This window comes from Apilactobacillus kunkeei (assembly GCF_001308195.1).
Lineage (GTDB): Bacteria > Bacillota > Bacilli > Lactobacillales > Lactobacillaceae > Apilactobacillus > Apilactobacillus kunkeei_C.
Map to the genome: position 1 here is coordinate 230687 of NZ_JXDF01000017.1, position 57671 is coordinate 288357.

A 57671-nucleotide genomic window follows, 5' to 3' on the forward strand; every position below is an offset into this window, starting at 1 on the left:
GATGGTGTTCCAAAGCAACGTCAAACTTCTTAGCCAATGTGTTCAAACGATAGCTCTTGTAGTTTGGATATAAGAAACGAGCCAATGGCAATGTATCAATGATTGGGTTTTGAATTTCTTCCATCCCATATCTTTGATAACCAACGTTCATAAAGCCAACGTCAAAAGTAACGTTGTGCCCTACAACGATTGAGTCGCCACAGAATTCTCTAAACAACTTAAAGACTTCTTCTTCAGACTTAGAACCTTTAACCATATCATCAGTGATAGATGTAAGTTCAGTCGTAAAGTCTGATAAGTGGAAACCAGGATCAATAAATTCTTCAAATTGGTCCAAGACGTTATTATGTTGCATTCTAACGGCTGAAACTTCGATTACCTTATCGTAAATTGCAGAAAGACCAGTTGTTTCAATATCGAAAACAACGTAAGTAGCATCTGCTAAATCACGGTCATCTTCGTTAAATGTAATTGGAACACCGTCATCTACAACGTTTGCTTCAACACCATATAGCATCTTAATGTCATTCTTTTGTGCAGCAGTATAGGCAAATGGGAAACCTTGAACAGCAGCGTGGTCGGTAATCGCTAATGCCGGGTGACCCCATTCTTTAGCTCTAGCCACGTATTCTTCAATACTGTTAGTTGCATCCATTTGACTCATCTTAGTGTGTAGATGTAATTCAACACGTTTTTCTTCTGCGTCATCGTGACGACCTTCATGATGTAATGGATTAATGTCATAAGCATTCAATGTTAATTCGTGACTGTAGTTATCTTCTTGGATACCACCACGAACCTTAATCCAATCGCCTTCTTGCAATGCGGCAAAGTTAGCTTCATCGTTTTCGTTATTAGAGAACTTCTTAACTTCGATTGATGATGAATAATCGGTAATCTTTAAGATCATCAATTGACGACCTGATCTAAGTGAACGAATTTCCTTACTAAAGATGTGACCATTTACAATCACTAGTTTTTCTTCTTGAACGATATCAACGAGTTTAGTAACTTCTAGGTCATCCTTAATCTTCTTACCGATTTGTACTTTACCCTTTGGAACTGCATTTTTTGAGTTCTTTTGACGTTTAGCAGATGATTCTTGGATTGCTTGCATCGCCTTTTGAGCTAACTCAGCATCCTTCTTTTCCTTTTCAGCTTTAAAATCTTTGATTTTTTCTTGAGAAGCAGTTTCATCAACAAAAACAGAGATGGTAAAGTTTGGAAAACCTAATCGTTCATACAAATCTTCAATTGGACTAACTGCTTTGTCCACAAGAAAGTTCTTAACAATTTCGTTATCAGCACTAAGTTCGATTTTATGATCAACGATCTTTGGTGCATCACGTCTTAATAGTTCATTTTTAATAGCATCAGTGATATCAGCATGTTTAACAATCCATTCCCAATAATTGCCTAATTGCTTGTTATCAAATTGATTGTAGTTTGCTTTGATATTAATTTTAGTAGTAGCGATTTCATCAAAAGTCGCTTGCATACGACTATAAAAATCCAAGAAGACTTCGTAATCTAAAATTCGTGGAAGTGTAAGGTGGAATTCCCAAATTTTGGAACGTTTGTGGATATCAATCTTCTCAATCTGACCGCCTTTAAAATTATCGGAATCAATTTGGTCTTTTAACTGTAATTGATTCAATAATTTTGTAAATAATTCTTCTTGGTTAGACAATCTAATACCTCCATCCTAAGTCAGCTAAAAAAGGTCAGTCTCTTCAACTGACCCTTTTTTTATTTCAAATCTTTAAGTAAGATTTTTACAGTGTTAACAACTTCTTCTTGCTTAACTTCAACAGTTTCGCCAGTTTTTCTAATCTTTATTTCTACGATTCCTTCACTAGCCTTCTTACCAACAGTAACTCTGATTGGTAATCCAATTAGATCTGAATCGGCAAACTTAACTCCGGCTCTTTCTTTTCTGTCATCAGTTAAAACATCAAAGCCTTCATCCTTAAGTTCTTTTTCAATACCATCAGCAACACTAACTTGAGTTTCATCCTTTGTGTTAACAGGAATCAAGTGAATGTCGAATGGTGAAATTGACTTAGGCCAAATTAAACCATTGTCATCAGCTTGTTGTTCAGCAATAGCAGTTAGTAATCTACTAATACCGATACCGTAACAACCCATTACAACTGGTTTTTGACGACCATTTTCATCCAAGACGTTTGCATCTAAGTCCTTTGAGTATCTAGTTCCTAGCTTGAAGATATGAGCAATTTCAATACCACGAGTGAACTTCAATACACCTGAACCGTCTGGTGAGATTTCACCTTCTTCAACTTCTCTAAAGTCACCGTAAGTAACGTTTTCAAAGTCACGTTCAGGGTTAACGTTAGCAAAGTGGTAACCATCTTCGTTGGCACCAGCAAATGCATTAGTCATGTCTTTAACGTAGTTATCTGCTAGTACAGTTACAGATTCATCTAGGTTAAATGGACCAACGTATCCTCTTGATGTGTTAGTGAATTCTTTGATTTGTTCATCATTTGCCAAGTCAAAGAATGAAGCACCAAGTTGACCCTTAACCTTAACGTCGTTAACTTCGTGATCACCTCTAACTAAAACCATCACTGGTTTTTCGTCAGCAATGAATAGAACACTCTTAATAACGTTTGAAGCATCTGTGTCTAATAGTTCCACGTCATCTTCGATTGATTTCACGTTTGGAGTACTAATCTTTTCTAAGTCTTTTTGAGTTTCGTTAGACTTTTCAGGAACGTACATGCTCTTAGCCATTTCAAGGTTAGCAGCATATTCGCTATCGTCTGAGTAAACGATGGTATCTTCACCAACAGCAGCTGGTGCAGAGAATTCGATTGAATCTGAACCACCCATGGCACCACCATCACCAATGATAGTACGGTAATCTAAACCAACTTGGTCGAAAATCTTACGGTAAGCATCTTCCATTTGGTTGTAGATACGATCTAGGTCCGCATCATCAATTGAGAATGAGTAACCATCTTTCATGATAAATTCACGTCCACGTAGTAAACCGTTTCTTGGACGTTCTTCATCTCTATATTTTGGTTGAATTTGGTATAACACTAAAGGAAGTTTTTTATATGACTTAACTGAGTCACGAATGATTTCTGTGTAAGTTTCTTCGTGAGTTGGTCCTAGAATGAAATCAGTGTCATGTCTGTTCTTTAGCTTAAATAAAGCTGGACCGTAAGTTTGTAATCTTCCTGATTTTTCCCAAAGCTCTGCAGGTAATACTGCCGGCATAAGAGTTTCATTCGCGTCGATTTCGTCCATTTCCTTACGAATGATGTTTTCAATTTTTGAAATTACTTTGTATGCCAAAGGCAAGTATGCGTACATCCCTGCTGAAATTTGCTTAATGTATCCAGCTCTTAACATTAACTTATGACTAAGAGCTTCAGCACCCTTTGGCGCTTCTTTTAGCGTTGGGATTAACATTTTTGATTGCTTCATAAAAATCTCCTTAAATATGTTCTTAATGGATAAAGTATCTTTGAATGTCGTTAATTGTTACCAGTAGCATTAATACAACTAAGAATGCAAAACCAATAAGTGTAACAATTGTTTCAACTTTTTCAGAAGTTGGTTTTCTTCTAACGGCCTCAATTATGTTCATTAATATTTTACCACCATCTAGGACCGGAATTGGAATTAAATTCATAATCGCTAAGTTAATTGATAAGAATGCGATAAAGTAAACAACTCCTTGTAGTCCTAACTTAGTAGCTTGTGATGTGGAAGCATAGATTGCAACCGGTCCACCTAAGTCGTTTAAGCTAAAGTGACCAGTTACCATGTAAGCTAATTCAGACACAAGTTGCTTAGTCATGTTCCATGTTCTGGTAAAACCAGAGAACAACTTGGTTGTAAAACTAGAATCGACAGTGTTTTTAACTCCAAGCAATCCATATTTTTTTCCATTGTTCTTTTGTGATTCACTGGTTAATTTAATTATTTTAATTTGACCATCTCTTTTAATAACTAAGGTTAACTTTTGATCTGGTCTAGCTTGAATTGCTGAGCTTATTTCATTCCAATTGTTGGTCTTTTGATTATCAACTTTAACAATTCTGTCACCACTCTTAATTCCGGCATTCCTTGCAACAGAATGTCCTTGAATTGGGGTAACTGTATTTTGATTTGAAGCTACTCCACCTTGCATGAATGTCAAAATTGTAAATGCAACAATTGCTAGAATCACGTTATTAACAATTCCAGCAGCATTGGTTATTAATTTTTTGAATACTGGTGCGTTTTGGAATTGAACATCCTCAGGAGCAATTTGGACCTTTGTTCCGTCGTGTTCCACCATTAACGCATCATGATTGACTTTAAATCTCTTAACATCTTCATTGTTATCTTGGTAACCTTCGATAAATAACTCGTGTTCAAGATCAACATTTGAAACTTCAAGAGGTAGACCGTCTAAAGTCTTTTGTTTTTGGCTGGTATTAATTAAAATAACTTCATTTTGTTCATTAAATTTAAGTGTAACTGGAGTACCAGGATCTAGTTCCTGTGAATCGTTATCGGCAATCCCAGCCATTCGAACATATCCACCTAAAGGAAGAATACGAATTGTATACGTGGTTTGATTGTGACGATAAAAGAAAATCTTCGGACCCATTCCAATAGAAAATTCTCTAACCATTATTCCTGATCTTTTGGCAACGATAAAGTGGCCAAATTCATGAACAAACACTAAAATTCCAAAAACAATAACGAAAGCTAGTATTGTGATAATCAATTAAATCACTCCTTTACATCTAAATAATGCCAAATAGGTGAAGAAGTGGCAAAACAAATAGTAAACTATCAAATCTGTCTAAAATTCCACCGTGTCCAGGTAAAATCTTTCCAGAATCTTTAACTTGGTAGTATCTCTTAAGAGCTGATTCAACTAAATCACCAAATTGACCAGCAATTGATAATACAAGAGTTACGATAACAGCAACAAGTAGTGATGTATGACCAACTGAGAAGTAATACATCCATGCAGTAGCAATGATAGTTGCTAATAATGATCCACAGATTGAACCTTCCCATGTCTTATTAGGACTTACATGTGGAGCTAACTTGTGTTTACCGAATTGCTTACCGAAAATGTAAGCACCTGAGTCAGTTAACCAAACGATAAATAGTGCGTAGAATAATACCGCAATACCAACATGTCTAGCAGCAATAAAGTAATGGAAGCCCATTCCAATGTATAGCATTGCAAGTGTAATCACACCAGCATCATCAAATGAAAAAATGTTCTTAGTAACAACATTTCTTAACATCAATAGCATTACTACTAAATAGAACAAAAAGTTAACTGATAGAAATGATGGTAGACCATTGAACCAGTTACTTGGTGCAATTAATAAAGTTACACCAATAAATGATAGGATTGCTTCTGGTGAAATTACTAACTTTTTCTTCATGATTAGTACTTCAGACATCGCAACAATTCCTAAAGCAATTGCTCCAATTTGAATAAAAATGCCACCCAATAAAACTATTGGCACAAATAATAATAAGGCAATAATTGCCGTTAATACTCTTGTTTTCATAATAATCTCCTAATGTTACTTGTTTTTTAATCCCCCAAAACGACGATGACGTCCTTGGAACTTGGCAATACATTTCATTAAATCTTCTTTAGTGTAGTCAGGCCATTTAGTGTCATCAAATATGAATTCACTGTATGCAACTTGCCATAATAAGAAGTTAGATAATCTTTCTTCCCCACTTGTTCTAATCAATAAATCTGGGTTAGCAAATTCTCCAAGTGATGAAGTCATTAAATTTTCACTAACGACGTCCTTATTAATGTCATCGACATTTAAACTTCCGTCAGATACCTTTTGAGCAATCTTTTGAACTGCTGTAACGATTTCGTCCTGGCTTCCATAGTTTAAAGCAAAGTTCAAAATCATTCCATCGCATTTCTTAGTGTCCTCAACAGCATCATTGATGGCCTTTTGTGTAGACTTAGGTAATTGATCTACATATCCCATAACGTTAACTCTAACGTTATTCTTTACTAAATCTGGTACAAAAGTAGAGAAAAATTTCTCTGGTAAATCCATCAAGTAGTTAACTTCTTGATCCGGACGTTTCCAGTTTTCGGTAGAAAAGGCGTATAAAGTTAATGCCTTCACACCTAAATCACTAGCTGCTTTTGTAATGTCCTTTACAACGTTCATTCCCTTTTTATGTCCAGCAATTCTTGGCAAATGTCTTTGTTGGGCCCATCTTCCATTTCCATCCATGATAATGGCAATATGTTTGGGAATATTATTGTAGTCAAGTTCTGTGGTAGTTTTTTTCTTAAACTTAAACATATATACCTCGCCTATTAGTACAAATAAAGGATGAGAAACAATCCTCATCCCACATTTGTAAAGTTATTTTATTGGATTAATCTCCATTCGCCACGTTTAGCTTCTACTAAAGTTTCGAAATATTTTAATAATTGGTTAGCGTCGTTTGGACTATGTTCACCTAAAAGATTTAATCCTTCACCCGTAGGAATTGGATCACTTAAATCTGTAATTTCAGTTTCATTTTCAATTGTTGCTTCAGTAAACGCAACAATCCAATCATCTTCAATTAATTGTGAAACCACAAAAAAGATGTTGAAATCGTCAGTAACATATACCGGCATAACATAGATTCCATCTTGAATTTCTTCAAGTTGATTACCATTGTAAGACAATGCTTGCTTGGTATCATCGTTCATACTTTCAGATAGTTTGAAAACCATCTTATTGAATTCCTCTGTACCTGGTGTAACTTCTTGTTCTTGCATGGTGACATCCCCTTTTATTAGTTTATCCGTTTAGTACTTCCTTTTCTTTGGCAGCAATAACGTCATCTAAATCTTTGATTTGTGAATCTGTCAACTTTTGAACCTTATCTTCTAGTGCGTGAGTTTCATCATCTGTAAAGTCATCGTTCTTGTTACCCTTCTTTACAGCGTCCATAGCTTCACGACGTACATTTCTAATAGCGACTTTACCTTGTTCACCGGCAGCCTTAACCTTCTTAGAAATTTCTTTTCTACGTTCTTCAGTTAGTTGTGGAACAACTAAACGAATGTTATCACCATCGTTAGCTGGGTTAATACCAATATCAGCTTCAAGGATTCCCTTTTCAATATCATCTAGAGCTGATTTGTCATATGGAGTAACCATAATAACTCTAGCTTCAGGAACAGTGATTGAAGCAATTTGGTTTAATGGTGTTGGTGCACCATAGTATTCAGCAGTAACACCGTTTAATAGACTGGCGTTAGCACGACCTGCTCTAATACTTGCTAATTCTTGTCTTAATGATGCAATTGACTTTTGCATCTTGTCTTTTGCTGTATCTAAAATTTCATTTTGAGTTGCCATACTTTATTTCCCCTTAACTGTAGTTCCGATTTTTTCACCCTTAACAACTTTTTCAATGTTGCCGGATTCATTTAAGTTAAACACTACTAATGGAATATCGTTGTCCATTGATAATGAACTTGCTGTAGTATCCATTACTTGTAGGTTCTTGTTAATGATATCCATTTGAGTTAATTCATCAAATTTAACAGCATTTGGATCCTTGTTAGGATCAGCTGAGTAAATACCATCAACTCCGTTTTTAGCCATTAAAATAGCATCTGCATGTACTTCAGCAGCACGTAAAGCAGCAGTTGTATCTGTTGAGAAGAATGGGTTACCTGTACCACCAGAGAAGATAACGACACGATTCTTTTCAAGATGACGAACTGCCTTTCTACGAATATATGGTTCAGCAATTTGTCTCATTTCGATTGAGGTTTGAACTCTTGTTGGAACACCAAGTGATTCTAAGTTTTCTTGTAATGCTAAACCATTCATAACAGTTGCTAACATTCCAATGTAATCAGCTTGTGTTCTTTCCATGCCCATTTTTGAACCAGCTACTCCACGCCACATGTTACCGCCACCGACAACAATAGCAATTTGAATTCCTAGTTCGTAAACATTTTTTACTTCTTGCGCAATTTTCTTGATTACAGGTGGGTTAATACCGTGACCTTCATCACCAGCAAGTGCTTCACCACTTAGCTTTAAAACAATACGCTTATATTTTAAGTCAGACATCGAATTTCCTCCATTACATGATCGTTAATTTAATTTTAGCATAATATGAAATTTAAAAACAGTTTATAACCGCAATTATTTAATTATAAATATGTATAAAAAAAGGATACGTATCCGCATCCTTTTTCATTGATTATTTGATTTGTGAGTTAACTTCGTCAACAAAGTTAGTTTCTTCTTTTTCGATACCTTCACCGACTTCGTAACGAACAAAGGCCTTTAGTTGACCGCCGTTTTCCTTAACGTATTCAGCAACAGTCTTGTCTGAGTCCATAACGAATTCTTGGTCAGCTAAACTAATTTCAGCAAGGAACTTGTTTAGACGACCTTCAACCATCTTTTCTACGATGTTTTCAGGCTTGCCTTCTTGTAGGGCTTCCTTCTTTAGTTCTTCTCTTTCAGCTTCTAATCTGTCTTGAGGAACATCGTTTCTGTCTAGGTATTCTGGCTTAGTAGCAGCAATGTGCATTGCAACGTGCTTAGCAACAGTTTCGTCAACACCTTGAATTTGAACTAAGGCACCAATTAGACCTTGGTTGTGTAGGTAGTGACCAAAGCTTTCGTCATCGTTCTTAGTTAAAACAACGAAACGACGTAGAGTGATCTTTTCACCAGTAATTTGAGTAGTGTTGATGATCTTGTCGTTAACAGTTTCACCATCAACGTCAAGTGCTAAAGCAGCTTCAACATCAGCTGGCTTAGCTTCAACAATCTTAGCTGCGATTAAATCAATTAGGTTCTTGAAGTCATCGTTACCTGAAACGAAGTCAGTTTCAGCGTTAACTTCAACGATAGCAGCATCGTTACCGTGAGTAACAACACGAGTTAAACCAGCAGCGGCAACACGGTCACTCTTCTTTTCAGCTTTTGCGATACCCTTTTCACGTAAGTATTCTAGAGCTTTCTTTTCGTCACCATCTGAAGCAACTAAAGCTTTCTTAGCATCCATCATACCTACACTTGTCTTTTCACGTAATTCTTTTACTTGAGCAGCAGTAATCTTTGCCATTGTTATGGCCTCCTTAAGTTTTATATTAAAAAAGGCCGACTCATCCCAGGCCTTATCGGTCCAAAAACATGAGTCAGCCTAAGTGTTCAAACAAAATCAATATTTAAAAAATATTACTTGTCTTCACTTTCATTTTCATCTTTAGTGTCTTCGAATGTGCTTTCGCTAACATTTTCTTCACCTTGGTTACCTTCAATGATAGCGTCAGCCATCTTAGCAGTAATTAGACGAACGGCACGAATAGCGTCATCGTTTGATGGGATAATAACATCAACGTCATCTGGGTCAGTGTTAGTATCAACCATAGCAACGATAGGAATGTTTAACTTGTGAGCTTCGTGAACAGCGATTTGTTCTTTACGAGGGTCAACGATGAACATAACATCTGGAATCTTAGGCATGTCTTCGATACCACCAAGGAATTTTTCAAGCTTGTCAGTCTTCTTCTTTAGAAGAGCAACTTCTTTCTTAGGTAGTCTTTCGAAAGTACCATCTTCAGCCATCTTCTTAAGATCCTTTAGGTACTTGATACGGCTTTGGATAGTGTCCCAGTTAGTTAAAGTTCCACCTAACCAACGGTGGTTAACGTAGTATTGACCTGCACGTACAGCTTCTTCTTGGATTGAGTCTTGAGCTTGCTTCTTAGTACCAACAAATAGTACAGTAGCGCCCTTAGCAGCTTCATCCTTCATAAAGTTGTATGCTGAATCAATCATCTTAACAGTCTTTTGTAAGTCGATGATGTAGATTCCATTACGTTGGGTAAAGATGTATTTCTTCATCTTAGGGTTCCAACGACGAGTTTGGTGACCGAAGTGGACACCAGCTTCTAGTAATTGTTTCATAGAAATAACAGCCATGTTAATAGCCCTCCAAAAATAGTTTTTTCCTCCCCGTCAATCTATCAATTCAGAAACTATCAAGAAATAGCACTATCTGAGTTGTCATGACAGGTGTGAATTGGTAATAAATACCGAATATTATTGTATATTAAACTCCAACATTTATCAAGCTAAATATTACAATTTAACAATCTTATCTGATTTACCTGTGTTGATAAGGTCTCTGTTAGCGTCCAATGATAGAGTAACCATGTTTCTAACCGCTGTTTCAGTGTAGAAAGCAATGTGTGGGGTAATCAAAACATTGTCTCTGCTCATTAGGTTCTTTAGACGATCATCTGAGATATCATCGAAACTATCAAAGTTAACATTGAAAACACCTACTTCTGATTCATAAGTATCCAAAGCAGCACCTGCTAGTTTACCTGAATCTAAAGCCTTGATTAACGCGTCAGTATCAATTAGTGATCCACGCGCAGCGTTAATAATGTATGAACCATCTTTCATTTCTGATAAAGTCTTGTCGTTTACCATGTGTTCATTTTCCTTAACGGCTGGTGCGTGTAGTGAAATGATATCAGCTTGTTTGTATAAATCGTCTGGAGTATCAACGTAGATACCTTGTTTTTCTAGTTCAGGGTTTCTGAATGGATCATATGCAATCACCTTTGCGCCGAATCCACGACAGATATCAACTAATACGTGACCAATACGACCTGTTCCGAAAACACCAACGGTCTTTGAGTTTAATTCTTGACCAATTTCAGGAGCCCATCTTAAGTCACCTGAACGTTGCTTGTCTTCAAAACGTTTTGTATTTCTTAGTAATCTCATAATTTCAGTAATTGCTAGTTCAGCAATTGCATTTGGAGAATATGCTGGAACGTTTGTTACAGTAATTCCATTTGCTTTTGCAGCATCAGCATCAACGTTATCTACCCCAACGTTTCTTAGTGATAGGTACTTGATGTTAAAACTACCTAATTTATCTAAAATTTCTTTAGTGTATGGTTTTTGTTGGTAAGCAACCACACCATCAAATCCATTAGCTTCTTCAACAGTTGATGAATCAAGTAATTTGGTTTCAACCTTTACTTCTACTTCCGGATTTTTTTGTTCCCATTCTTTTAAATATGGCATTTCATCATTTCTGATTCCATAAGCAATAATTTTCAATACAAAAACCTCCAAATATTCATCGTTACAGTTAGAATTATAACACTTAACACCGTGTCTTAAAGGCTTAGACCGTATTTAGATAAATTTACCCCATTTTCATTTAGGTATTCTAACTTTTTAATTCTGCTCTGATGTTTAAAATGATACTCGGCACTCAAAGCATCATGTTTATTGTCAAAACTTTCGGAATATATCATTTCGACTGGTAAATGATTGCGGGTGTACTTGGCACCCTTTCCGCTTTGGTGTTGTTCTAATCGATGTTTCAAATCGGTCGTGTATCCACCATATAGTGAATCATCCCCGCACTTTAAAACATACATATAAAACTTATTCTCCATATAAAATCTTCCTTACAAAATCTGTATATTCGTTTGAATTATCTTTATAAACAAAAATTGGTGGTAGTACCTTGGTTCCACCATTCTTCCCCGCTTTGATTCCTTCAACTAGAATCATGTTTGATTCTTTTCCCTCACGTGGATAAATGTATTGAATCCTTTTTGGCATTACATTGTGAGATTGCATGGCATCAAATAGTTCTAGCATGCGATCAGGACGGTAAACAAAGAATGCTTTAGCGTTTGTCTTTAAAAGTCCCTCACACACGGTTAGGATTTTGTCTAAGTTAGTTGTGATTTCATGTCTAGCAATTGCTAGGTATGGATTTGGATTCTTCTTACTGTCCTCTAAATCGGGAAAATAAGGTGGGTTACAAGTTATCACGTCAACAGAATCCTTGTCCACATAATCAAATGTATTATCAAGGTCATCGTTTATCACGGTCAACTTGTCGTCTAAGTTATTTAAACTAACACTGCGTTTTGCCATGTCAGCCAGTTTGTCTTGTAGTTCAATTTCGTAAATATGCCCATTGGTTTTATGTGACATAAATAACCCAACTGCACCATTGCCGGCACACAAATCGACAGTCTTTGAAGTACTCTTCTTGGGCAACCTAGCAAAGTCTGCCAAAAGTACCGCATCCAATGAGAATGAGAACACTTCGGGATTTTGAATTATCTTTATATCATTACTATATAGTTGATCTATTCTTTCGTTTTCCTTTAAAACATCGTCCACTTGAATATTCCACCTTATTTTTTTCTTGCATAAATCAATAATAATAGAATACTATTAAATAATAAAGTACGAGAGGAGTTTATTTAATGTATTCTTTTTTAAAGTTCTTATGTAGAATCATTTTATATCCAATTAACGGAATGCCTAAGTTTGAAAACAAACAAAGAATTCCGGAAGGCAATTACATATTAGTTGCACCGCACCGTACATGGTTTGACCCATTGTACTTTGCCCTAGCAGCAAGTCCTAAAGAATTTGCTTTCATCGCTAAAAAGGAACTATTCAAAAACCCACTTTTAGCATACGTATTAAGACATGCAAACGTATTAAGTGTTGATCGTGAAAATCCTGGCCCATCAGTAATTAAGGAACCTGTTAAGATTCTTCAAAACTCTGACAAGTCACTAATCATTTTCCCTTCAGGAACTAGACATTCTCAAGCACTAAAAGGTGGCGCTACTTTAATCGCCAAGCTTTCTAAAGCACCTTTACTTCCAGCTGTTTACCAAGGTCCACTTACCTTTAAGAGTTTGTTCTCACGTAAGAAAGCTGTCATCAACTTTGGTGACCTTATCTACTTGGACAAATCAATCAAGCTAAATGAAGAAGGTCAAAAAGCAGTCGAACAACAAATGCAAGATGCTTTCGATAAGTTAGATAAAGAAATTAATCCTGACTTTAAGTATGTTGACCCATCATCAGAAAAATAAGCAATAAAAAAAGACTTAATCTTTGAATTAAGTCTTTTTTTATTTATTTGGCGTTAGCCTTCATACTGTTCATCATTTGATTTAACTTCTTAGCTGAAGGTTTTTGACCCATTTGTAGCATCATTGCTCTTAATTGATCCTTGTTAATTGGGGGATTATCTTTAAGATATTTTTCCATGTACTTACGTGCCATGAAGAATCCACCGATCAAACCTACGATTAAAGCTAAAAGAATTAGGATAATCCATAAGAATGTTGACATAATTCTTCCTCCTCCCGTTAGTTACTATTATTAATTTTACACAACTTAATTATTAAATTCAAAAAAAGTTTTAATCGTCACGTAAACCTTTTTTACGTTGAACTTCCTTAACCTTTTCTGGTGTAACTTCTTTACCTTCTTTATTGAAAACTTGAACCATTTCAATTTGGCTTCTCATGTTTTCTTTAAAGCGTTTTAGGTATTGTTTTCTAAGGTCAGCTCTTTCAGCTTCTTCTTCCTTAGTCAATCCACTTTCCTTAGCTTTGTGGGCTAATTCATTAATACGTGGGATAAGTTTCTTTAAAATTGGATCTTCTGCTTCTGACATTTCATTATCTCCTTTACGAACATTTGTTTTTATTTTCCCGTTATGCTATATTAAAGCTATTATATTACAAGAAACGGGGTATTTATGTGACTTTTTCAAAAGAAGAAAAGACTTCTAAACAATTAGCTATTTTAGAATTTATCTGGAAAAGAATCAATAGCCAAGGCTATCCTCCTACAGTAAGAGAAATAGGTGAAGCCGTTAATCTTTCATCCACATCAACCGTCCACGGTCATTTAAGTCGCCTTGAAAAGAAGGGCTTTATCGTTAAAAACCCCGCTAAACCAAGAGCGCTTGAAATTACCGAAGATGGTCTTAAGAAAATTGGGGTTAACACACACCCTGGTGAAATTCCTGTTTTAGGTACCGTTGCTGCTGGTGAACCAATCCTAGCGGTTGAAGATACATCAGAATACTTCTCAATGCCTGACCAATACGAAAACTCAGATGATGTTTTCATGTTAGTCATTCAAGGTGAAAGTATGATCAACATCGGTATTTTAAACGGTGATAAAGTCATCGTTAAAAAGCAATCAACTGCTGAAAATGGTGATATCGTTATTGCAATGACTGATGAAAACGAAGTCACTTGCAAACGATTCTTCAAGGAATCTGATCACTATCGCCTACAACCTGAGAACGATAACTTGGCTCCAATCATCTTGGATCAAGTATCAATCGTTGGTAAGGTTGTTGGATTATACCGTGACAGTATTTTTTAAAATACTTCACCTTCGTAGTGATATTCAGGCATTTCTTTGAAATCGAACTTTTCAACATCGGATACCTTTGTTAGATATGACTTAGATCCGTTTGATAACATCAAGTTAACAATCGCATCTTTTTCATGGAATAAAACAACTGGTTTATCAATTGCATAAGCATACCCAATTTCGAAAGCTGTACCGCTGTCAACATTGTCGTCTACAAAGTCGATAATCGCGATAACGGCATCAGCTTTTTTTATTTCATCCACGTCAAGTTGGAAAACATCTCTAGACCATTGGCTACTACCAATTTCTGCCCCGTCGTTGACATTTGAGTTTCTTGGGCTAAAGTATCCTGAAACTGAAGGATTGTTATCCAATGCCTTTTCAATTCTTTGAATACGGTCAATTTGTTCATCATCAAAAAATGGTCCTGCTAAATATAATTTCATGTCAGTCTCCTACTTTCTTCCATAAATTCTTTGGTGGTCTTTTACCCCTTCAAGGAAAAATTCCGCCTTATCATTACTAGTATCCAACTTGATATCACCATCAGCGATTGGAATCCAGTTAGTAAAGATTTCTTCGTATTCTTCAACAGAAACTTGTTTTCTTGACTTCAAAGCATCATCTAATGATTTTGCTAATTCATCGTTTCTGAAGTTATCCTTTAGTTTCATTGGGAAGAATTCACCCTGTGCACCTGAGCCATAACTGAATAACGCAATACGATCACCAGATTGTAAATCATCTGAGTTATTAATTAATGATAGGAAGTTCAAATACAATGAACCGGTGTATAGGTTACCAACGTTTTCGTTGTAGATACGACCTTGTTCGAATTCTTTCTTCAAGTTAGCTTGTTGTCCTTCATCGGCTTCATCAATGATTGATCTTAGTGCCTTAATTCCCATCTTTGGATAAGGTAAATGGAATGTCATTGCTTTGAAATCAGCAATGGTTTGACCAGTGATTTCCTTGTATTCATCCCATGTCTTCTTAAAGAAATCAACGTAAACATCGTTTGAATAGTGACCATCAACAACGGCTTCTGTTCTGTACAATGGTCTCCAGAAATCCATTACATCATCAGAATAGAATGTACTTGGGCCATCGAATTCGGCAATTGAAGGATTGGCAGAAATTACCATGGCAACGGCACCCCCACCTTGAGTAACTTCACCAGGTGTCTTAATACCGTATCTAGCAATATCGGCACCAATTACTAGGGCTTGTCTTTCAGGATGGTTTTGCACATATTCTTTGGCCATTTGAAGACCAGCGGTAGCACCATAACAAGCTTGCTTGATTTCAAAAGCACGAGCTCGACGGCTTAAGCCTAACATGTTTTGTAAGTAAATAGCAGCAGATTTGGAGTTATCTACCCCTGTTTCTGTTCCAAAAATAATTAAATCAATTTTTTTACGATTATCATCATCAATAATCTTGGTACAAGCATTTGCTGCCATTGTGACAACATCTTGGGTATTGGGAATTACAGCTTGTTTCTTTTGGCCAATTCCAATCAAATACTTGTTTGGGTCTTCGTTTCTAGCGTTAGCTAGATCGACCATATCTAAATACATATCTGATGAGTAAAAACTCATCTTGTCAATTCCAACATTCATAATGATAATCCACACTTTCATATAAATATTATTCTAATTGTACTATGAAACAACATTCTTCACAAAAGAAATAACAAAAAGGCGCACCGTTAAGTGCGTCTTTTTATTTTTCAAATTGCTTCTTTGCCTTTAAGAATGCATCAGCATAGTAGTAAGTTTTTTGATAGGTTTGTTCACCTGTGTATTGGTTAGGATATTCACCCCAGATTGAGAATGCCGCTCCAATATTGTTCTTGCTCTTAGCAAGATTCTTCTTTGATTGGTCATTCCACATGCTCATCTTCCATTTTTTAAATTCACTAGTCCAAATCTTCTTGGATTCTTTTGTGAATGAAGTAGGATCTGTAATCATGTAAAGATAGTAATTATTGTAGTTGATTGTCTTAAAGCCGGCCTTGTTTAGTTCAGGCAAAGTGGCACGCATTCTGATGTTATCTTTACGGTCCTTACTTGAACTAACCTCACCAGTTAAACTCCAGTAATTAATCAAAATATCCTTGTGATACTTATTTAAAACAGCTTTATGGAAACTATCATTCCACATTTCCAGTTTTAAATTATGTTGCTTAACGTAATCATCAATTGCATTGATGTATTTAACGGCCGCATTTTGGTCACTTCGATTATTAATGGTGATTTCATCGGCACCAACAATAATGTGGTATCCCTTTGGTAATAATCCAACGTATTCACTCAAAAGTTTCTTAGAAAAATCTAGAGTTGCCTTCTTGTGGTAGTACATTTCGTTATAACCATCTTTGTTATCCAATTGTTTAGCTAACTTCTTCCCAGCAGATGTGTATGAAAGAAGTTTGATGATTGATTGGTCATGACCTGGAAGGTCAATTTCTGGGATAACTTCAATTCCGTTCATATAACCATATTGAATGATGTCCAATAATTGATCCTTAGTTAAAAATGCTTTCTTGGTCTTTTTGTTGTAGTAAACACCATTTTTTTCATATGAGTTTTTAACGGTTTGACCTAAAGTAGAACTTTCCACACCATATCTCTCATTATCATTTAAGTGAAGTTGAAGATATGTACCATGATCTTTTTTAAGTAAATCAATGTACTTCTTAATTGTTGATGGCGCGTAGTATGTTCTTGAACAATCTAATGACAAACCGATTCGTTTAGTATTGTTATTAGTCGCTGCTAAGGTCTTTTTAGAAAGTGCACCCATTTGAACAAAAATCAAAATTAGGGCAAGAACTGCTCCCACGATTAAATATCTTTTTTTCGGCATAATCACCACTCTTTTCTTTGCGATTATTATATTTTTTAGTATAGCATTAAAATTTCATAAATCTATCTATTTTCATATTTTGTAATCATTATGAAATAGTTACATGTTAATAATAGTGCTTTAATCTTAAATCTAATTTAAATGTTTGTTTTATTGTCATCTATAATGATATGGTCGAATATGGTATCATTATATAGGTTTAATAGTAACATTAGATTGGAGTATTTGTTTATTTATGAAAAAAGCATCATCAATTTTTACTAAATCAGTATACACTTTGTTGGAATTTTCTTTAATGTTAGCTACAGTGTTAGGGATTGGTTTCAACTGGGAATCAGCTTCAACTTACTCAAATAGTTTGAAAATAGATTTTCTAATTTTCATTCAAATTATATTTGTATTGTTAGCATTAATTCAAATCATATCTTTCTACATAAATAAAATCGATTTAAAGAAAGAAATAATCATTTCTGCAACACTATTTATATTGGCCATGATTCTTTACATACTACATGAATCTACAATTCAATTTCTTGTATGTATTTTACTTATCCTTATTTTAATGATAATTGACAAAAAATATTTGGCTTAAATTAAAATGACTAAACAAAAAGCACCCTACTATCTGTATAGTGAGGTGCTTTTTATTTTACATTTATGATCATGAATGTATCAAAAGGAGAGTACATGTATAGGAGGCGTATTAAAAAGAAAATAAAAATGCAGTTAAAAAATTAAGTAGTTACTTAAATTTCTAACTGCATAAAAATGACGTAGTTTTGACGTAGTTTATAGTTAATAATAACTAACTATAAATGACTGATATGTACACCACAAATGCTTATAAACACCGTCACGTTAACGCTCATTAACAGTAATTGAACGGTATGACATTGTGGTTAAAGGAGAGTACAGGAGTCGAACCTGCCCGCCGGTGTTACCGGGTCGTCGGATTTCGAGTCCGATGCATTACCGCTCTGCCAACTCTCCATAAAAAAGGATGCACTAAGCATCCAATAAATTTAGTATTTTAGTAAACTAAGAATATCGTAATCCTTAATCTTTTCTCTACCCTTTAATGCTTCAATTTCAACAATGAAAGCAGCTCCAACAACAATTCCGCCTAGTTGTTCAACAAGCTTGATTGTTGCTTCAATTGTTCCACCAGTTGCAAGTAAATCATCAGTAATAAGAACTCTTTGGCCAGGCTTTACAGCATCAGAATGTAGGTAAAGTGATGACTTCCCGTATTCTAATCCGTAAGAAGCACTAACTGTCTTACCTGGTAATTTACCTTTCTTTCTAGCTGGTACGAATCCAATGCCTAAATCATAAGCGACTGGACAACCAACAATGAAGCCACGCGCTTCGGGGCCAACGATTAAGTCGACTTTCTTTTCTTTAGCATATTTTACTATCTCATCGGTAGCTTGGTGATATGCTTGTCCATCTTCCATTAATGGTGAGATATCTCTAAATAAAACACCTGGTTCTGGAAAATCTTCGTAACTTGCAATGTAGTCATGCAAATCAAGTGCCATTAGCCAATAACTTCCTTTCATTAACCCAAACAAATGCGAATAGCTTGTTTAAACTTCTCTTTACTAATTGTCAAAAGTTGTTTTTCAGCTTCGATTTGTTTCTCTCTATTCTGGTATGCGTGACTGTTTGATAAATCACTGTTAACCAGATCAGGATTATAATTCATAATTCCATCATTAATATAAACGAAATTTAATTCATTAAATACATCTACCATGAAGATAAATATATCACGGTCAATGCCTAAATAGCGACTAATTTCATCTACTTTATCATGTATCTGAATGTTGTTATGCGTCTTAATGAACTTAAATAGTTTAGCATATTGAGCACGGTTTGGCATCCCCTTTTTAAAAATATAATGATTTTTGAAAAGGTAAAATGTCACGCTATTAAAACTAATTTCACTTAAAGCATCTTGCAAATGTGAAATATCACTAGGACAATCAACAATTATTATATTATCAAATTTATCAAATGAAGACAAATCAGGATAGAGGCCAACAGTGGAGTCAGAGCCTACAAATGGACGCAACTTGTTGTATAGTTTTTCGTTAAAGAACAAGTATGCAGCAGCTGGTTCAAACATTTCTTTTGCAACAACTTGTGTTCTTTTATCAACAATTTCAACACCACTGCTGTACATATCATCCAACATGATTTGAATAGTTGTGCGTCCCTTCCAAGTATTCTTTTCCAAGTGACCAGCAACCTTCATTGCATCACTATTGGCCAATAGGTCATCAGCAAGTGCACCATTCTTAAATGCTAGTACATTGACCTTACTACCATGATCAACCATTTGGAATTTTAGATGACTATTATCCTTACCCATTGTTTGAACGTTAGTAACGTTTTGTGGTGTAAATTCGAATACTGGGAATTCATTATCAGTACCAAATGGTGCCAATAATTGAACTTGGTTAAACAAATCTTCGTTTACATCACTGCAACTTAAATCAGCAAAAATATTTAACGGTGCTTTGACTTGGTCTGATAATTCATGTTCTTTAGCGTATTTATCTAAATGCTCAGTTAAGGCTGTGACGTCATCTTCTTTGATGCTTAGTCCAACAGCCATTTCGTGGCCACCAAATGAAACCATTTGATCTCTCATGCCATTAATTGCATCGAATAAATTAAATCCTTCGACACTTCTACCTGACCCCTTTAGGATTCTGGTATTAGTATCCAAGTTCATGACGATGCTTGGTTTATGGAATTGTTCTACCAAACGACTGGCAACAATTCCAACAACGCCTTCGTGCCAGTTTTGACCGTATACGACCAACACTGCACTTTCTGGTTGAGTTTGCGCTTGAATGATTGCTTCGGTACTGATGTCTTCGACAAACTTACGACGCTTTTTATTTTGGTCTTCAGTGTCCTTGGCTAATTCTTCGGCCTTGATATCATCAAAGGTTGTTAATAGTTCAACTCCGGAACTGGCACTACCCATTCGACCCAATGCGTTCAAACGTGGTGCTAATCCAAAACCAATGCTTTGTTCGTTGACAACTTCTTTAATCCCGGCTAGCTTAGCTAAGCTGTATAAACCTGGGCGTTCAGTGTTAGCAATCATTTGTAGACCGTACTTTACAATCACCCTGTTTTCATCAGTTAAGGAAACCAAATCGGCAACGGTTCCAATTGCGGCTAAATCCAAGAATTCTTCTGGTAGTTCACCCAATAGCGCAGTTGCTACTTTAAAAGCGATTCCTACACCTGAGAATTCACCAAATGGGTATTCGTGGCCAGGATATCTAGCATGCACAATCGCATAAGCATCAGGTAATTCATCTGGCATTTGATGGTGATCGGTAATGATGACATCACATCCCATTTCGTTTGCGACATCGACAGATTCTTTACCGGAAACACCATTATCAACTGTCACCATTAACTTGGTCCCGTCATTAATTAAACGCTTGTATACTTCAGGATTTGGACCATAACCGTCAGTGAAACGATTAGGAACAAAGTATTCAACGTTGGCACCCAAATTTTCTAGCGTTTCATACATCACCGATGTACTGGTGATTCCATCAGCATCGTAATCACCATAAACGGTGATTTTTTCATCGTTTTCGATGGCACTAAAAATTCGTTTGCATGCCTTTTCCATATCGTGCAACAAAAAAGGATCTCTTAGATCACTCAACTGAGGGTTTAAGAAACCATTTATCTTGTCTTCACTGTCGTATCCCTTCTCAATCAATGATTCGACAATTCTGGGGCTAATCGATAATGATTTTCCAATTGTCGTAGCATCGTTTGAGAGTTTCGTATTCGTATGTTTCCAATCAAAATTAGCGGAGATCATCTAATCAATCCTTTTGTTTTAATTATTTTTTTCAAACGGTATATCAACTATATCAAAGTCCTTAACAACCTTGGTGTTATTAAAGACAGTCTTGGCTTGATTTTGTAATTCGTAAGCCATCTTACCAGTGTATCTAGCTGAAACGTGAGTAAGTAATAGGCGGCCAACATTAGCCTTAGTTGCTAACTTAGCAGCTTGCATGTTGGTTGAATGGTAGTAGTTGTGGGCTAATCTGCTTTCGCCCTTACCAAATGTACTTTCATGAACCAATACATCGGCATTTTGTGCCAAGTTGTAGCTGGTTGGGTTGCTTCTAGTATCACCAATGATAGTAACTGTTCTACCCTTTTGAGCTGGTCCAATGAAGTCTTGGCCATTAATTTCTCTACCGTCATCTAAAGTAACGGTTTCACCATTCTTAATCTTTCCGTAGACCGGACCAGATGGAATGTTTGCTTCCTTTAGCTTATCGACAAGTAGTTCACCTTGGTGGTCCTTTTCTTCGATTCTAAAACCATAACAAGTAATTTGATGATCTAATTCACCCATGGTTACCTTAAATTTATCATCTTCAAAAACAACACCTGGTTGTGATAATTCTTCAAAATTAATCTTGTAAGCAAGTTTAGTTTGAGATACTGATAAACTAACACGAACAAAGTCGGCAATTCCCTTTGGTCCATAAATTGTTAATGGAGTGTCGCCACCTTGGAATGAACGTGAACTTAATAGACCTGGTAAACCAAAAATATGATCACCATGTAAGTGGGTAATGAAAATTTTATTGATTTTACGAGGCTTTAAGTTAGATCTCAAGATTTGTTGTTGAGTACCTTCACCACAATCAAACAACCATACTGAGTTGCATTCATCCAATAATTTTAATGCTGTTGCAGCCACATTTCTAAATTTACCTGGAACCCCTGATCCAGTTCCTAAAAATTCTAATTGCATAATTTCATTTTTCCTTTTCTATTCGTAATATTCGATATATAAATTGTAGCACATAAAAAAAGATGGGATTAGTCCCATCTACTTTTATTAGTCCACAAATGAGAATGTGAAGTCTAGAATTGAGACCATGTCGCCGTCTTTTGCGCCATGTTCTCTTAGTGCGTCATCTACACCCATTCCCTTAAGCTGTCTTGCGAAACGTAGCATACTTTGGTCGTGAGTTGTATCTGTCATTTGGAATAGACGTTCAATCTTCTTACCATATAGAACCCAGACACCGTCTTCATCACGTCTAATGTTGAATGGTGCTTCTTCGTCGTCAGCATTGTATTCAACTTCTTCATCAACGTCTTCAACGTCAGTGATTGGGAACTTAGGAGTAGTTTCCAATAGGTCTGAAGTCTTAGAGATTAATTCTTTTAGACCTTCATGGGTGATTGAAGAAATAGCCAACACTTCGTGAGCTAATTCGTCATCTTTGATTTGTTCTTTAAATGTTTCTAGATTTTCAGCAGCATCAGGCATATCCATCTTGGTTGCTACCACGATTTGTGGTCGTTTTAGCAGATTTTCATCGTACTTAGCTAATTCGTCGTTAATCTTCTTGTAGTCAACATAAGGATCTCTTCCTTCTTGACCACTCATATCAACTAAGTGCAAGATGACACGTGTTCTTTCAACGTGACGTAGGAATTGGAAACCTAAACCAATTCCAGATGATGCTCCTTCAATTAATCCAGGTAAATCTGCAATTACGAAGTCTCTACCGTCATCTAGTCTAACCATCCCTAGGTTAGGTACCAATGTTGTAAAGTGGTATTCAGCAACCTTAGGTTTTGAACTAGTGATTGTAGATAGTAGTGTTGATTTACCAACTGATGGGAATCCAACTAATCCAACATCAGCTAATACTTTAAGTTCTAAACGAATGTTTAATTCTTCACCAGGTTCACCGTTTTCGGCAATTTCTGGCGCTGAGTTCTTGGCAGATGCGAAGTGGGTGTTTCCACGTCCACCACGTCCACCTTTCAATGCAACATATTCATCATCCGGATTTACTAAATCAAATAACAATTGGTTGGTATCATCGTTATATACTGATGTTCCTTCTGGAAGATAAATATATAAATCATCGGCACTCTTACCAGTCATTCGTTTATTTCCACCGTCTGCCCCGTTTTTAGCGGCAAACTTACGCTTATATCTGAAGTCCATCAAGGTGTTCATCCCTGTGTCCACAGCAAAAATAACGCTTCCTCCGCGGCCACCATCACCACCAGCAGGTCCACCGTTTGGAACGTATTTTTCTCTTCTAAAGGCAACGATTCCGTTACCACCTTTTCCTGACTTTACATTAATTTTTACTTGATCAACAAACATGTTATCTCCGCTCTACTTTTTATTTTATACATAGTATAACTTTATTTTTAAAGACCGTAAACAGTCCACATCATTTTTCAATATTATTTAATGAGTATTTGATATTCTTTGCTGTTTTGGTATTAATCCCTAACGCCTCAATTTCATTAATTGGTGCGTTGGCGATTTTCTTCATTGTCTTAAACTTGTTCAATAACTTACTTCTAGTCTTTGGTCCAACTCCCTCGATTGTATCAAGTTCTGAGCTAAGTGAATGCTTAGTGTGAACTTGGCGATGGAAGTTAATCGCAAATCTATGAACTTCGTCTTGAATTCTTTGAACAAGATAGAATGCCTGACTCTTTGGATTCAACGAAATATGTTCATCCAATTGTCCAAACAATAAGTCAGCAGTCTTATGCTTATCGTTTTTGACCATTCCGGCAACCGGAATTTCCAAGCCTAACTCATTTTCCAAGACATCTTTAACGGCATTCAATTGGATTTCTCCACCATCCATTAGAATTAGGTCCGGTAAATCAGCATGTTCCTTCAAAAGTCTTGTATATCTTCTTCTAATAACTTCTCTGGTACTTGCTGCTTCATCAGCATGATCTTCGTTTTGGAGTTTGTATTTACGATAAGCGTTCTTATTTGGTTTCCCATCCACAAACTGAATCATGGCTGAAACAATGTCAGCCCCTTGAATATGTGAGTGGTCAAAGGCTTCAATCGTTTTGGCTGAAGCAATGTTCAAGGCCACCGCTAATTCATCAGCAGCTCCCTTAGTCTTGATGTTATCTAGTTCCATCAAACGGAACTTTTCATCCAAGACTAGCTTGGCATTCTTTTGTGCCATATCGATTAAGTCCTTCTTTTGTCCCCTTTGTGGAACCCTCACCGGTGTCCCAATTGCTTCTGAAATCAAATCAGCATCCAATGTTTCTGGAATTAAAACTTCCTTTGGTGTTTGATGATTTTCTTCAGAATAGAACTGACCGATAAAGTCTTCCATTGTTTCAACTGGGTCATCCACAATTGGGAAACTACGCTTAACTCGTTTCAACAAACGAGCTTGTCTGATAAAGAAGATTTGAATTGAAATCCATCCATGGTTCACGTAGTAATTGAAAATGTCGCGAGGTGTGGTGTCATTTGAAATAATCTTTTGCTTTTCCACAGTGATTTCGATGTACTTCAATTGGTCCCTAATTTCAGCAGCGCGTTCATATTGTAATGAGTCCGCCGCAATCTTCATCTTTTCGGTCAACATCTTCTTGGCAATTCCCACATCACCATTTAAAAACGACTTAATGTGGCGAATTTGGTTTTGGTATTCAGACTTAGGAACCTTTTTAAAACATGCTCCCAAACATTGTCCCATGTGATAGTAAAGACAAGGTCTGTGTTGATAACCATTACATCTTCTCAATGGATAAACCTTTTGTAAGAAGTGCAAAGTTTCATCAGCAGCATATACATTTGGATATGGTCCAAAGTAGTATCCACCGTCTTTTTTAATGGTGTTAACAATCTTTAGTTGTGGATCACGTTCGTTTGTAATCTTGATGTATGGGTATCCACCATTACCTTGTTTTAACTGAATATTATAGTAAGGTCGATGCTTTTGAATCAATGTGATTTCTAGTAGGAATGCTTCTTTGTCATTAGTCGTAATAATGGTTTCAAAGTCCCTAATTTGTGAAACCAACTTGGCTGTCTTTCCCTCATGGCTACTCTTAAAGTATGATCTAACACGATTTTTTAGATTCTTTGCTTTACCAACGTAAATGATTTTACCTAGTTTATTCTTCATCAAATAACATCCAGGTAAATCTGGTAATAATCTAAGTTTATGCTCAATGTGTGAAGTTGCCATTTTATCACCTCGTTTGAAAAAACACTTCAATATGACAAATTCGATTTAATTTGCTATCATATACCATAAATAAGGAGATGCATAATTATGGGTTTAAATATTCAACGTAACAACGACTTAAATGCTATGTTCGATAAGTTTGCCAAACTGGACACTAAGAACGAAGATCGCGATAAATTTTTAAAACGTAAAGATAAAAAATCAACCGATAAAAAGAAAGAAAAATAATATAATTTAGGCATCACAATTAAATTGTGATGCCTATTTTTTATTGTTTATTTAGGCGGTTAATATTGAATTCAGCAATTTCTTCAAAATCAATATTGTTCCATTCTGCAACTTGAGATAGGTACCAAAGTACGTCACCCATTTCCTTAACAAGCTTTTCACGATCTAGTGAATCGCCATGGAAAGTGTACTTCTTAACTAGGTCAACAACTTGACCGGTTTCACTAGCTAAACCTAGTGCACAGTTAGTTAAGACTTGTTCATTTCCGTGTAATGTTTTGTTTGCAGCTTTTTGGTAATCGTTAAATTCCACTTATTTTACCCCCGTTTTACTTTCGATCCATTTCCAAACTTCTTCTTTTCCGTACTTACTTAAAGCAGAGAATAATTGTATTTCATCACCGTCGTTTAAGTCAACAGTCTTGTTTAAAATACTTACTTCTTTATTCCACTTGCTCTTAGGAGTCTTATCCATCTTAGTAGCCAAGACTAAAGTTGGAATATCATAGTATTTTAGAAACTCGTACATTTGCAAGTCATCTTGACTTGGTGCACGTCTACCGTCAATTAATAAAACAACCCCTTTTAGTTGTCTTCTAGTGGTTAGATATGTTTCAATCATTTCTCCCCATTTAGCACGTTGTGCCTTTGAAATTTTCGCATAACCATAACCAGGAATATCAACAAAGAATAATTTTTCATCTAAGTTGTAGAAGTTCAATGTTTGAGTCTTTCCTGGTTTGTTAGAGGTTCTAGCATAACCGTTACGGTTAATTAACACATTGGTTAAAGAAGATTTTCCCACATTGGAGCGACCAACCAATGCAATTTCTGGATATCCATTACTTGGGTATTGTTTGGGTTCCACCGCACTGATATCGATATTGACGTTGTGTACATCCATCTTAATTCACTCGTTTCTGTAATTTTATATATCAATTTTACCATAAAAAAGGCACCTTCATAAATGCATTTACCACAAAAATACCTTTTAATTATTAAAAAAAACAAAAGGCCTTACAGTGTTAAACACTGTAAGGCTTTTTATTATTGAGCTTCTTTTACAATCTTTGGTTCTGATTTTTTCAAAACAGAGTCAGCGGTAACGATAACTTTCTTAACGTCCTTATCGCTTGGTACTTCATACATGATGTCTCTCATGGTATCTTCCATGATTGATCTCAATCCACGAGCACCGGTCTTTCTTTCGATGGCTGTGTGAGCCATTTCCTTTAGCGCATCGTCTTCGAATTCAAGTTCGACACCATCGATTGACATTAGTTTAACGTATTGCTTAACCAATGCGTTCTTAGGTTCCGTTAAAATTCTAACCAAGTCTTCTTCGCTTAACTTGTTTAAGGCAGTAAGAATTGGTAAACGACCGATAAATTCAGGGATTAGACCGAATTGTAGCAAGTCACTTGGGATAACGTGTTGCATGATGTTATCATCGTTAACTTTAGCTGCTTCACTGGAATCAGTACCAAATCCAATGGTCTTATCTCCTAAACGGTGTTTTACGATGTCTTGAATACCGTCAAAGGCACCACCAACAATGAATAAAATGTTCTTAGTATCAATTTGAATCATTTCTTGTTGTGGATGCTTTCTACCACCATTAGGTGGAACACTAGCAACAGTACCTTCTAGGATCTTCAATAGTGCTTGTTGAACACCTTCACCAGAAACATCACGTGTGATTGAAACATTTTCAGATTTCTTAGCAATCTTATCAATTTCATCAACGTAGATAATTCCCTTTTCAGCTCTTTCAACATCAAAGTCAGCATTTTGAAGTAGCTTTAATAAGATGTTTTCAACGTCTTCACCCACATAACCAGCTTCGGTAAGGGTTGTAGCATCTGCAATTGCAAATGGAACGTTTAAAATACGAGCTAGTGATTGAGCAAGGTATGTTTTACCTGAACCAGTAGGTCCAATGATTGAAATATTACTCTTTTGTAGTTCAGTATCGTCGTCATCATCTAAGTTATTAACACGCTTGTAATGGTTGTATACAGCAACCGCTAAAGTCTTCTTAGCTTCATCTTGACCAATTACGTAATCGTTTAACTTATCAACGATTTCCTTTGGGCTTAATGATTTGATTGTTGTATCTGCATTTTCTTGTGCTAATTCTTCGTCAACGATATCTTTACATAAATCGATACATTCATTACAAATGTATACGCCAGGTCCCGCGACGATTTTCTTTACTTGATCTTGTGATTTACCACAAAAAGAACAAGTAATGGGGCCTTTTCCTTCATTATCTTCAAACAAAAACTTCACCCCTATATAATTCCGATATTATTTTAAATAATACCACATTATTAATGTTGATAACATCATAATGCTTTAGTTTAAAAAAGGTCCAATTAACGAATTGTTAACTGGACCTTTAATATTAACAAAAGTCGAAATTATTTGTTAATTTTTGACTTTGGTTCTTGTTTTGCGTTGTCAGTGATTAACTTAACAGCGTTTTGGATTGAAATATCATGTTTCAACATGTCTTCAGTTAAAGCACCACGTACGGCTTCTTCTTTCATACCGTATTGAGCAGCTAAGTCCTTAACTTGTTGATCGATTTCTTCTTGTGAAGGAACGATGTTAGCATCCTTAACAATTGCTTCTAATACAAGGTTAGTCTTAACACGTTCGTCAGCACCTTGAGCAAATTGTTTCTTCAAGTCTTCTGGCTTAGTACCAGTTAGTTGGAAGTACATTTCAGCATTGATACCTTGTTGTTGCATGCTTGCAAGGTATTGATCCATTTGACGTTGAACGTCTTCGTCAATCATTGCTTGAGGAATTTCTTTAACAGTAGCGTTTGCTACAGCACCCTTAATAGCTTCGTCTTCAACTTGAGTTTCACCTTCGGCCTTCTTTTGGTCCTTTAGTTGGTCCTTAATCTTAGCCTTTAGTTCTTCTAGACTGTCAACATCTTCGTCAACGTCCTTAGCAAATTCGTCATCTAGTTCAGGCATTTGCTTTTCTTTAACTTCGTGAATCTTAGTCTTGAAAGTAGCTTCTTTTGATGCTAATTCTTTAGCTTGGTAATCTTCTGGGAAAGTTACCTTAACATCAACATCTTCACCAGCTTTGTGGCCAACTAGTTGGTCTTCAAATCCTGGGATAAATGATTTTGAACCTAATTCTAGTGAGTAGTTAGTTGCTTGGCCACCATCAAATTGTTTGCCGTCAACGTAACCATCAAAATCGATAACAACAGTGTCACCGTTTTCAGCAGCCTTGTCTTCTTTTAGAACAAGTTCTGCTTGGTTCTTACGCATGTCTTCAATCTTAGCGTCTACATCTTTTTGGTAAACACGAGTGTTTGGTTTTTCAACAACGATTCCTTTGTAATCACCTAGTTCTACATCAGGCTTAACAGTAACGTTAGCTTTTAGAACCCATGGTTGATCCTTTTCTAGACTATCAATGTTAACTTCTGGTTGAGCAACTGGTTCAATGCCAGTTTCCTTGATAGCTTCACTGTATGCTTCTGGTAAAAGAATGTTTAAAGCGTCTTGGTATAGAGCTTCTTCACCGTACATTTCGTTAAATACTTGGCGTGAAACTTTTCCCTTACGGAAACCAGGAACAGTGATGTTTTTCTTGTTCTTGTTGAAGGCTTGATCTAAACCTTCTTTTACTTTGTCAACACTAATTTCGAATGTTAGTTCACCGTCATTAGTGCCTTTTTTTTCCCATTTAGCTGACATTATTTTCCCTCCGACATGAAAATATAATTTTTACAATTTTCTTCTAATTGCGCACCTCTATATTTTAACGTAACACAAGTAAAAAGTAAATAATTATAGGTCTTTCGCTTATTTTTATGTACAAAAAAAGATCCAGATAAAAATCTGAATCTCTTTTTTTAGAATTGATTATTCTTCGATGTCTGAAACAACACCGGCACCAACAGTGTGACCACCTTCACGAACAGTGAACTTAGTTCCCTTTTCGATGGCAACTGGCTTAGTTAGCTTAACGTTGAATTCAACGTTATCACCAGGCATAACCATTTCAACACCGTCTTCTAGTTCGATAACACCAGTAACGTCAGTGGTGTGGAAGTAGAATTGTGGACGGTAGTTTGAGAAGAATGGAGTATGACGTCCACCTTCTTCTTTACTCAAAGCATATACTTGAGCCTTGAATTCAGTATGAGTCTTGATTGAACCAGGAGCAGCGATAACTTGACCACGTACAACTTGTTCACGGTTTACACCACGAAGTAACATACCAACGTTATCTCCGGCTTCACCTTCGTCAAGAGTCTTACGGAACATTTCTAGACCAGTAACAGTAGTCTTTAAGATGTCTTCAACAAGACCGATGATTTCAACTTCGTCACCAATCTTAACAACACCACGGTCGATACGTCCTGAAGCAACAGTACCACGACCAGTGATAGTAAATACATCTTCAACAGGCATTAGTAATGGTTTTGAAGCATCACGTTCTGGAGTTGGGATGTATTCGTCAACAACATCCATTAAGTGTAGGATTACGTCTTTTTGTTCTTGGTCGTCTTGTAGAGCCTTTAGAGCTGAACCACGAACAACTGGAATATCATCACCAGGGTAATCGTATTCTGAAAGTAATTCACGTACTTCCATTTCAACTAAGTCAACTAATTCATCATCGTCAACTAAGTCAGTCTTGTTTAAGAATACAACGATGTATTCAACACCAACTTGGCGAGCTAGAAGAATGTGTTCACGAGTTTGTGGCATAGGACCATCAGTTGCGGCAACAACTAGGATGGCACCATCCATTTGAGCGGCACCAGTGATCATGTTCTTAACGTAGTCAGCATGTCCTGGGGCATCAATATGAGCGTAGTGACGCTTTTCAGTTGAGTATTCAACGTGAGCAGTGTTGATTGTGATACCACGTTCACGTTCTTCTGGAGCAGCATCGATTTGAGCGTAATCAGAAGCGTCTGCTAGACCCTTTTCTGAAAGCACTTTAGTGATAGCTGCAGTTAAAGTAGTCTTACCATGATCAATATGGCCAATAGTACCAATATTTACATGGGGTTTTGTTCTTTCATAATGTTCTTTTGCCATTTATGAAAACCTCCTATAAATTTCGAAAGATTTGAGTTAGCAAATGCAAACTCATCTTTATGATTTATTATACTACATCTTCTCAAAAAGACAAAATCACATATCAGTCTCAAGAAGAATTCCTTTAATATTATAGCTACTGTATTTTTATTTGTAAACACAAAAAAAGCATATTTAACAATTTTATTCTATTTAATTGAATTAAATTGTCGCTTTATAATTTCGATTAATTTTACATAATCATCATTATCATCTACAGTGTACTCTTTTGCGCTTAGATATGCCTGTATTGACAGGTCATACCACCTGTTTGCATCCAGAATTATTCCATCATTGAATGGGTACATCAAAATTGATTGATGTTGGAAGTAACTACTCAATAACATGAACTTTTCTGGATCCATCATATACTCGTCAGTTAAGCGATTAAAGATAAGTTGATATGAGTTCATATCTTGAAGTGATTTAATTTCACCCATCTTAACTTTCTTTGTCTTTCCATCAATCCACATCATGTCGACGACCTCATTTGAACCGACTTTTCTTAACGTGTCGATTACCTCTGCCTTAATCACAGATTGGACAAATGGGTCCATCAAAACAAAGCGACTGTATTTTAAAAATTCATCGTATGGTAAATGTTGTCCATTTAAGAGCGATTCCTTTTGCCAATACATCGTTTGCTTACTACTTATATGGTAGAACTTTTGTGCAAGTTGATGAATTTCTTCACTTGAATTACTTCTAAAAGAAGCTTCGCTTTCTTCAATTAGCTTTAAGCCATCATTGTAATAGCTATCGTTGACTTTAAATGTTTCAACAATTTCTCTAGATTTAATGTATTCATTGTTTTTCAATAACACATTAATCATCAATAAAAAGTCCTGCTCATTTGTGGTAAACGCATTTGGATTTTCCATGACTTCTTTTCTTGCTTCAACATATTGCTTTAAGCTAAAAAGAGATTGAACTAATAATACTTCAATCTCATCGCTTGGCTGATCTTCTAAGTAATTTTTGGCTTTGTTGATAGCTAATTGATATTGTTTGTCATCAATGTTTGATGCAATATCCTTAGCTATTTGTGAACTATGTTCATCCATTAAAATCACTCCGAATAATTAACCTTATTTATTTTTGTGGACGCTTCTTTTTATGATGTTGGTTTACTTCCATAATAACTGGAAGAATTACCGGACGACGTTTTGTCTTATCAAATAAGAAGTGACTGATTTTTTCTCTTACTGATTGCTTCAAGTGACTCCAATCAAATTCCTTGTTATCAAGGTTTAATTGAATGGTCTTAGAAACAATTTCAGCTGCTTCATTCATTAGGTCCTTGTTTGACTTAACGTAAATGAATCCTCTTGAAGTTATCTTAGGACGAGAAATGATAATCTTTTTCTTTCTATCGATTGTAACAACAACGATGAAGATACCATCTTCTGATAATACCTTACGGTCACGTAAAACGATGTTACCAATATCTCCGACACCGATACCATCAATCATAGTGTTACCTGCTTCAACGGCATTACCATGGTGGAATTTAGCACCATCATATTCGATAGTTTCACCCTTGCTTAGGATTAGAATCTTATCTTCGTCGACACCCATGTTAGTAGCAGCACGTTTGCTTTCGTTCATCATCATATATTCACCACTAACTGGAATGAAGTATTGTGGTTTCAACAAACTAATTAACATTTGGATATCTTCAGCACTTGCGTGATCAGAAACATTTAGGTCGTTTGAAATAACCTTAACTGTACCGTCAGCTTGGTATACCATGTCATCAGTCTTAGCCATACTGTTATCCATTGCTGGAGATGGTGACGTAACGATTAGTACAACGTCACCGGGTTCGATGTTGATATCCTTTTGTTGTTGAGCAGCCATTCTTTGAACTAGCTTGATTGGTTCACTAACTGGATTAGTTTCCAATACAACAATTTCGTCGCTTTCAAGCTTCTTTAGTTCTTCAATGTCTTCAATTAATAAGTCTTCTGCTACATTAATGTATCCAGAATCAATTGCTAACTTAACTTTGGCATCTAGGTGCTTACCAACAAATACTTTTCTTTCAGACTTTGCAGCTGCGTCAAATACTTGTTGAATTCTTAATAGGTTAGCAGAGTTAGCTGCAACAATCACACGACTCTTACTATCTTCGAAGGTATCAAAGATGTATTGGCTAGCTTGAATTTCGTTTGCCATTGGGAATGGATTGTCTGCATTTTGTGAGTCTGCTAGTAAAGCGATAACCTTCTTGTTACCAACCTTGGCGATTGAACTGTAATCAGTTGCAAAGCCGTTACGTAATGCTGGATCAAACTTAAAGTCACCAGTATATACGATTTGGCCTTCTTCAACAGCCAATGAAATTCCCATTGAGTCAGGAACTGAGTGACTAGTCTTAAAGAAAGTAACTGTGACGTCATCAAAAAGAATTTCACTCTTTTCGTTGATTACGTTGAAGTTGTTAAACTTCTTTGATCTTTCATTATTCTTAACTTCGTACTTAGCCATTTCAATGGTTAGTTTTGATCCAAATACCGGAACATCGAATTCACTGACGAAATATGGTAGCGCGCCAATTGAATCCATGTCACTATTAGATAGGAAAACTCCGATAATTTTTTCCTTGTTTTCACGTAAGTATGTGAAATCAGGAATAACTACATCAATTCCTAACATGTCATTTTCAGGGTATTTTAGACCGCAATCTAAAACATAAATCCCATTGTTAATCTCAACGGCATATAGGTTCTTGCCACTCTCCCTTACTCCTCCTAAGGGAATAATTTTTACACTATTTTTCATGATTCACCTCATATAATTTTATGTATATTTTTTATTATGAAATAAAATAATTATTTTCAATACGATCTCATTTAACTATCTATAGTGTATCATACTTTTAAATTGAATAATAACTGATAAGTGCATATATGTATGTATAAAAAAATGGAACCACTCATAGAGCAGTTCCATTTTAAAAATATTAACGACGTAGACCTAAACTCTTGATTAAATCACGGTAACGTTGAACATCTGTGTTACGTAAGTATCTTAGTAAGTTACGACGGTGACCGATTTTCTTCAACAAACCACGTTGTGAATGGAAATCCTTCTTGTGTTCTTTCATGTGACCATTAATTTCGTTAATGTCAGCAGTTAGTACAGCAATTTGTACTTCAGCAGAACCAGTGTCACCATCATGTCTAGCATACTTCTTGATGATGTCGTTCTTTTCAGCTTGTGTTAGAGCCATTGTGTTTCCCACCTTTCAAAAGTAAATATACCAGATACTGAGTAAAGCGCCAGATGAGAGCAGCGACAAAACTAAGTATCGGTACTGTAGTTTTAAACTACGTTAATCATACTACTATGATTACCTGAAAATAGCAAGGTAATATCCTTATTAATGTGATCGGAGAAATCCGAATTATATAATTCTATTGCTTTTTTAAGTTGTCTTTTGTATAATAAAAGTCGTTGAAATTTAAGGATTTTAAATAAAATTCGACTTTTTTGGAGGTGAATTTCATGCCTGTTATTAAATCTGCTATCGAACGTGTAAAAACTAATGAAAAAGCAAACAAACGTAACGCATCTCAACTAAGCAAGATGAGAACTGCTGTTAAGAAGTTTGAAAAAGCTGATGCTAACGCTGACAACCGTGAAGAACTATTCAACAACGCTGTTAGTGCATTAGACCATGCTAAGTCAAAGGGCTTAATCAAAGCTAACACTGCTGCACGTAACAAATCACGTCTAGCTAAGTTAAACAAGTAAAAAGAACTCAGTTTTAACTGAGCTTTTTTTATTCCTAAAAAAGGACATCTCGTTTGAGATGTCCTTTTTTGTTTATCCAATTTGATTATCGACAAATCTTAAAGTGAACATTTGAAATAGTAGTTCTGGTGATTCTGGTGTTGATTTGAGTTTTTCTTCCACATCAACTAGTCCCAAATAAGCATCCCTCAAACTACTAAATTGATACTTACGCACATTTTGCATTGCCAGTTTTACTCTAAATGGATGCACCTTTAGCTTTTCTGCAATGTTTCCCTGACTGTATCCCTTACGACTTAACACATTCACCTGTAGTAATAGTCGAAACTGTGATAACAAGACTGCATTAATTTGTAATGGTTCTTGATCCTCTACGATTAGGTTACGGTATAAATCGATGGCGTTTTTGGAATCCTTTTTCATTACGTAGTCAATTAAGTCAAAAACGTTTTGGTCCAATGACTTGGCAACCAAACTATCGATACTGTTTTTAGTAATGACCTTATCCTTTTGACAGTATAGGAATAACTTAGGAAGTTCGTTCATTGCGGATGATAAATCGTTAGATACTCTTCCTAGTAATTCTTGAAGGGCATCCCCTTCTACCGTGTAACCATTACTCTTAATGTTGTTGGCAACATATGATTGGATGGCACGATCATCTAGTTTAGTTAAATCGATTACCTCTGCGTTGTTTTTTAATTGCTTAGTAACCTTTTTTCTAGAATCTAGCTTGCCGTATGGTGCCATGATGACCATGACCGTACTATCAACTGGGTGGTTAACGTATTCAATAAAGCTATCGATGTCATGATCTAAGGTCGACTTGCTACGTTCACCGGTTAAAAAGTACGGATTGTTTACAACAACCAATCTTTTTTCACCAAAGAATGGCAAACTTTCAGCATCACCCACGGCAGTGGCAATGTTTTGACTTTCCATGTCATAGCTAGCGAAGTTCATGGTTCTTTCTTCTTCCGGAATTAATTCCACGAAGTGTTTTTTAATTTCATTAATTAAATAGTCTTCTTTACCTAACACTAGATATATTGGGTTAATATTATTGTTTTTAATTTGTGTTAATAGTTCGTTTACTTTCATTACTATTCCCCTTGCAATTTAAATATCCAGTGATTTCCTAATAATCCATATTTATATGATATCATACCCTGTTTTTGTGTGTTCACGTATGCTAAATTATTATCCTTTAATCTTTCAAGCGTTGCAACACTTGGATGGTGATATCGATTGTTCCTACCAGCGGAGATAATTGAAATTTTGGGATGAATGAATTTAAAAAACGCATCACTGCTGGAGGTATCACTACCATGATGACCCAATTTCAAATAATCCGCTTTTAGCATCGGATATTTTTGCATGATGTCAATCTCACCACTGGATGGTAGATCACCCATAAACAACCAGCTGCGATTTCCTTGGATTGTACCCAAGACGACCGAGTCCTCGTTTTTACCGAGGCCACTTACAAAGGGATGATAAATGTTAAACGGAAAATCAGGTAACTTTTGGTTTGCTTTAATTAACACTAATTTTGTTTTATTCAAATAGGGACGAATTTTCCTCATTATCGATGGATTGTTCTGCAAACCATCCCCGACAATAATCCGGTCGACCTTTAAATCCGCCAGGATTGCGGGAACATCTCCCGTGTGATCAGCATCCTGATGACTCAATACTAGATTATCAAGATGGCTGATACCGATACTTTTCAAATAATTAATCGACGTTTTTTCTGCTTGATAATTTACCTTATTGTTTTGCCTGCGACCAAATTGTAACTTACCACCTGTATCAATCATAGTGATTGAACGGTTAAACGGCTCACGAATTAGGATGCTGTCACCCTGGCCAACATCGAAAAAGGATACCTCACCCTGCAGTGGATAGTGGATATACATAAACGTGATTAGATACATACATAGTAGCATCGACACTCTTTTAAAACTGACCCTGTCGATTACCAACAGTGTCATTATTAGAAGAAGCGTTGCCACATACAGATTGGGTTTACCAAAATTAATCTGCCCTGGTAAAGCCCCCAGCCAATTGACTGCATTATCAAAGCTATTCAATATCAACGCCACCACTGAACTAAACCATCCAGAAATTGGGTACGTAATGACCGCGATTAATATCATTGGCATAATTAACGCCGAAAATATTGGTATCACCAGATAATTGGCTAGCATCGTCAGTGCGTGCCACTGAAATAGCTTGTAGATAATAAAGGGTAAACTGACTAAGTTCATCATCACCGTTTGCTTGAGCGGCTTCATTTTATTCGTATAAATCAAGCCGAATGCCAGAGCGTAACTTAGTTGTGAACCAAACTGTAACAACATCTCTGGTTCAATTATTAAATTGACCATCAAGGTAATCGAAAAGACATCCAAGCTGGTCAATCGCTTCTTTATCATCAATGCGATAATGCCGATTTCAACTGTTAATATCGAGCGCATCAAACCAATCGATGATCCGGCAATGACGAAGTACGTTGGCAGAAATATCAAGGTCACCCACCGAACCTTCTCCCTGGTCACACGGAATAGTCCCAGTATCATTTTCAAAAGGTTCACGATGTAAAAGACATGCAACCCGGAAATACTAAATAAGTGAATGAGCCCCAATGTCTTTACACCTGATAGTTCATCGTTAAAGGAATTATCCATAACACCAAGAAATAGACTACTGGCGTAGAGGTTCAAGGGATGTGGTAATTGGTTCGTGTATTTCAACATCTTCATCCGTAAATAATGAAGAATATCAATGATTGAAAACCGATGTTGTTCTTCTACAATATTTAACTGCTTAACGGTCAATCGACTGTAGATACCCATGCTCTCGTAGTATTCTTTGGCATCAAACTGGTTAAAGTTTCTGGCCTCATCAAATGGCTGGACGACTCCAGACACATTCATGGCAATTGGCCTTAAATATTGCTTTACCCTCTTTGCGTCATTACCGTAGACCATTATCTTTTTACCGGTATCAGTAATAGTGCCGATACCATAAAACGAGTCGTCACTGTACTTAATATTATCTGGATAAATTAAAACGCTTTGCGTTACCGTTTGTTGTCCTTGAATTTGATTAGCTTGATTTTGTTTATATCTATACCAGCAAGCCAAACAAAAAATAACCACCATGATGGTGGTTATTTTTATTACTAACGCGTTTTTTAATCGAATGATCCGAATCATCCATAGACAAAAAAGCAGTAGACCGAGCTTTAAATCACCAAAGAAAATAATGCTTAATATTCCAATCGAAATCGATGGAAAAATATATAAATTATTAATTTATTTTGGTAAATAAGAGCTAAATTCGATTTGTTTGATTGTTTCTTCATCCAAGATTACTTGGTTCAATTCGACGTTGTTTTGTTTAATTAATGACAATGCATATTCATCATTGTGGTAGTTTCTTAGGTAGTTAATCTTTTTGATTCCCGCTTGTAATAATACTTTGGTACAAGGAAGACATGGGAAATCAGTTACATAGATTTCTGAACCATCGGTTGATTCACCGAATTTGGCACATTGAGAAATGGCGTTCATTTCTGCATGAATTGTTCTTAAGCAATGGCCGTCTCGCATGTAACACCCAACATCAATACAGTGTTCATCCCCTGCAACTGATCCGTTATAACCACCGGCAATAATACGTTTATCTCTTACGATGGTTGCTCCAACAGAAAGTCGGTTACAGGTGCCACGTGTTGAAAGTAAAACAGCTTGTAGCATGAAATATTGATCCCATGGAATTCTGTGTTTAGTCATAATTAATTACTCTCCCTCTTTTACTACTATTCATAGTATAGCAAAGATTACACTTCTAAAGAATCTTTTAATCTTTCAAATGTCTTATCACCGAAGCCACTAACCTGTTTGATTTCATCGATTGAGTGAAAACCATTGTGCTGGTTACGATAATCAATTATCTTTTGTGCTTTCTTTTCACCCACGCGATCGAGTTTTTGGAGTTCATTTAAATCTGCGGTATTCAAATTAACTTTGACGTTATTAGCAGAATTACCGGTGCTCGTATTATTCGAACTAGCAAACGATGAACTCCCGGCTGCACCCTTTTTATTAACCACGACAACATCTTGGTCGTTTAATACCTTGGCTAGGTTAACGTTTTGTTCATCGGCATCCGCCTTAAAGCCGCCTGCTTCCTTGATGACGTCGGTAACACGGCTGTTGGATGGGATTTGGTAGACGCCCGGATGCTTAACCTCACCCTTAACATCAATATATAGTTCTCCCGAAGCACTACTTTGGCTTTGAGAGGACGAGGATGAAGCCACGACACTACTTTGTTCTGAATAATCGGTTGCTACATTGTTAGCATCATTGCTGTTTTGATTCATGATTAAAATAATAACTAACCCTAAACTAAAAGCGATTAGCAATAGACCAATCAAAATTTTATATGCATGTTCGTCAATTATTTCTTTTATCTGCGTTGAAAAATCTAATATCTTATTCACCGTTTCCTCCTTTCTAAAACTTAAATACGAAAAAAGGAATGTAATTTATTCAATTACATTCCTTTTATTTTATTTTTTTCAATGCATTTAAAGCATCACTGAATGAAGTGACCGGAATAACTTTCATGTTTGGTGCATACTTCTTCGCTGTTTTAACCGCAAGTTGGTAGTTGGTCATATGTTGTTCTTCATACTTAAGCACTTCTTTGGTTGGTTTAACGTATGGTGCTAAGAAATACTTAGCCCCAGCATCTCTGGCCGCGATAATCTTCTTATCGATTCCGCCAATTTCACCAACGTTACCATTTTCATCAATGGTTCCAGTTCCAGCAATATTTTGTGAGTGTCTAATATTTTGTTGGGTTAGTTGACCATAGATTTGAAGTGAAAACATCAATCCGGCAGATGGTCCACCCACTTCACCTGGGTTAACATCAATTGGAATCTTGGTAGAAACCTGATTATCATCAGATAAAATAATCCCAATTCCAGCTTGGTTGGTACCAGCTAGCTTATACAGTTTTCTGGTAATTTGAATTTTCTTCTTATTACGGTAAATCGTTAAGGTCATCTTTGAACCAATCTTCTTGGATTTTACATAGTCTCTAAACTGCGCAGAGCTCTTAAACTTATGCCCGTTCAAAGAAACAATGGAGTCACCAGCTTTAATTTGATTGTAGAAGTTAGACTTACTATCAACTGCCAGCACGTAGATACCACGATATTTCAAATAAACATCTTTTTTGGCGTAGTGAAAGGCATTATAAATTGCGTTATTGATTGCACTTTCCATGTAAACATTTTGCAAGTTGATATAACTTTGTTGATCCTGGTTACCAGTTACATCGCTAATGCTTTCAATTGTTTGATGTGGATTAAACTTGGCAACAACGTATGATGCAATTGATGCTTGTGATTCACTCACCGTGGTAAACATGAATTTACCTTTGAACTTATCTCTGTGTCCTTTGATTGAAACAACTGGTTTTAAATTAGGTGCTGTTCCGGGACTTTCAATATACTTTGGTAGAAATGGAATATTAACAAAAATCGCAAGTGCAGCAATTGCCACAAAGAGTGCGATTAATTTATTCCGTCTGTTATTTTCAAACATTAACTTAACTTCTCTTTCAATGCCGTAGCAACGTTTTGTGGTACATAGGGAGTAATATCTCCGCCAAAATGAGCAATTTCCTTAATTAAACTAGATGAAACAGATTGAAACTCAGGACGTGTAATCAAAAAGACTGATTCGATTGTGTTATCCAAGTTGTAGTTCATTGAAGCAATTGAGCTTTCGGCATTAAAGTCACTGGAGTTACGAAGTCCCCTGACAATTACGGTTGCGCCTACCTGTTTGGCAAGATCAACTGTTAATCCGTCAGCAGAAGTAACTGAGACATTTTCAATTCCTTCAATGTTGGGTTTAATTAAACTCATTCTTTCATCATAACTAAAGACACCATCTTTACTGGTATTCTTGGCCACAGTAACGACGACCTCATCAAACATCTTACTTGCGCGCTTAATTAAGTCCAGATGTCCCTTAGTCAACGGGTCGAAGCTTCCCGGGAAGATTGCTTTTGTCATAACTATCCCCTCTTTATTCTGTAAATAGAAATAATGGTAATTCCATACTTCTTTTGTTTGACCATGTCATAACCTTCTACATCGTCTTTTAAAACAACGTTATCATCGGTTTCACAAATGACAATTCCATCCTCATTAAGCAATTCTTTTTCCTTAATGATATGTAGTTGGTCGACCATCTTTTGGTCTTTGTATGGTGGATCCAAGAAAATGTAGTCAAACTTATCATTTTTATCAGCAAAACGATTTAATGCCATGTCTGAATCCATCTTGTAAATTCTAAAGGCATCCATTTCCTTGGTCATCTTAACGTTTTCTTTGATTGTCTTGATGGCTAGATATTGGTGGTCTACCAATACCGCACTATCAATCCCTCTAGATACAGCCTCGATTGCGACCGAACCAGAACCTGCGTATAAATCTAAAAATGACCCACCATTGAAAAATGGGCCAATCATATTGAATAAGGATTCTTTCACTTTATCGGTTGTTGGTCTTGTCTTACTACCTGGCACAGGTTTAAGGCTTCGACTACCAAATTTACCTGAAACAACTCTCATTTATCCAAACTCCTTAATAATCTTCATCATCGTCAACATCTTCGAAGTCCCCTTCAAGTGATAGTTCACTGGAAAGTTGTTCGTAAGGTGTTTCTTCAATTTTCTTCACAATTTTTAAACTACTAATTTTTTCTTTAATCCAATCGTAGTTATCAGCATTTACATACATAACCACGTAGTGCATTTTTTGTGAGACATAATATATTAAGCCATATTTTTTCAATTGTCTGACTTGTTTAGTTGAATAAACATAAACAATTAGGCTTTTTCTGTTTTCGATTGTATCTGTCAAAAAATTCCCTCCACTTTAATAACGGATTCTTCTAGTTTTTTGAGTTTTTTGTTTTGCACTAATTACCAAAATCATTCCAATACACAATGCTAAGGTTAACATACTAGATCCCCCATAACTAATGAATGGGAAAGTAACCCCGGTGATTGGTAGTAAACCAATTACCCCACCGACGTTGAAGTATGCTTGAACTAACATGTATGTTCCAACACCATAACAAATTAAAGTATCGTATGTATCGTTGGAACGAATACCTAGTTGGAATGCTCTAACAATAATTGTAAGTAATAGGAATAGGATGAACAATACCCCAATTAGTCCTAATTCTTCGGCGATAATCGCCATGATAAAGTCGGTATTTGGTTCAGGTAGGTACCCAGTCTTTTGAATACTGTTTCCTAAACCAACACCAAAGATTCCACCATTACTTAATGCGTAGTAAGAATTAACCAATTGTTGTCCAATTCCGTTGGCGTATTTAAACGGATTACTGTAAGCGGTGATACGTTGGATTTGGTAAATACTTGTTCCGTCTTTAAATACAAAGGATAAGATTTTTAGTGATATCCATCCGAATAATAATCCAGCAGATGTAAGTAATGTTGCACCTCGCCAATTAACTCCGGATCCAAATAGGATTGCAAACATAATTGCTAAGTTAATAACGGTACCACCCAAGTCGGGCTGGATAAAAACTAAGAACAACATAACAAAAATTGAAAAAACTTGGACATGTGTTCTTGATTTTTCACCGTTAATGATTCCTTCTTCTCGAGAAGACAAAAATTGAGCCATTCTCAAGATAATATATACCTTGGCAACTTCGGCTGGTTGCACATGTAAAGGACCGATTGGAATCCATCCGGCAGAACCGTTAACTGAATGTCCAAATGCCTTTAACAAGATCAAGGCAATAAACAATACGACAAAGAAGATTCCTAAAAACTTAGCTTTTCTGACGAATTGATTATTCCCCGCCAAACAAATCAGAATAATCACTAAACTGACTACCACAAACATACTTTGTTTGATTAAGTATCCAGTAGGTGTCCCACCAATTTGCGTTGCAACGTTTGAACTTGCTGAATAGACCATAATTATTCCAATTACAGATAGTAGTAGAAATGGAACGAATATGTAGTAGTCCATTGCATTAATATTAAATTTCATTCTTTTCCAGTGCTCTGATATATGCCACTTGTGCCAATACTCGGCGATTTTGCGTATCATATTTTTACATCTCCAACGTAACCTTTTAATATAACTAACATTATAGCATATCTACACTATTTGCTTTAGTATTTTAAAGACAACAAAAAAGGATGGACAAAATGTCCATCCTTTTTATTAAACGCTAAAGTATTAGCTGTTGTGACGCTTGCGCTTAGCTTGCTTTTCACGTTCGTTAGTGTTTAGAATTTCTTTTCTTAGACGAACGTTTTCTGGAGTTACTTCACAAAGTTCATCTTCGTTCAAGAATTCTAGTGATTCTTCTAGAGTTAAGTGTTGTGGTTCCTTAATCTTAGCAGTTTCATCCTTAGCAGAAGCACGAACGTTAGTCATTTGCTTCCCCTTAGTGATGTTAACTGAGATATCGTTGTCACGACTGTTCTTACCAACGATCATACCTTCGTATACTTCAGTACCTGGATCTACGAAGATAGTACCACGGTCTTCAATACCCATAGTAGCGTAAGTAGTAGTCTTACCTTCGTTAATTGAAACTAAGGCACCGTTTCTTCTACCTGGGTTCCAGTTCTTGATAACTGGTTGGTAACTATCGAATGTGTGGTTCATGATACCGTAACCACGAGTGATTGATAGGAATTCAGTTGAGTAACCGATTAAACCACGAGAAGGTGCAAGAAATGTCAAACGAGTTTGGCCGTTTCCAACACTTTCCATGTTTTGCATGTTACCTTTTCTTTCAGATAATGTTTGGATGATAGTACCTGAGTATTCGTCAGGAGTATCGATTTGAACTGATTCGAATGGTTCACATTGTTGACCATCCACTTCTCTAATAATAACTTGTGGACGAGAAACTTGTAGTTCGTAACCTTCACGTCTTAAGTTTTCAATTAAGATTGATAAGTGAAGTTCACCACGACCAGATACAGTCCATGAACCTGGTTGGTCAGTTTCTTCAACACGTAGAGAAACATCAGTGTGTAATTCTCTTTCTAGACGGTCTTGTAGTTGACGAGCAGTAACAAACTTACCTTCTTTACCAGCAAATGGTGAAGTGTTTGTACCGAAAGTCATTTGTAGAGTTGGTTCGTCAATTCTTAGGATTGGTAGAGCTTCTTGGTTTGATGGATCTACAACAGATTCACCAACGTTGATTTCTTCCATACCTGAAACGGCGATTAAGTCACCAGCTTTAGCTTCGTTGATATCTAATTTCTTTAGACCAAAGAATCCCATAAGCTTTGTAACACGGAAGTTTTGAGTTGAACCATCAAGCTTCATAACAGTAACGTTATCCCCAACCTTGATAGTACCTCTAAATACACGACCAATACCGATACGACCAACGAAGTCATCATAATCAAGCATAGCAACTTGGAATTGTAATGGTTCGTCTGAGTTGTCGATAGGAGCAGGAATAGCCTTGATGATAGTGTCAAATACAGGCTTCATAGTGTGTTCTTGAGTTGATAGGTCTTCATCGTAACTTGAAGTACCGTTCATAGCTGAAGTGTAGATAACAGGGAAGTCTAGTTGTTCATCATCAGCACCTAATTCGATGAATAGGTCTAATACTTCATCAACTACTTCACTAGGACGTGAACCTGGACGGTCAACCTTGTTAATAACAACAACTGGAGTTAGATGTTGGTCTAAAGCTTTCTTTAAAACGAAACGAGTTTGTGGCATAGTTCCTTCAAAAGCATCAACAACTAGTAGAACACCATCAACCATTCGCATGATACGTTCAACTTCTCCACCGAAGTCGGCATGTCCTGGTGTATCCAAGATGTTAATTTGTTTGTCTTGGTATCTAACGGCAGTATTCTTTGAAAGGATTGTGATACCACGTTCCTTTTCAATATCGTTAGTATCCATGGCACGATCATCAATTTGAACGTGTTCGTCTAAAGTATCTGATTGCTTTAGTAATTCGTTAACCAAAGTTGTCTTACCGTGGTCAACGTGGGCAATAATAGCAATATTTCTAATATCGTCTCTTGTCTTCATTATTAGTTTCCTTCCCTTCGAAGCATAAATATTTGTTTCTTTAATACTTAGCAACTCGGACCAAGTTTATTACATTAAATAATTAAATTTGCATAAAAAAACTGTGACATCAGTCACAGTCAGAACCGTACTTAACAATATTAAGTATGTCCTTTTGTGCAATCTTCGTCGCTACCAATACAATGTCTGATGATACCACATCAATTATATTTCCGTCAATATCAGACACCTTAATACCAAGCGTATCACAAAGCACTTTTCCAGCTGCTATGTCCCATGGCTTTAAAGTAGAAATATATCCCACTAGTTCGCCATTTAAGACGGCAATAATCTGGATGCCGGCACTACCATATATTCTGGCACCTTCACTGGCTTTAGAGATTGCTTGCATGTTTTTCTCATTATTTATTAATAATGGTCCACTTAATCCCATTAATCCTTCTGATAAAGAAATATCTTCTGGTGGATTAATTTCGGTATCATTTTCATAAACTTTACCATCCCAATTGTGGTAAAGTTTGTCATTCATAACGTCTAAAATATAGCCGAGCTCTTCTTTGCCATCGATGTATAAAGCCAACATTATCGCAAAATGATTGTGCTGCTTTACAAAGTTCATTGTTCCATCGATAGGATCAACTATCCATACGTGGCCATCTAGATTGGTAACATCATCCCCAAAGCCCTCTTCACCTAGGATGTGAGCCTCTGGATCAAATCCCCTAATCTTTTTGATAAAAAACTGTTCGTTTGATTTATCGACATCGGTAACCAAATCAGTTCGACTAGACTTAGTGGAAACATCATGAATCTGATTAAGTGAACTAACGGTGAATTCACGAATTTCTTTAAACCAAGACTGAATTTCCTCGTCTGCTTTTTTTAACCATAAATCATTCATACATATCTTCCTTAAAACAAATTACATTCTTATGTTTTTGGTCTTAGCCTTAGTGGCTGCTTGAAAGGTCCTATAAATGCTGTAATCGGAGATGCTTTGGAAATCACGGTCGATTTGCTTTTGTTCCATCTTAGCTGGATTAATCTCTCTAAAACGGTTGTATAGCTTGACTACCTTTTCAGCATTAACACCATTGGCGTCTTCGTATGCACTTTCCACAGCATTATATAAGGCCATCATGTCCATTAATTCTTCTTTGGACCAATCAGGAAAAATTGGATAAGAATAGTTATTCATAATCATTCCTACTTACTTTCTAAAATTTCATCAATTATTTCATTAGTATATTGTTTGGCATCATCGAAAGCTTGTTTTTCTTTGTCAGATAATACTAATTCTACAGTTGGAACCAATCCGGTTTGGTTCAACATGATTGGTTCACTTGTCACTGCTATTTTACCATCTATTTGACTAACGTGTCCGACACTTGCTAAACATGAGTTACCCATGTAAAAGGCATCCAAGATTACTCCAATTGCCTTTGCTTGGATTACTTCGTCACAAGGTGTGTCGGATTTATTAATGATTTCTTCTGCTTTAGCGAAGATTTCAGTGCTAAACATATTGTTAGGGTTGGCTAGGTAGGCCAAGATTGGGGATTGACCAATGTATGCCCGACTCCATGAGATTAAGTTCTTGGATTCACTACCTAATACACTGACGTTAATATCGGATAAACTGATATCAAAGTAACGACGTAGTGCGTGTTTTAATAGTAATGTCTTTGCAAGCATCCCTGTTGACACAACCTTGTTATTTTCTTTACCGGAAAACTTGGTTGCAAAGTATGCGAAGACTTCATCATGAAAACCATTAACAATAATCTTTCCGCTAAACCCTTCCTTAATAACTTGATTTAGTGACTTTCTAAAGTGATCTAAGTAAGGTGATAAGAATGAAGTAACTTCGCTTTTTTCTTCAACTGTTTCCTTTGGAAAATCATATAGGTACATGTACCCGTCAAAGTCATGATAATCCATTTTGTCATCCGCTAATTTGACTTCAAAATGTTCACATAGCAAATTGGATTGAAGTTGATTGATAAAATCATTCATCTTTAAATTTGCGATAGTTAGGTTAACTGGATAATCCACTAAAATCATGAATTCGATTAGTGATTCAATTCTTCGCTGCTCTCCATCAACTACCAAATTAGTTTTCATAATGAGCCTCCGTTTAATTTAGTATCTGTAATTATACCATTTTCTAAAAATAAGCAACTCTTATGTATCATATTAGTATCATATAATTTCCGTTATTATGTTATAATACAATAATAAACTTTTTGGGAGGTCATTTAAGTGATACTAATGAAAGACATCGTTCGCGATGGAAATAAAGTATTAAGACAACAAGCTAAACAAGTTAAATTCCCACTTAGCGCGGAAGATAAAAAATTAGCTGAAGACATGATGGAATATCTTGAAGTAAGTCAAGATCCTGAACTTTGTGCCAAATATAAATTAAGAGCTGGAGTTGGTCTAGCTGCACCTCAAGTTGGTGTATCAGAAATGATGGCTGCTGTACTAGTGCCAAACGACTTTGAAGGTGAAGGCGAACCAATCTTTAAGGATGTCATTATCAACCCTGTCATCCTATCAAGTTCAGTTCAAAGATGTGCTATCACTGAAGGTGAAGGCTGTCTATCAGTTGACGAAGACGTCCCCGGCTTCATTCACCGTGCTGCTAGAATTACCCTTAAGTATCAAGACGTTGAAGGTACTGAACACACAGTTAGACTTAAAAACTATCCTGCGATTGTTTGCCAACACGAAATTGATCACTTACACGGAACTCTATTCTACGATCACGTTGATAAAGAAAACCCATTCTCAAAAGTGGACAATGACTTGTTCATCGAATAATCAAAAAAGACCTAACATTTTGTTAGGTCTTTTAATTTACCTTATTTAATTGGCGCATATCTAACACGTACTCATACGTCGCTGCATTTAATAGGTATGCTAAATCGATGTGGACTTGATTGTCCCTCACAAACGAATCGGTTAACACCACTTCATGGTTAAACCTTTTCGATTGATTTGCTTCGTTAATTGATTCTTTAATTTGATTGATTAGTTCATCGTTTAATTCGTCAGTTTGGCACTTAGAAATCACATATTCGAACGCGTAGATGTTTCTTCCCCAAATATTGGACAAATCATGAACTTCTATAATTTCATTTTTTCCCTTTTCTAAGAGGTTATTAACTAATCCATTTAATATTTTTAATGTTTGATTGTGACCCTTGTCAATTGGTCGCGTAATGAAGAAATAATGGATCAAATTGTACGCTATAACAGCGACAATAAAGCCAATTACAATTTCTACAAAAAGTGGCAAAATCATCGCCTCCTTGTAAATATTATCTGATTTTATTCTATCATTTTATCAAATTATTGGTTACTATACTTATCATTATTAATATGATAAAATTAAAAACAATTAGATGTGTATTACACAATCGATCGGTAAAAAAAACATAGAAGGAGATTTTAATTTTTATGATATTTAAAGTTTTATACCAAGAAGATACTAAGGCTAATCCTAAGAGAGAATTCACAAAATCACTTTATCTAGACTGTGATACAGAAGTTGAAGCAAGAGAACTTGTTGACAAGAACACTGATCACAACATTGAATTTATTGAACCTCTTGAAGGTAATCACTTGGCTTACGAACAAAAGAGCCCAGATTTTAAAATTACGGAGTTTAAATAATTATGAACAAACTAAACGTCAAAAATAACGAAACAGCTATTTATGGCGTTGGTGGACTTGGTGAAATTGGAAAAAACACTTACGGTGTTCAATTTCAAGATGAAATCATCTTAATCGATGCAGGGATTAAATTCCCAGAGGATGATTTATTAGGGGTCGACTACGTTATCCCTGATTATCAATACCTAGTAAAAAACAAGGACAAAATCAAAGCATTAGTTATCACCCACGGACATGAAGATCATATCGGTGGTGTTCCATACCTAATCCGCGATTTAAATGTTCCCATTTACGCTGGTCCATTGGCGTCAGCATTAATCAAGAACAAGTTAGAAGAACATGGATTATTGAGAAGTACTGAAATTCATGAAATTAATCCACAAACCGTCTTAAAGTTTAACAAGACAAAAGTTTCATTCTTCCGTACAACCCACTCAATTCCTGACACTTTGGGAATCGCGGTTCATACCCCTTCTGGAGTGATTGTCGAAACCGGGGATTACAAGTTTGATTTGACCCCTGTTACGAGACAGCCGCCTGATTTACAAGAAATGGCAAGATTGGGACGCGAAGGTGTCCTATGTCTAATGTCGGATAGCACAAACGCTGAACGACCTGTTTGGACTAAGTCAGAAAGTTGGATTGGTTCTGCAGTTGAACACATCTTTGATGAAGAAACTGGAAGAATCATCTTTGCGACTTTCGCATCAAATATTTCAAGAATTAAGACAGCTTGTGACGCTGCTATAAGACATGGTAGAAAGATTGCTGTTTTCGGAAGAAGTATGGAAGCTGCAATTGTTAATGGACAAGAATTAGGATACTTAAACGTTCCTGATGGTACATTCGTTGACGCTTCAGAATTACAATCTCTTCCCGCCGAAAAGACCCTTATCTTATGTACAGGTTCTCAAGGTGAAACTATGGCTGCCCTTTCCAGAATTGCTAATGGTACTCATAGACAAATCGCAATCCAACCAAATGATACTGTAGTATTCTCAAGTAACCCAATTCCTGGTAACAAGGTTAGTGTTAACCGTGTTATCAACGAATTGGAAGAAGCTGGTGCTAAAGTTATTCATGGTAAGATTAACAAGATCCATACATCTGGTCACGGTGGACAAGAAGAACAAAAGCTTATGCTTAGTTTAATGAAACCAAAATACTTCATGCCTATTCACGGTGAATTCAGAATGTTAAAAATTCATACTGAACTAGCGGAACAATGTGGTGTTCCAATGGAAAACAGTTTCATTATGAAGAATGGTGATGTCTTAGCACTAACTAAGGATTCAGCTAGAATTGCTGGTCACTTCGCTGCCGGAGATGTTTACATTGATGGTAACGGAATTGGTGATATCGGAAACGTTGTTTTACGTGACCGTCAACTATTATCTGAAGAAGGACTAGTTGTGGTAGTCGCTACAATTAACCTAAAAGATCAAGAAATTCAATCTGGTCCTGACTTACTATCCAGAGGTTTCGTATATATGAGAGAGTCTGGTCAATTACTAGACGAAGGAAGACGATTAGTATTTAGAACTATTCGTCGTGCTATGCGTAACAAGAATGCCAACGAATCAAGCATCAGAAACGCTATCATCGATGATTTACAAGAATTCTTATATAATAAGACCGAAAGACATCCTTTGATTTTACCAATGTTAATTATGAATAAAAAATAATTTCAAATTGATGCTTATTAAAAACGAATTCTTAATTGAATTCGTTTTTATTTTTACATAGAAAGGAGTATTTAAGTTGAACACTGATTATTTAGTCATCTTCAATCCAGTGGCTAATAAAAGAAGAGCTAAACATCAATGGCCCGAAATTAAAAAGCAATTGGACGCAAACGATATTAAGTACCGTCTAAAAATTACTAGACGCCCTCTTCACTGCGTATCCATTATTTCGCATTATTTAGTTACATCATTTAGAAGTGACTCATTACCTAAGGCCATTATTGTGATTGGTGGAGATGGAACAGTTCATGAAACCATCGAAGGCATTCATGCTGCTCAATCAAAGAATGAATCAATTCCAAACGTACCCGTATTGATTATTCCAACCGGAGCTAACAATAACTTCTACACCCACATGAAGCAACAACATAACATGAATAATAACTTCATTGAACAAATCAAAAATCATCATGTTGAAAATCATGAAATTGGTTTGTTCGATGAACACATTAAAAAACAACGTGGTATCTTCTTAAACAATTTGGGAATTGGTTTAGATGCCAACGTCTTCAATCTAAAAAACAATTTCATTTCACATAAGATCAACTTAAAGACCAGAATCGAATACTACCTTTCAATCTTCCCTACTATCTACAACTTAAGCACATTCCCTGTAGATATTAAGGCTAACGGTGAAAAACATAAGATTAAAAAGGCATTCATGGTGACTGCTTTAAATCATGACAATGATAATGACATTGAATTACTAGTCTTAACTAGAAAAAACATTTTCCAACTATGCTACGTAATCATGCGTGTGTTATTCAAACGTGAATTAAAAGTTAAGTCTGCTTTTAGAATTAGAAGCGATAACATTCATGTTGAAATTCCATCTTTGGAATACGCTCATGCCGATGGTGAAACATTGGGAAGCCGCTTTTACGATATCGAATACCGTAAAACAAAATATCCATTTATATACTAAAAAAAGAGTGATATTAATCACTCTTTTTTTATATGGTAATTCCGCCAGTAACTAGTTCGTAAATAGCGATGATGGCTAAAATAACCAATGCAATCGCTAATAATCTTTCTAGTTTGGTAAAAATACGATCTTTTTTATTATCAACCTTTTGTAGGTAGCAATAAGCTGGTAGCCCTGCTGCAAACAAGATGGTGGTCAATAGAATGTAGTTTAATCCAGCCGCATAAATCAACCAAATGGAATATGCGCTAGCAATAATTCCAAGAATTAAATTACGTCTACGGTCGCTAGCACCCTTATCAAGGTAAGAATACTTAACTTGGTATAATGCTGAAAACGCATAAGGAATTAATACCGCTGAACTTGAAATTGATAGGAACAAGTTGTAAGCACTTGATGCTAGGAAGAATGAAACCATGAATAATTCAACCAATACGTTAGTAAAGATTAGTGAATTAACTGGGGTTCCGTTCTTGTTTTCCTTAGCAAAGAATTTTGGAAATGATCCAACCTTTGCAGCTTCGTATGGAACTTCCGCAGCAAACATTGTCCATGATAACCATGCACCCAATACGGCAATGATTAATCCAATGTTTACGATGATGGCACCCCACTTACCCATGACGTGTTGTAATAAATCTGCCATGGCTGGTTGACCCAATTGTGATAATTGAGCTTGGTGCATAACACCAAATGAAAGTAATGTTACCAACATGTAAATCATGGTTACGGCAACAATTCCAAGAACTGTTGCTCTACCAATGTCTTTTCGTTTCTTAGCGTATCCTGAGAAGATTACCGCCCCTTCGATACCTGAGAATACGAAGACAGTAACTAGCATTGTACTCTTAACTTGTCCCAACATATCTGAGAAGTTAAATGGTTTACCATGCATTAACCAGAAGTCGCTAGTAAATACATTTAGTTTGAATGCAGTAATCATAATAACGATAAACAAGAAGATTGGAATCAACTTGATAATAGTAATAATTGTGTTAATAAATGATGCTGAATGAATTCCCCTTAACACAAGGAAGTGGCCACCCCATAGAATAATGGTAGCAGCAATAAATGATACTAAATTATGGCCGTTATCAAAGATTGGGAAGAAGTAAGTTAGTGAACTCATCAATAGAGTTGCGTAACTAATGTTTCCTAACCAAACTGATAACCAGTATCCCCATGCAGAGTTAAAACCGATATAGTGACCAAATCCAGCATCTGCGAAACTGTAAATTCCAGCTTGTAAATCTGGTCGTTTGTTAGTTAAATTTTGAAATGTGAATGCTAAACAAAGCATCCCAATGGCTGTGATAATCCAACCAACTATCACTGACCCAACACCAGCTTGTGATGCCATGTCGTGCATAAGGTTGAAGATTCCTCCACCAATGATTGAACCAATAACTAAACCAATTAGTTCCGTTAAATTCAGCTTTTTAGCGGAATCCTTCATTCTATCTCTCCTTTTTTAAACGATTGAAAACAATTTACTATTATAACGCATTTAAACCATGTTTGTCATATAAAAAAGGAGCAGTCTTTTACGACTGCTCCTCTTTTTTTAATTTATTTTTTCAAAATTTCGTTGATACGTGTTAATTCATCTTCGGTGAAGTCTAGGTTATCTAAAGCCTTTAGGTTTGAATCTAAATGCTTAGGATCAGATGCACCAGTAACAACACTTGTTACCACTGGGTCGTGTAATAACCAAGCTAAACTCATTTGAGCTAGTGTTTGGTCTCTGTTCTTAGCCAATTCATTTAATTGGTTTAAACGGTTTACAACTTCATCCTTATTTTCCATCATGAAACTGTTAGTAAAGTGAAGTTTCAAGTCATCAGGTAATCCATTTAGATACTTATCAGTTAGGATTCCTTCAGCCAATGGACCGTAAGCAACTAAACCGTCGTTATTTTCTTTTAACGCATCGATAGTGCCGTCTGTTTCAGCAGAACGGTTTAACATGTTGTATGATGCTTGGTTAACAACGAATGGTGTGTGTAATTCCTTGAAGTACTTAATGATTTCGCGGGTTTGTTCACCATTGTAGTTAGAGATACCAACATATAACGCTTTACCAGATCTAACAGTACTGTCCAATGCTTCGGCAGTTTCTTCTAGACTAGTGTTTGGGTCAAAACGGTGACTGTAGTAAATATCTACGTAGTCTAGACCCATTCTTTCTAGTGATCTGTCCAATGCGGCAATCAAAGTCTTTCTAGCTGAGAATGAACCGTATGGTCCAGGCCACATGTGGTAACCAGCCTTAGTAGTAATCACTAGTTCATCACGATATGGCTTCAAGTCATTCTTGTAGACTTGACCAAACATTCTTTCAGCTGCTCCTGAACCAGGTCCGTAGTTATTTGCTAAATCATAACTAAAGATTCCTTTATCAAAAGCATTTAGCATTACTTCGCGACTGTCCTTAAAGTTGGCGTCGTCACCGAAGCTATGCCACATTCCAAATGATAATGCGGGTAATTGTAAACCGGAGTTTCCGGCTCTTCTGATTTTCATATTATCGTATCGTTCATCTGAAGCTTTATACATTTTAAACACCTCAATTTTCATAATACTACATCTATATTTTAAATATTATTGTCCTTCAAAGCAAGAAAACAAGTAAACAAAAAAGCCCACCCAATCACGGGTGAACTTTCTATCTAAATAATTTACCAACAGATTTGTTGTTATGAATACGTAAAATTGCCTTACCCATTAAATCTGCTACAGACACGATGTCTAATTTATCAATTTTCTTTTCGTCACTGATGTAAACTGAATCGGATACAATCACCTTTTTGATTGGTGATTCTTCGATACGTTTAATTGCATCCCCAGCAAAGATACCGTGTGTAGTAACAAGATATACTGCTGAAGCACCGTTCTTGGCTAAAACGTTTGCTGCTTTTACCGCACGTGAAGCAGTATCAATCATGTCATCAGCCACAATGGCCACCTTGTCCTTAACATCACCAATGATGAATGTTGGAATGTGCGCATCATTTTCAGGATCTCTGTTATCAATAATTGCAATTGGTGCATCGATTAATCCTGCAAAACCTCTGGCTCTTCCCACTCCACCATGATCCGGTGAAACGACAACGGCGTTATCTAAATCGTAGTTTTCCAACATGTGCTTAGCCATTAACTTATCAGCCTTTAGATTATCAACTGGTTTGTTGAAGAAACCTTGGATTTGAGCGGCATGTAAATCAAGAGTTAACACACGGTCAATTCCAGCTCTTTCTAATACACGTGCGATTAACTTGGCAATGATTGCCTTTCTTTCACGCTTCTTAGCAGAGTGTCTAGCATAACCATAATATGGAATAATCACATTAATAGATTTTGCACTAGTTCTTCTAACAGCATCAATCATGATGAATAATTCCATGATATTCGCGTTAATTGGTTCACTTAGTGATTGAATGATGTATACGGCATCCCCACGGATACTTTCATCAATTTTGATTTGAATTTCGCCATCACTAAAACGATTAATTGTTGCTTCACCAAGCTTAAGTCCACAAGTTTGGGCAATCTTTTCTGCTAACGGTCTGTTAGAACTTAAGGAAAAGATTTTCATATTTTTATTATCCATTGACTCCACCATGAAAGTGCTCCTCTCGAGTTCTTTTAATGCTTAAATTTTACCACAAAAACTGTAAATTGATATAACAATTATGGTTTGATTCCGTGCATCCCAATCATCGGATCAACCTGATTCAATAAAATCATGTCCTTAGTTAAGCGATATGATTTTGGTTTATCATCGAATGTTGCCTCGTCAAAAGGTGATTCCTCATCTTCATCAGTTGCCACATTGTTTTGCGTAGTATCTGAAACTGCATCATCTTTAGGTGCTTCCACCGGTTTATTATCAACAGGTGTTTCTGCCTTCTTTTCTTCAGCAACTTCTTTAACGATGCTGCTTTGGTCGTTGACAGATGTTGTCACTGGTTTGACTTCACCATCCAACAATGATTGAATGCGTTGCATCAAACTAGTATTTCTGTTGTCAGATTCACTTTGAGCACATGATAGGAATGAATTGTAATCCCCAATCATAATCAAGGTATCACTGGCACGGGTAATCGCTGTGTACAACAAGTTCTTCTTCAACATCTTGGTAAATTGAGGAACAATTGGCAAGATGACCATCTTAAATTCGCTACCTTGAGCCTTATGGATGGTTGTACAGTATGCCAATGTGATTTGAATCCAATCTTTACGTTGATAAGTTACTTCGCTTTGATCAAAGGCGACCGTAATCTTATCTTGGCTTTGCTTACTACCCTTTTCAATATCAATAATTTGACCAATATCACCATTGAAAACATTATCCTCTGGACTATTTACCAGTTGTAAAATCTTGTCGCCCAAACGGTAATGAATGCCACGATATTCGACCTGGTTATCGGTGTTGTTAGGATTCATGATTTGTTGAATAACTTCGTTTAAATGATTAACTCCTGCGTTACCACGATACATTGGTGATAAGACCTGAATGTCTGTTGCACTGAATCCCTTTTGTTTAGCGCGCTTTACAATTTGTTCAATCACAGAACTCATTTGGTTAGCGTTACATGGAATAAAGCTACGGTCTGATTGCTTATCATTAAAGTCATCAGGTAGTTTTCCTTGTTGAATACTGTGAGCTAACGGAATGATGGTTGAGTTGCTATCTTGACGGTAAATGGTGGTCAATTGCATGCTATCAATTCTCTTTGAATTCAATAAATCAGTGAAGACCTGACCTGGTCCAACTGATGGCAATTGATCCTTATCACCAACAAAGACAACCTTCATTTGGTTTGGAATAGCGCGTACTAACGCTCTGAATAAGAAGGTATCAACCATCGACATTTCATCAACGATTAACAAGCCACCCTCGATGTCTTGGGTACCTTCATCACTATCTTCATAACCGTTTAATCCAAGTAAACGGTGAATAGTACTGGCGGGAATTCCTGTGGTTTCCTGCATTCTCTTCGCAGCTCGACCGGTTGGTGCTGCTAAAAGAATTGGAAATTCACGTTCCTTGTACTTGTTAATATCCAAGGATAAGTCATTTAAATAAGCGTACAAGTAAATGATTCCCTTGATGATAGTGGTCTTCCCAGTTCCGGGACCACCAGTTAATAGGAACATTTGTGACTTGATGGCTTGTTTTAACGCATTGGTTTGTGATTCGTCATAGCTAATATTTAGTTTCTTTTCGATTAAACGAATCTTCTTATCAATTGTCTCGTCATCAAATTTCTTAACGACCGGATTCTTGATAATTCGACTGATGTGTTCGGCAATGCGCCATTCATCATCATATAATTCCTTTAAGTAAACACGGTCTTCTTCACCAACAATCTTTTGGTTCTTTGCTAGCTCTAAAAATTGATCGGATAAGTCTTCACCACTAACTGGTTCAGCATTACCGTTATTCAATAATTTTAGCGTTTCTTCGAGGATTGGACCAGTTTGAGTGTAAGTATCCCCATTACGTAAAGAAAGCGTCTTAAGGGCTGAAATTAGCCCCGCACGAATTCTTCCAGGATTGTTTGCAGACATCCCCATTTGTTTGGCAATATCGTCGGCCTTTTTAAAACCAACACCGTCGATATCTTCAACCAACTTGTATGGGTTTTCCTGGATTATCTTTAAGGTGTCACCCTTGTACTTGTTATAGATTGCAGAAGATAGACTGCTTCCGAACCCATAACTGTTTAATCCAATAATCACCTGTTCCATCCCATTGTTCTTGTTTAATGTTTCTAACACAGTTGATTTTTGTTTGTCGGATAATCCAGCTCGATCCAATAATGAGTTGTTCTCCAACACGTCTGAAATTAGATTGGTGCCCAAAGCATCCACCATTCTTTTTGCGGTTTGCTTACCAACTCCCGGAAAATTGTCACCAGATAAGTATTCCACTAGTCCCTCTTTTGAAGTTGGAACAGTGCTCTGATAGTTATCTGATTTGAATTGCTTTCCATACTTGGGATGGTCGACTAATTCACCATAAAATTGATATTCGCTTTCTTCAGCGATATCCGCAAAATTACCAGTAATTACAATTTCATCTTCATGCCAATCTGAAATATTTGTTTCAGAAATTTTTACCAATAGCACCTTAAAGAAGCTATCGGGACTTTCAAAGAAAGTAGCCGCAACTTTACCTTTTATAAATAGCTCTTGATTGTCTTCAATATGTTCGTCATTGTCGTCTATTGAGAACAAATTCATTGATTCTGCCACGGCTTATCTCCCCTTATTTTTTACCATTTTTTACTTGAATAAACTTTTCGATATCTGTTAGACGTTTTTGACCCTTTTCAAAGTACTTAGGATCTTCTTGCTTGGCAACTTCAAAGTATTGATTAAAGTCTTCTTCCAATACCATTGCGACGATTCCACGGTCAAAATTAGCCTTACCATCCTTTGGTTTAGCTTGTAGGACCTTATCGTAGAATTCTGCAGCTTCACTAAAGTTTCCCAATGCCAATAAACTACTTGCTAATAGGTAATTTATTTCTGGGTCTTGTCTTCTAAAACCTTGTGCGGTTAGCGCAAATACGACCGCTTTTTTGTAATCTTCCTTAGCCATGTAGCTTTGTGCCAACATGATGTAAGCATCAGTCTTCATGTCACCGTCAGATAGGTTGTTAAATTGTTCAATCGCCTTATCGTATTCTCCGGCTGCATAGTAAACATTCCCTAGTCCGTATACCAAAGTTTCTTTGGCCTTCTTACTTCTGTCAGCGAATAGACCTAAGGCTTTCATCATTAGTTCTTCGGCTTGGGTGTAGTTATGTAATTGAACTAAAAAACTTCCTAAGTCGTAGTAGGTACGGTAATCATCTGGATGATTATCAATATCTTC

General features: G+C 36.3%; 59 protein-coding genes and 1 tRNA gene (2 of these 60 running past the window's edge). 9 read left to right on the forward strand and 51 right to left on the reverse strand.

Annotation, left to right across the window (positions count from 1 at the left end; genetic code table 11):
- The 13 genes from RZ78_RS04265 to RZ78_RS04325 form a co-directional block, all read right to left on the reverse strand.
- Positions 1–1690: the 5' end (the start) of a PolC-type DNA polymerase III gene (locus RZ78_RS04265; protein ID WP_054608229.1), read on the reverse strand. 2636 nt of this gene lie to the left of the window's left edge; only the first 1690 of its 4326 coding nucleotides appear in the window; its start codon is at positions 1688–1690; the stop codon falls past the left edge of the window.
- Positions 1691–1749: 59 nt separating this feature from the next.
- Positions 1750–3459, reverse strand: coding sequence for a proline--tRNA ligase (locus RZ78_RS04270; RefSeq protein WP_054608230.1), 1710 nt, complete (start codon positions 3457–3459; stop codon positions 1750–1752).
- Between the two features lie 22 nt (positions 3460–3481).
- Positions 3482–4753 carry an RIP metalloprotease RseP gene (gene rseP / locus RZ78_RS04275; protein ID WP_054608231.1) on the reverse strand — a complete coding sequence of 424 codons (1272 nt, stop codon included), beginning with the start codon at positions 4751–4753 and terminating at the stop codon, positions 3482–3484.
- Positions 4754–4772: 19 nt separating this feature from the next.
- Positions 4773–5561 carry a phosphatidate cytidylyltransferase gene (locus RZ78_RS04280; RefSeq protein ID WP_053791837.1) on the reverse strand — a complete coding sequence of 263 codons (789 nt, stop codon included), beginning with the start codon at positions 5559–5561 and terminating at the stop codon, positions 4773–4775.
- A gap of 15 nt (positions 5562–5576) precedes the next feature.
- Positions 5577–6335, reverse strand: a complete 759-nt coding sequence (locus tag RZ78_RS04285; protein WP_054608232.1) for an isoprenyl transferase — start codon at positions 6333–6335, stop codon at positions 5577–5579.
- A gap of 68 nt (positions 6336–6403) precedes the next feature.
- Positions 6404–6802: a hypothetical protein gene (locus RZ78_RS04290; protein ID WP_034531688.1), complete on the reverse strand. Its 399-nt coding sequence runs from the start codon at positions 6800–6802 to the stop codon at positions 6404–6406.
- A 22-nt stretch (positions 6803–6824) separates the two neighbouring features.
- Positions 6825–7388 carry a ribosome recycling factor gene (frr, locus tag RZ78_RS04295; protein ID WP_041152360.1) on the reverse strand — a complete coding sequence of 188 codons (564 nt, stop codon included), beginning with the start codon at positions 7386–7388 and terminating at the stop codon, positions 6825–6827.
- Positions 7389–7391: 3 nt separating this feature from the next.
- Positions 7392–8114, reverse strand: coding sequence for a UMP kinase (pyrH, locus tag RZ78_RS04300; protein ID WP_041152361.1), 723 nt, complete (start codon positions 8112–8114; stop codon positions 7392–7394).
- A 133-nt stretch (positions 8115–8247) separates the two neighbouring features.
- Positions 8248–9123: a translation elongation factor Ts gene (tsf, locus tag RZ78_RS04305; RefSeq protein ID WP_053791839.1), complete on the reverse strand. Its 876-nt coding sequence runs from the start codon at positions 9121–9123 to the stop codon at positions 8248–8250.
- Between the two features lie 113 nt (positions 9124–9236).
- Entirely contained in the window at positions 9237–9983 is a 747-nt protein-coding gene (gene rpsB / locus RZ78_RS04310; protein WP_034533994.1) for a 30S ribosomal protein S2, read from the reverse strand.
- Between the two features lie 159 nt (positions 9984–10142).
- Positions 10143–11141 (reverse strand): D-2-hydroxyacid dehydrogenase, encoded by a 999-nt coding sequence (locus tag RZ78_RS04315; RefSeq protein WP_054608233.1) that lies wholly within the window; start codon positions 11139–11141, stop codon positions 10143–10145.
- A gap of 59 nt (positions 11142–11200) precedes the next feature.
- The gene (locus RZ78_RS04320; RefSeq protein WP_053791840.1) at positions 11201–11485 is read right to left on the reverse strand and encodes a GIY-YIG nuclease family protein; all 285 of its coding nucleotides are present in this window, start codon (positions 11483–11485) and stop codon (positions 11201–11203) included.
- Complete coding sequence (locus tag RZ78_RS04325) at positions 11475–12227, reverse strand: tRNA1(Val) (adenine(37)-N6)-methyltransferase (RefSeq protein ID WP_034533998.1); 753 nt, start codon at positions 12225–12227, stop codon at positions 11475–11477. The genes RZ78_RS04320 and RZ78_RS04325 overlap by 11 nt, the downstream gene beginning before the upstream one ends.
- Positions 12228–12313: 86 nt before the next feature.
- Here RZ78_RS04325 and RZ78_RS04330 point away from each other — a divergent pair, with 86 nt between their 5' ends.
- Positions 12314–12937 carry a lysophospholipid acyltransferase family protein gene (locus tag RZ78_RS04330; RefSeq protein ID WP_054608234.1) on the forward strand — a complete coding sequence of 208 codons (624 nt, stop codon included), beginning with the start codon at positions 12314–12316 and terminating at the stop codon, positions 12935–12937.
- 43 nt (positions 12938–12980) lie between these two features.
- Here RZ78_RS04330 and RZ78_RS04335 read toward each other — a convergent pair whose 3' ends face one another.
- Positions 12981–13199 carry a YneF family protein gene (locus RZ78_RS04335; protein ID WP_034531707.1) on the reverse strand — a complete coding sequence of 73 codons (219 nt, stop codon included), beginning with the start codon at positions 13197–13199 and terminating at the stop codon, positions 12981–12983.
- Positions 13200–13269: 70 nt separating this feature from the next.
- Positions 13270–13527: a DUF896 domain-containing protein gene (locus RZ78_RS04340; RefSeq protein WP_034531709.1), complete on the reverse strand. Its 258-nt coding sequence runs from the start codon at positions 13525–13527 to the stop codon at positions 13270–13272.
- Between the two features lie 86 nt (positions 13528–13613).
- On the opposite strand from RZ78_RS04340, the gene lexA reads away from it, so the two are divergent.
- A complete protein-coding gene (gene lexA, locus RZ78_RS04345; protein WP_034531710.1) occupies positions 13614–14249 on the forward strand; it encodes a transcriptional repressor LexA in 636 nt (211 codons plus the stop codon).
- Here lexA and RZ78_RS04350 read toward each other — a convergent pair.
- The 3 genes from RZ78_RS04350 to RZ78_RS04360 all read right to left on the reverse strand — a co-directional run bounded on the left by RZ78_RS04350 (position 14246) and on the right by RZ78_RS04360 (position 17111).
- The gene (locus tag RZ78_RS04350) at positions 14246–14686 is read right to left on the reverse strand and encodes a nucleoside 2-deoxyribosyltransferase (RefSeq protein ID WP_054608235.1); all 441 of its coding nucleotides are present in this window, start codon (positions 14684–14686) and stop codon (positions 14246–14248) included. The genes lexA and RZ78_RS04350 overlap by 4 nt on opposite strands.
- A 9-nt stretch (positions 14687–14695) precedes the next feature.
- Positions 14696–15862: a hydroxymethylglutaryl-CoA synthase gene (locus RZ78_RS04355; protein WP_054608236.1), complete on the reverse strand. Its 1167-nt coding sequence runs from the start codon at positions 15860–15862 to the stop codon at positions 14696–14698.
- 103 nt (positions 15863–15965) lie between these two features.
- Entirely contained in the window at positions 15966–17111 is a 1146-nt protein-coding gene (locus RZ78_RS04360; RefSeq protein ID WP_054608237.1) for a family 20 glycosylhydrolase, read from the reverse strand.
- A gap of 235 nt (positions 17112–17346) precedes the next feature.
- Here RZ78_RS04360 and RZ78_RS04365 point away from each other — a divergent pair, with 235 nt between their 5' ends.
- The gene (locus RZ78_RS04365; protein ID WP_054608238.1) at positions 17347–17703 is read left to right on the forward strand and encodes a hypothetical protein; all 357 of its coding nucleotides are present in this window, start codon (positions 17347–17349) and stop codon (positions 17701–17703) included.
- Between the two features lie 311 nt (positions 17704–18014).
- On the opposite strand, the gene RZ78_RS04370 is transcribed toward RZ78_RS04365, so the two are convergent.
- The 6 genes from RZ78_RS04370 to uvrC form a co-directional block, all read right to left on the reverse strand.
- Positions 18015–18101: transfer RNA gene (locus RZ78_RS04370), tRNA-Ser, on the reverse strand.
- Between the two features lie 32 nt (positions 18102–18133).
- Positions 18134–18652: an adenine phosphoribosyltransferase gene (locus RZ78_RS04375; protein WP_034531719.1), complete on the reverse strand. Its 519-nt coding sequence runs from the start codon at positions 18650–18652 to the stop codon at positions 18134–18136.
- A 20-nt stretch (positions 18653–18672) separates the two neighbouring features.
- Positions 18673–20976: a single-stranded-DNA-specific exonuclease RecJ gene (recJ, locus tag RZ78_RS04380; RefSeq protein WP_054608239.1), complete on the reverse strand. Its 2304-nt coding sequence runs from the start codon at positions 20974–20976 to the stop codon at positions 18673–18675.
- Positions 20977–20994: 18 nt separating this feature from the next.
- Positions 20995–21930, reverse strand: coding sequence for a ribonuclease Z (gene rnz, locus RZ78_RS04385; protein WP_054608240.1), 936 nt, complete (start codon positions 21928–21930; stop codon positions 20995–20997).
- A gap of 87 nt (positions 21931–22017) precedes the next feature.
- Positions 22018–23310, reverse strand: a complete 1293-nt coding sequence (gene obgE / locus RZ78_RS04390; protein WP_041152372.1) for a GTPase ObgE — start codon at positions 23308–23310, stop codon at positions 22018–22020.
- A gap of 70 nt (positions 23311–23380) precedes the next feature.
- Positions 23381–25168 carry an excinuclease ABC subunit UvrC gene (uvrC, locus tag RZ78_RS04395; protein ID WP_054608241.1) on the reverse strand — a complete coding sequence of 596 codons (1788 nt, stop codon included), beginning with the start codon at positions 25166–25168 and terminating at the stop codon, positions 23381–23383.
- An 87-nt stretch (positions 25169–25255) separates the two neighbouring features.
- On the opposite strand from uvrC, the gene RZ78_RS07545 reads away from it, so the two are divergent.
- Positions 25256–25396, forward strand: coding sequence for an SPJ_0845 family protein (locus tag RZ78_RS07545; protein ID WP_167540463.1), 141 nt, complete (start codon positions 25256–25258; stop codon positions 25394–25396).
- A 40-nt stretch (positions 25397–25436) separates the two neighbouring features.
- Here RZ78_RS07545 and RZ78_RS04400 read toward each other — a convergent pair whose 3' ends face one another.
- From RZ78_RS04400 to rpsO, 8 genes are all read right to left on the reverse strand, one after another.
- On the reverse strand, positions 25437–25709 hold the full coding sequence (locus RZ78_RS04400) for a nucleoside triphosphate pyrophosphohydrolase family protein (RefSeq protein ID WP_034531728.1): 273 nt from the start codon (positions 25707–25709) through the stop codon (positions 25437–25439).
- Positions 25710–26300: a ribosome biogenesis GTP-binding protein YihA/YsxC gene (gene yihA / locus RZ78_RS04405; protein ID WP_034531730.1), complete on the reverse strand. Its 591-nt coding sequence runs from the start codon at positions 26298–26300 to the stop codon at positions 25710–25712.
- A 143-nt stretch (positions 26301–26443) separates the two neighbouring features.
- A complete protein-coding gene (gene clpX, locus RZ78_RS04410) occupies positions 26444–27679 on the reverse strand; it encodes an ATP-dependent Clp protease ATP-binding subunit ClpX (RefSeq protein ID WP_034531733.1) in 1236 nt (411 codons plus the stop codon).
- Between the two features lie 140 nt (positions 27680–27819).
- On the reverse strand, positions 27820–29124 hold the full coding sequence (gene tig / locus RZ78_RS04415) for a trigger factor (RefSeq protein WP_034531735.1): 1305 nt from the start codon (positions 29122–29124) through the stop codon (positions 27820–27822).
- A 168-nt stretch (positions 29125–29292) separates the two neighbouring features.
- Positions 29293–30480, reverse strand: a complete 1188-nt coding sequence (tuf, locus tag RZ78_RS04420) for an elongation factor Tu (RefSeq protein ID WP_053791852.1) — start codon at positions 30478–30480, stop codon at positions 29293–29295.
- 188 nt (positions 30481–30668) lie between these two features.
- Positions 30669–31583 carry a hypothetical protein gene (locus tag RZ78_RS04425; RefSeq protein WP_054608242.1) on the reverse strand — a complete coding sequence of 305 codons (915 nt, stop codon included), beginning with the start codon at positions 31581–31583 and terminating at the stop codon, positions 30669–30671.
- Between the two features lie 28 nt (positions 31584–31611).
- The gene (locus RZ78_RS04430; RefSeq protein WP_054608243.1) at positions 31612–33303 is read right to left on the reverse strand and encodes a ribonuclease J; all 1692 of its coding nucleotides are present in this window, start codon (positions 33301–33303) and stop codon (positions 31612–31614) included.
- Between the two features lie 181 nt (positions 33304–33484).
- On the reverse strand, positions 33485–33754 hold the full coding sequence (gene rpsO / locus RZ78_RS04435) for a 30S ribosomal protein S15 (protein WP_034531743.1): 270 nt from the start codon (positions 33752–33754) through the stop codon (positions 33485–33487).
- Positions 33755–34029: 275 nt separating this feature from the next.
- Here rpsO and rpsT point away from each other — a divergent pair, with 275 nt between their 5' ends.
- Positions 34030–34278, forward strand: a complete 249-nt coding sequence (gene rpsT, locus RZ78_RS04440; protein WP_034531745.1) for a 30S ribosomal protein S20 — start codon at positions 34030–34032, stop codon at positions 34276–34278.
- 72 nt (positions 34279–34350) lie between these two features.
- Here the strand turns inward: rpsT and holA are convergent, their stop codons facing one another.
- The 13 genes from holA to RZ78_RS04505 form a co-directional block, all read right to left on the reverse strand.
- Positions 34351–35379: a DNA polymerase III subunit delta gene (holA, locus tag RZ78_RS04445; protein WP_054608244.1), complete on the reverse strand. Its 1029-nt coding sequence runs from the start codon at positions 35377–35379 to the stop codon at positions 34351–34353.
- Positions 35380–35381: 2 nt separating this feature from the next.
- Positions 35382–37499, reverse strand: a complete 2118-nt coding sequence (locus RZ78_RS04450) for a DNA internalization-related competence protein ComEC/Rec2 (protein WP_081006901.1) — start codon at positions 37497–37499, stop codon at positions 35382–35384.
- Between the two features lie 99 nt (positions 37500–37598).
- A complete protein-coding gene (locus RZ78_RS04455) occupies positions 37599–38078 on the reverse strand; it encodes a ComE operon protein 2 (protein WP_034534666.1) in 480 nt (159 codons plus the stop codon).
- A 47-nt stretch (positions 38079–38125) separates the two neighbouring features.
- Entirely contained in the window at positions 38126–38791 is a 666-nt protein-coding gene (locus RZ78_RS04460) for a helix-hairpin-helix domain-containing protein (RefSeq protein WP_054608246.1), read from the reverse strand.
- Positions 38792–38855: 64 nt separating this feature from the next.
- A complete protein-coding gene (locus tag RZ78_RS04465; protein ID WP_054608247.1) occupies positions 38856–39905 on the reverse strand; it encodes a SepM family pheromone-processing serine protease in 1050 nt (349 codons plus the stop codon).
- Positions 39905–40381: a pantetheine-phosphate adenylyltransferase gene (gene coaD / locus RZ78_RS04470; RefSeq protein ID WP_054608248.1), complete on the reverse strand. Its 477-nt coding sequence runs from the start codon at positions 40379–40381 to the stop codon at positions 39905–39907. The genes RZ78_RS04465 and coaD overlap by 1 nt, the downstream gene beginning before the upstream one ends.
- A gap of 2 nt (positions 40382–40383) precedes the next feature.
- Entirely contained in the window at positions 40384–40941 is a 558-nt protein-coding gene (gene rsmD / locus RZ78_RS04475) for a 16S rRNA (guanine(966)-N(2))-methyltransferase RsmD (protein WP_054608249.1), read from the reverse strand.
- A 13-nt stretch (positions 40942–40954) separates the two neighbouring features.
- The gene (locus RZ78_RS04480; protein WP_034531756.1) at positions 40955–41233 is read right to left on the reverse strand and encodes a YlbG family protein; all 279 of its coding nucleotides are present in this window, start codon (positions 41231–41233) and stop codon (positions 40955–40957) included.
- Between the two features lie 15 nt (positions 41234–41248).
- Positions 41249–42403: an FtsW/RodA/SpoVE family cell cycle protein gene (locus RZ78_RS04485; protein ID WP_053791860.1), complete on the reverse strand. Its 1155-nt coding sequence runs from the start codon at positions 42401–42403 to the stop codon at positions 41249–41251.
- A gap of 192 nt (positions 42404–42595) precedes the next feature.
- A complete protein-coding gene (gene typA / locus RZ78_RS04490; protein WP_034531758.1) occupies positions 42596–44434 on the reverse strand; it encodes a translational GTPase TypA in 1839 nt (612 codons plus the stop codon).
- 109 nt (positions 44435–44543) lie between these two features.
- Positions 44544–45335 (reverse strand): inositol monophosphatase family protein, encoded by a 792-nt coding sequence (locus RZ78_RS04495; RefSeq protein ID WP_054608250.1) that lies wholly within the window; start codon positions 45333–45335, stop codon positions 44544–44546.
- A 21-nt stretch (positions 45336–45356) separates the two neighbouring features.
- Positions 45357–45632, reverse strand: a complete 276-nt coding sequence (locus RZ78_RS04500; protein ID WP_187291661.1) for a UPF0223 family protein — start codon at positions 45630–45632, stop codon at positions 45357–45359.
- A gap of 8 nt (positions 45633–45640) precedes the next feature.
- Entirely contained in the window at positions 45641–46558 is a 918-nt protein-coding gene (locus RZ78_RS04505) for a hypothetical protein (RefSeq protein ID WP_054608251.1), read from the reverse strand.
- Between the two features lie 138 nt (positions 46559–46696).
- Between RZ78_RS04505 and def the strand changes: the two genes are divergently transcribed.
- Entirely contained in the window at positions 46697–47260 is a 564-nt protein-coding gene (def, locus tag RZ78_RS04510) for a peptide deformylase (protein ID WP_034531763.1), read from the forward strand.
- Positions 47261–47291: 31 nt separating this feature from the next.
- On the opposite strand, the gene RZ78_RS04515 is transcribed toward def, so the two are convergent.
- A complete protein-coding gene (locus RZ78_RS04515) occupies positions 47292–47738 on the reverse strand; it encodes a hypothetical protein (protein WP_054608252.1) in 447 nt (148 codons plus the stop codon).
- A 161-nt stretch (positions 47739–47899) separates the two neighbouring features.
- Between RZ78_RS04515 and RZ78_RS04520 the strand changes: the two genes are divergently transcribed.
- The 3 genes from RZ78_RS04520 (at position 47900) to RZ78_RS04530 (ending at position 50785) form a co-directional block, all read left to right on the forward strand.
- On the forward strand, positions 47900–48115 hold the full coding sequence (locus tag RZ78_RS04520; protein WP_054606700.1) for a DNA-directed RNA polymerase subunit epsilon: 216 nt from the start codon (positions 47900–47902) through the stop codon (positions 48113–48115).
- Positions 48116–48117: 2 nt separating this feature from the next.
- Positions 48118–49800: a ribonuclease J1 gene (gene rnjA, locus RZ78_RS04525; RefSeq protein WP_041152385.1), complete on the forward strand. Its 1683-nt coding sequence runs from the start codon at positions 48118–48120 to the stop codon at positions 49798–49800.
- A 76-nt stretch (positions 49801–49876) separates the two neighbouring features.
- Complete coding sequence (locus RZ78_RS04530) at positions 49877–50785, forward strand: diacylglycerol/lipid kinase family protein (RefSeq protein WP_054608253.1); 909 nt, start codon at positions 49877–49879, stop codon at positions 50783–50785.
- A 28-nt stretch (positions 50786–50813) separates the two neighbouring features.
- On the opposite strand, the gene arcD is transcribed toward RZ78_RS04530, so the two are convergent.
- The 5 genes from arcD to RZ78_RS04555 all read right to left on the reverse strand — a co-directional run.
- Entirely contained in the window at positions 50814–52241 is a 1428-nt protein-coding gene (gene arcD, locus RZ78_RS04535; protein WP_054608254.1) for an arginine-ornithine antiporter, read from the reverse strand.
- 113 nt (positions 52242–52354) lie between these two features.
- Complete coding sequence (locus RZ78_RS04540) at positions 52355–53341, reverse strand: aldo/keto reductase (RefSeq protein ID WP_054608255.1); 987 nt, start codon at positions 53339–53341, stop codon at positions 52355–52357.
- 109 nt (positions 53342–53450) lie between these two features.
- Positions 53451–54407, reverse strand: a complete 957-nt coding sequence (locus RZ78_RS04545) for a ribose-phosphate diphosphokinase (protein WP_053791866.1) — start codon at positions 54405–54407, stop codon at positions 53451–53453.
- 68 nt (positions 54408–54475) lie between these two features.
- Positions 54476–57034 (reverse strand): SF1B family DNA helicase RecD2, encoded by a 2559-nt coding sequence (locus RZ78_RS04550; protein WP_054608289.1) that lies wholly within the window; start codon positions 57032–57034, stop codon positions 54476–54478.
- A 25-nt stretch (positions 57035–57059) separates the two neighbouring features.
- A protein-coding gene (locus RZ78_RS04555) for a tetratricopeptide repeat protein (RefSeq protein ID WP_054608256.1) crosses the window boundary here: on the reverse strand, positions 57060–57671 show its 3' portion. Its footprint extends 102 nt past the window's final position; the window shows 612 of its 714 coding nt (coding positions 103–714); the start codon falls outside the window, past its right edge — the gene reads right to left on this strand; it ends in the stop codon at positions 57060–57062.

Coding starts and splice junctions, on each gene's coding strand:
- RZ78_RS04425 (WP_054608242.1), bottom strand. CDS start 31,583: ATGGATGAACATAGTTCACAAATAGCTAAGGATATTGCATCAAACATT.
- RZ78_RS04350 (WP_054608235.1), bottom strand. CDS start 14,686: ATGAAATTATATTTAGCAGGACCATTTTTTGATGATGAACAAATTGAC.
- uvrC (WP_054608241.1), bottom strand. CDS start 25,168: ATGGCAACTTCACACATTGAGCATAAACTTAGATTATTACCAGATTTA.
- RZ78_RS04285 (WP_054608232.1), bottom strand. CDS start 6,335: ATGTTTAAGTTTAAGAAAAAAACTACCACAGAACTTGACTACAATAAT.
- obgE (WP_041152372.1), bottom strand. CDS start 23,310: ATGTTTGTTGATCAAGTAAAAATTAATGTAAAGTCAGGAAAAGGTGGT.
- RZ78_RS04320 (WP_053791840.1), bottom strand. CDS start 11,485: ATGGAGAATAAGTTTTATATGTATGTTTTAAAGTGCGGGGATGATTCA.
- holA (WP_054608244.1), bottom strand. CDS start 35,379: ATGAAAGTAAACGAACTATTAACACAAATTAAAAACAATAATATTAAC.
- rpsB (WP_034533994.1), bottom strand. CDS start 9,983: ATGGCTGTTATTTCTATGAAACAATTACTAGAAGCTGGTGTCCACTTC.
- RZ78_RS04330 (WP_054608234.1), top strand. CDS start 12,314: ATGTATTCTTTTTTAAAGTTCTTATGTAGAATCATTTTATATCCAATT.
- RZ78_RS04335 (WP_034531707.1), bottom strand. CDS start 13,199: ATGTCAACATTCTTATGGATTATCCTAATTCTTTTAGCTTTAATCGTA.
- RZ78_RS04550 (WP_054608289.1), bottom strand. CDS start 57,034: ATGAATTTGTTCTCAATAGACGACAATGACGAACATATTGAAGACAAT.
- coaD (WP_054608248.1), bottom strand. CDS start 40,381: ATGACAAAAGCAATCTTCCCGGGAAGCTTCGACCCGTTGACTAAGGGA.
- tig (WP_034531735.1), bottom strand. CDS start 29,124: ATGTCAGCTAAATGGGAAAAAAAAGGCACTAATGACGGTGAACTAACA.
- RZ78_RS04500 (WP_187291661.1), bottom strand. CDS start 45,632: ATGAATAACTATTCTTATCCAATTTTTCCTGATTGGTCCAAAGAAGAA.
- RZ78_RS04340 (WP_034531709.1), bottom strand. CDS start 13,527: ATGTCAGAAGCAGAAGATCCAATTTTAAAGAAACTTATCCCACGTATT.
- RZ78_RS04455 (WP_034534666.1), bottom strand. CDS start 38,078: ATGACTAAACACAGAATTCCATGGGATCAATATTTCATGCTACAAGCT.
- RZ78_RS04360 (WP_054608237.1), bottom strand. CDS start 17,111: ATGCCGAAAAAAAGATATTTAATCGTGGGAGCAGTTCTTGCCCTAATT.
- RZ78_RS04485 (WP_053791860.1), bottom strand. CDS start 42,403: ATGAAATTTAATATTAATGCAATGGACTACTACATATTCGTTCCATTT.
- typA (WP_034531758.1), bottom strand. CDS start 44,434: ATGAAGACAAGAGACGATATTAGAAATATTGCTATTATTGCCCACGTT.
- RZ78_RS07545 (WP_167540463.1), top strand. CDS start 25,256: ATGGGTTTAAATATTCAACGTAACAACGACTTAAATGCTATGTTCGAT.
- frr (WP_041152360.1), bottom strand. CDS start 7,388: ATGGCAACTCAAAATGAAATTTTAGATACAGCAAAAGACAAGATGCAA.
- RZ78_RS04495 (WP_054608250.1), bottom strand. CDS start 45,335: ATGAATGATTTATGGTTAAAAAAAGCAGACGAGGAAATTCAGTCTTGG.
- RZ78_RS04430 (WP_054608243.1), bottom strand. CDS start 33,303: ATGAAAAATAGTGTAAAAATTATTCCCTTAGGAGGAGTAAGGGAGAGT.
- RZ78_RS04450 (WP_081006901.1), bottom strand. CDS start 37,499: ATGATTCGGATCATTCGATTAAAAAACGCGTTAGTAATAAAAATAACC.
- RZ78_RS04375 (WP_034531719.1), bottom strand. CDS start 18,652: ATGGCACTTGATTTGCATGACTACATTGCAAGTTACGAAGATTTTCCA.
- pyrH (WP_041152361.1), bottom strand. CDS start 8,114: ATGTCTGACTTAAAATATAAGCGTATTGTTTTAAAGCTAAGTGGTGAA.
- RZ78_RS04465 (WP_054608247.1), bottom strand. CDS start 39,905: ATGTTTGAAAATAACAGACGGAATAAATTAATCGCACTCTTTGTGGCA.
- arcD (WP_054608254.1), bottom strand. CDS start 52,241: ATGAAGGATTCCGCTAAAAAGCTGAATTTAACGGAACTAATTGGTTTA.
- rnjA (WP_041152385.1), top strand. CDS start 48,118: ATGAACAAACTAAACGTCAAAAATAACGAAACAGCTATTTATGGCGTT.
- RZ78_RS04355 (WP_054608236.1), bottom strand. CDS start 15,862: ATGAATGTTGGAATTGACAAGATGAGTTTTTACTCATCAGATATGTAT.
- recJ (WP_054608239.1), bottom strand. CDS start 20,976: ATGATCTCCGCTAATTTTGATTGGAAACATACGAATACGAAACTCTCA.
- yihA (WP_034531730.1), bottom strand. CDS start 26,300: ATGGATGTACACAACGTCAATATCGATATCAGTGCGGTGGAACCCAAA.
- RZ78_RS04270 (WP_054608230.1), bottom strand. CDS start 3,459: ATGAAGCAATCAAAAATGTTAATCCCAACGCTAAAAGAAGCGCCAAAG.
- RZ78_RS04280 (WP_053791837.1), bottom strand. CDS start 5,561: ATGAAAACAAGAGTATTAACGGCAATTATTGCCTTATTATTATTTGTG.
- rnz (WP_054608240.1), bottom strand. CDS start 21,930: ATGCAATTAGAATTTTTAGGAACTGGATCAGGGGTTCCAGGTAAATTT.
- RZ78_RS04290 (WP_034531688.1), bottom strand. CDS start 6,802: ATGCAAGAACAAGAAGTTACACCAGGTACAGAGGAATTCAATAAGATG.
- RZ78_RS04540 (WP_054608255.1), bottom strand. CDS start 53,341: ATGTATAAAGCTTCAGATGAACGATACGATAATATGAAAATCAGAAGA.
- rpsT (WP_034531745.1), top strand. CDS start 34,030: ATGCCTGTTATTAAATCTGCTATCGAACGTGTAAAAACTAATGAAAAA.
- RZ78_RS04545 (WP_053791866.1), bottom strand. CDS start 54,407: ATGGTGGAGTCAATGGATAATAAAAATATGAAAATCTTTTCCTTAAGT.
- RZ78_RS04520 (WP_054606700.1), top strand. CDS start 47,900: ATGATATTTAAAGTTTTATACCAAGAAGATACTAAGGCTAATCCTAAG.
- tsf (WP_053791839.1), bottom strand. CDS start 9,123: ATGGCAAAGATTACTGCTGCTCAAGTAAAAGAATTACGTGAAAAGACA.
- tuf (WP_053791852.1), bottom strand. CDS start 30,480: ATGGCAAAAGAACATTATGAAAGAACAAAACCCCATGTAAATATTGGT.
- rpsO (WP_034531743.1), bottom strand. CDS start 33,754: ATGGCTCTAACACAAGCTGAAAAGAACGACATCATCAAGAAGTATGCT.
- RZ78_RS04505 (WP_054608251.1), bottom strand. CDS start 46,558: ATGAAAACTAATTTGGTAGTTGATGGAGAGCAGCGAAGAATTGAATCA.
- RZ78_RS04365 (WP_054608238.1), top strand. CDS start 17,347: ATGAAAAAAGCATCATCAATTTTTACTAAATCAGTATACACTTTGTTG.
- rsmD (WP_054608249.1), bottom strand. CDS start 40,941: ATGAGAGTTGTTTCAGGTAAATTTGGTAGTCGAAGCCTTAAACCTGTG.